The sequence below is a fragment of the Chloracidobacterium sp. genome (genome assembly GCA_016715795.1).
Taxonomy (GTDB): Bacteria; Acidobacteriota; Blastocatellia; order Pyrinomonadales; family Pyrinomonadaceae; genus OLB17.
The window spans coordinates 1496495-1545000 of the sequence record JADJXP010000002.1 but is presented as its reverse complement, the minus strand read 5'-3'; the positions used below and the strand labels follow the sequence as shown (position 1 = coordinate 1545000).

Genomic DNA, 48506 nt, shown 5'->3' with positions numbered 1-48506 from the left:
CTGAATAGGGCGCTTAGTCTGTGGTATCTGGACGTGAAACGGGATGATCTAGGCATGGGCAGGATGAAGCGTGGGTAACACCACGTGGAGGTCCGAACCAGTTAAGGTTGAAAACTTTTTGGATGACCTGTGCCTAGGGGTGAAAGGCTAATCAAATTCCGTGATAGCTCGTTCTCGCCGAAATATCTTTAGGGATAGCCTCGGATCTATTATTGTGGTGGTAGAGCACTGACTGGACTAGGGGCCTCACAAGGTTACCGAATTCAATCAAACTCCGAATGCCATAAATTTCTGTCCGGGAGTCAGACTGCGGGTGCTAAGATTCGTAGTCGAGAGGGAAAGAACCCAGACCAACAGCTAAGGTCCCGAAGTGATAGTTAAGTGGAAAAGGAAGTGGGGAAGCACTGACAGCCAGGAGGTTTGCTTAGAAGCAGCAATCCTTTAAAGAAAGCGTAATAGCTCACTGGTCAAGTAGCCCTGCACCGACAATATAACGGGGCTTAAACTATCCACCGAAGCTTTGGATGAATTTATTCATGGTAGGCGAGCATTCTGTAGCTGTGAAGCGTTTTCCGTAAGGAGCGTTGGAGCGATCAGAAAAGACTTTGTCGGCATTAGTAGCGATAACGCATGTGAGAACCATGCGCACCGAAAACCTAAGGTTTCCTGCGTCAAGTTAATCTGCGCAGGGTTAGTCTGCTCCTAAGGCGAGGCCGAGAGGCGTAGTCGATGGCGATCCGGTTAATATTCCGGAACCAAGGGAGTGTGATGTGGGTTGACGCAACAGGGTAGGCAGGACGGCTGATGGATGCCGTTGAAGTAAATAGGCCGCAGCTTAGGCAAATCCGGGCTGCATCAGGCTAAATACACGGACGAAAGTACGGACCCTCGGGTCCGGAACAAGCTGTTGACCCCAGTTGCCAGGAAAATTCCCGTTCATCTATACACTCTCCACTGGCAGTACCGCAAACCGACACAGGTAGGTGGGATGAGAATTCTAAGGTGCTTGTGAGAACCCTCGTTCAGGAACTCGGCAAAATGTATCCGTAACTTCGGGAGAAGGATAGCCGTGTTCACCAAGAACACGGTCGCAGAGAAATGTCTCAGGCGACTGTTTAGCAAAAACACAGGTCTCCGCAAAGTTGTAAAGACAACGTATGGGGGCTGACGCCTGCCCAATGCTGGAAGGTTAAGAGGAGTGGTTAGCGTAAGCGAAGCTGCGAATCGAAGCCCCAGTGAATGGCGGCCGTAACTATGAAGATCAATTAGGACGGCGTCGCAAGACGCAAGTGTCGTAGTTACGTAAATAAACCTGGCTAAATGCTGGAAAGTCCGGTTAGTATCCGAGGCTACTCGCTCATAAATGATGAGCAGTGACAATGCCTTCGGTGCGGATAATCAGCAGGAAAGACAACTCATATGAGCGATTTTGTAGATCGAATTCCAGTGGACATCGGTCATTATCTGGCCGGCTTTGCGGATGGCGAAGGAAGCTTCAACGTCTCGTTCAGGCCGCGGCCGGATTTTACGATCCCTTGGAAAATATCTTTATGTTTCAATGTCTCGCAGCGAGACAAGGTTATCTTGGCATTGTTCAAGAGGCACTTGGGTTGCGGCACGTTGAGAGATCGAGGCGATGGCGTTTGGTACTTTCAGGTTGATAATCTGAATGCAATTAACCAAAACGTAATTCCTTTCTTTCAAAAGTTTCGATTTTTGTCGGCTAAGAAGAAGAGAGATTTCGCCAAGTTCAAGCAGATCAGTGAATTGATGACATCGGGAGACCATTTAACTTCGGGCGGCATCAAACGCATTCTTCTTATTCGAAAAGATATGAATGACGGCGGCAAACGCCGCTATTCCGATCAACAAATATTAGACTCGATCGAGTTGAATCCTCAGAGACTACATGCCGGGCGCTAGTAATAGCGATGATATAGTCCGAACTGCTTAGCGATAGGCAGAGTCTGGCGGAGACGTCCAGGCCCATCCTAACAGATGAGTAACAAATTGAACGGTCCTAAGGTAGCGAAATTCCTTGTCGGGTAAGTTCCGACCTGCACGAATGGCGTAACGATCTGAGAGCTGTCTTAACGAGGGGCACAGCGAACTTGTAGTACCGGTGAAGATGCCGGTTTCCCGCATCTAGACGGAAAGACCCCGTGCACCTTGACTACAACTTGATAGTGATTTCGGGCAAGTAATGCGCAGCATAGGTGGGAGGCTTTGAGACGAGACTTTCGGGTTTCGTGGAGCCACAGGTGAGATACCACCCTTTGCTTGTTTGGACTCTAACCTCGACCCGTTATCCGGGCCAGGGACATTATCAGGCGGGTAGTTTGACTGGGGCGGTCGCCTCCTAAAGAGTAACGGAGGCGCTCGAAGGTTGGCTCAGGCTGTTTGGAAATCAGCCGCAGAGTGTAAACGCATAAGCCAGCTTGACTGCGAGACATACACGTCGAGCAGGTACGAAAGTAGGAGTTAGTGATCCGGCGGTCGCTTATGGAAGTGCCGTCGCTCAACGGATAAAAGGTACGCCGGGGATAACAGGCTGATCCTGCCCAAGAGTTCACATCGACGGCAGGGTTTGGCACCTCGATGTCGGCTCATCACATCCTGGGGCTGAAGAAGGTCCCAAGGGTTCGGCTGTTCGCCGATTAAAGTGGTACGTGAGCTGGGTTCAGAACGTCGCGAGACAGTTCGGTCCCTATCTGGTGGGGCGCAAGAATATTGAAGGAATCTGTCCTTAGTACGAGAGGACCGGGATGGATCCACCTCTAGTGTACGAGTTATCGCGCCAGCGGTATCGCTCGGTAGCTATGTGGAGCATGGATAAACGCTGAATGCATCTAAGCGTGAAGCCAGACCTAAGATAAGTATTGCCAGTGAGACTCGTGGAAGACCACCACGTTGATAGGTTGGAGATGTAAGTGCAGTAATGTACTTAGTTGACCAATACTAATTGTCCCAAGGCTTGACCATAAATCTTGTTTACAAGCAAATTTATTTCAAGCAACGCATGTAGTGAATAGTGAACAACGATCAGTTAACCAATGAACAACGGTTGGCTGCTCTCGATCAGCACAGCAATGTATTCAGTTACCAGAGATCAGGTTTTTGAAAATTGTGAATGGTGAACGCTGAATGGTGAATTTGAACTCATCATTCACCACTCATAAGTCACCATTAACTAAAGTTTTCCGGTGGTTGTATCGGTAGGGTCACACCCGTTCCCATCCCGAACACGGCAGTTAAGCCTACTGGAGCCGATGATACTGCACCTTTCAGGTGTGGGAAAGTAGGAAGCCGCCGGATCTATTTCAACAAAAGCCCGCTCAATCGAGCGGGCTTTTGTCGTTTGCGACATTATTTCCAAGTTACTCTCTTCACGGCCGCATCAATTTCGTTGTAATGTTGCTCCGCATAACGTTCCAGAGCCTTTTTCTGGTGGCGGTTTGGGTTTGTCCCTCGACGACTGTTTCCTCGTTTGACGGGGTCAAGAGAGTCCCATTCAAATCGATTATTCTTTCCCTTCTTTCCACTAAATCTATCCTTAAAATCGACATGAATGTGGTGACCTGCTCCCGTAAAATTACCCCAAGTGGAAAGCAAGAATCAAATAGAATGGAGGAAGGTTCTTGCAATGAGGAAAAAGTATACGGAAGAGCAGATCGTGGGGATCTTGCGAGGGGCGGAGGCGAGCGGGAAAGGCGTTAAGGAATATTGCCGTGAGAAGGGAGTGCACGAGACGACGTTCTACGGGTGGAAGAAGCGGTTTGGGTCGATGGATGTCGAGGAGGTACGGGAGTACCGAACGCTGGTGCAGGAGAACGCACGGTTGAAGCGTCTGCTGGCTGAGCGATCTTGAGATCGACGCGATCAAAGAGGTGCTTAAAAAAAAGTGGTAGGCGTGTCGGACCGGCGAGAGGCAGCGAGGATAATGATCGGTGCGGGCGTGAGCGAGCGGTTTTCGTGTGCTTTGTTGGAGTTGGAGCGAAAGAGCTATCGGTACGAGCGGCGAGAGCGAGCACCTGACCCGATCTCAGAGCGGATAAAGGAGCTGGCGCTTGCTTATCCGCGATTCGGGTATCGGCGGATATGGGCGATGCTGCGACGGGCCGGAGAGGTGGTGAACATCAAGCGTGTGCATCGCTGGTGGAAGAAGCTGAAGCCGCGCTTGCGAGGAAAAGGCCGAAAAGACGGCGTCAGGACGTGCAGATGATCGTTCCAAAGGCCGAGAAGGCGAACCAGGTGTGGACTTACGATTTTGTATTCGATCAGGCAGTTTCGGGGCGAAAGCTGAAGATGCTGACGCTGGTTGATGAATACACGAGGGAATGCCTTGCGGTCGAGGTCGCATCATCGATCACGGCGAGGGGCGTGAGACGGGTGCTTGAGCGGGTTTGCCGCGAGAGAGGATGCCCTCAGATGATCCGCTCGGACAACGGCGCTGAATTCATCGCCGGGGCGACCCGCGAATGGCTCTCGGCAAACAACATTCAGCCGATGTTCATCGCACCGGGCAAGCCTTGGCAGAACGGCAAATGCGAGAGCTTTAACGGCAAGTCGCGCGATGAACTGCTGGGCCAAAGGTGGTTCAGTTCGATGTGGGAAGCACGGGTAGTGATCGAAAGCTGGCGGAAATTCTACAACACGACGCGCCCGCATTCGTCGCTTGGCTATCTCACACCCGCCGAGTTTGCTGCCAGCCTCGCCTCTGGCTCGGCTGCCACCAAACTCGATCACGATCCGACGGCAGTTAGACCAAAAACACTAGCTTTCCACCTGGGGTAAAAACAGGGGGCTGGACAGTGGGGAGGTTTGTGTTCGTTTCCTGCGTGGACAAACACTTGTAGCCCATGATCCTCACGGAACGGCTTGATCACCCGTAACCACGGAGCCGGTTGGTCAATCACGATGTACATTGGCGGAGAATACCGCTCTCCCAGATCTAAAAGGAATTCGCCCGGGCGATTGGAGTAGTTATTCAGAGCAAGCATATTTGACACGGCTGTGCGCTTCCCAATCGGAAATTTCACGTCAAGCCACTGGTCGAAATCGGAGTAACCGCTCCCCTGGCGTTTCATGAAATCGTGTGCGGCTTTGAGTTGGGCGTCCCGAGTTCCACTCTTCATCAATGCCGCTGCGTTGGCAATTGCTTCTTCGTGTTCTCCGGCGGACTTATCTCGAAAGTACGGGCTGTACGTCGCATTACTCACTACAACTTCAATCCGTGATGCTGCAAGTTCGCAAAGGAAGTGCATTCGTTCATGCTCTAGCAAGATGCGAAACGCCGATTTCAGTGCCGTGACGCCAACGGGTCGTCTCGGGCTGGCGAGTTCGCAGGCTAATCTCTGAATTCCGAAGGCCCGTATGTAGATCCCCCAATCGGACTTATAGAAATGAAACGGCAGGTAGTACGCAAGGCTGTCGATTACTGGAAATACAGACTTGTCAGCATTTCCGACGAGGCCGTCGCCATCGTCGGTTTCAATCTCGATATCATCGGCTGGATCAATTGGAAAAGCGTTTTCCGCCCGCCCGTCCAGCCAATCTGGTACAGGAGAGCGTTCATGCCCGTCCGGCAAGCCTTCGCTCGAACCGAAATTTTCTTGGGCAAATCGGATTGTCTCTTTGACCGACATTAGATACTAGCTACGACCGTTATTGACCAAGCTGCCCGCAAGGTACTTATGCAGGATACTAGAGATGAGTGTCTGATAGGGAATGCCCTCTTCGAGGGCACGCTTTTGCAGGCCGTGCAGGTCTTTGGTTGAGATGCGGATGTTCACGCGGCGGTCCTTCTTGAACGTTGCGGCCGCGGCTTTCTCGGCTTTTTTCTTTTCTTCCGCAAAATTGGGAACCGACCGCCATTCCCCACGCTCGAATGAGTCGACTATTTCCTGTTCTTCTTTGTCCAACTTAATCTTCTTCATCTGAATCACCTAAGTACATCCTGGTCGCCTTTCGATTCGGAATGAGCGTCTTTAGGAACGTTTCTTCGCCCGTTTGTACAAACGGAACGAGAAAAGCGTATTCGCCGATCTTAACGACGAACATTCGCTGATGCAGGTATCGCCGCTGATTTGGATGATCGACCTCATCAAGCAGATCGCCGTTCTCAATGTGAAAAACAACCTCTTCGAACGAAATGCCTCGCTCAGCTTTTAGCTGCTCATTCTTCTCCGCATTCCAAGCGAAATACTTCACCGAAACTCATTCTAGCGAAATGTGTGCCTTTTGGCAACATCCTTGTGCTGGACCTCGCCTAATATGATCTGCGTCATTTTGTCGGAAAGACATCGTCGGCGATAATATTATTGAAAGTGGTTTTCATTTATGAAGAGAGATAATTTGTCAGCGTTGATTACCAGATCAGTTTTCATGCTTTTGCTCATTCTGGGCGGTATGTCGGTGGTTTCTGCGCAGCATGACCATCACGTGGTGGGGCTATCCGCGAAATCGACGACCGGCGTTCTGCTGCTTGCGCATGGTGGGAAGCAGAATTGGAATGATGAGGTCAAGAAGATCGGGGCGGCGGTTGATGGTGAGTATCCGGTTGAGATCGCGTTTGGGATGGCGAGTAAGAGGAATATCCAGACGGCGGTGGACAAGTTGGCGGCTCGGGGCGTGAAAGAGATCGTTGCGGTTCCGTTGTTTGTTTCGTCGCACAGCTCGGTCATCACATCGACGGAGCATTTGCTCGGTTTGCGAAAGGAAGCTCCGGCGGCGTTGGCGGTGTTTGCGAAGATGGGGCACGATCACGGTTCGCACGATGCTCATGCGGCACAAGCGACGGCGGATAAGTCATTCGATCCAACCACACCCGTCAAATCGACGGTGCCAATCCGGATGGTCGCGGCTCTGGACCGGCATCATCTTGTTGCGGAAATTCTGACATCGCGGGCGGAATCGATCAGCAGCAAGCCAAAGAAAGAGGTTGTGGTGATCGTAGCTCACGGGCCGGTTTCGGATGCGGAGAATGCCGAGTGGCTGGCGGATATGGCTTCGCTCGCCGGGCAGATGAAGCCGAAGAAGAAGTTCAAGCGAATCGAGTATCTTACGGTTCGCGACGACGCGCCTGAGCCGATACGTTCAAATGCTGCCGCTGAGCTGCGGGCTGTTGTTGAGCGAGCCACAAAAGAGGGGAATCGCGTCCTGATCGTGCCGCTGCTGCTTTCCTACGGCGGCATAGAGGCTGGCGTCAAGACACGCCTCGAAGGCCTCGAATATGCGATGCCGACGCAGGGCCTGCTTCCCGACGAGCGGCTGTCGCGGTGGGTAATCGAGAGCGTTAAGAGTAGATAAAGACCGAGTTAGTTCAGGCTACGAGCCTTTTGTTCGTCGACAGTGGCGAGCGTGGATCTGTTCTGCGCGCGGTACGCGGAGGCGCGGTTGCGGTAGGCATCCGCATTTGATGGGTCGATCTCGATCGAATTTGTGAAATCAGCTATCGCTCCCGTCAGGTCTTTCAGGTCGAATTTGGCTTTGCCGCGATTGTTGTAAGCCCTTGCGTGTTTGGGGTTTAGCTCGATGACTTTAGTCAGGTCGGTGATGGCGCCGTTTAGGTCGCCTGCGGTGTGGCGGGCGTTGCCGCGGTTGTAGTAGGCGGACGAATTCGACGGATCACGTTCGATCGCTTTGTCGTAGTCAGCAATTGCACCGTTGTAGTTGCCTTGCCGGAAGCGGACGATACCTCGATTTATCCACGGGGCGGCCTTCCCGGGATCGATGTTGATGGCCTTGTTAAAGTCGGCAAGAGCCCCCGCGAGATCACCCTTTTTCTTTTTCAAATTGCCCCGATTGCTGTAGGCATCGTCGTCGTTTGGGTTGATCTCGATCGCTTTTGTGTAATCAAGGATCGCACCGTTGATATCACCCTCTTTTTGCCGGTCGATCGCGCGATTAAAATAGTCGTCAGCGGTCGTCTGCCCGGTCACGACCGAGCCGGCAGAGGCAAAGCACACAAGCAGAAGACACGCATATCTAAGCATCGTCCAAGTTTCCATTGACGAATAAAACGTCGATTCGCGGCGGTTTTTCGCGAAACGAAACCTTTTTTTCCTCTACGTTGTATAATCCTGAAGATTCGCGGATCGAACCGCAAAAAACGAGAACAATGAAAATGACCAAAATGTTTACCGCCGTCATCTCGGCGTCGCTTTTCTTCTCATTCATCGCCCCGGCCTCCCTGGTAGCGCAGGACGCGAAAACAGCCGAGGTCTATGCCGCGATTCGAAAGGAAGGCATGGAGAATTCGAAAATAATGCACACAATGCATTATCTTACTGATGTTTACGGGCCGCGGTTGACGGGCAGCCCGAACCATGTCGCGGCGGCAAAATGGGCCGCGCGCGAGATGCTGTCGTGGGGATTTGATAAGGCGGAACTTGAGCCATGGGAATTCGGGCACCCCGGCTGGGTCAATGAGCGAGCGGTGGGCCTGATGCAGAAGCCGGTCCAGGATACTCTAACGTTCGAGGTGCTGGCATGGACGCCCTCGACCAAAGGCGTGGTCGTGGCGGACGCGGTGAATCTGATCGTTCCACAGTTTGCATCTAGTGAGAATCCAAAAGTGATGCAAAATCCGACCAGTGAGGAACTGACGGCTTACCTCGACTCCATGAAAACAGCAGTGGCGGGCAAGGTCGTATTTATCGGCAAGCCGGCCGTGATCCCTGTGACCATCGACCCGCCTAACAAGCGTATTGCCGATGATGTCGCAAAATGCAGGATGGACCCGACAAAGACTCCGCAGGATTGCGGCGGCGGTGGCTTCTTTGGCCCTCCGGGCGGCCAGGGCGTGACGCCGCGTCCGAATGCATTATCGGGCCGCGAGATCGACGCCGCGCTTGATGCCTTCCTGATAGAGAATGGAGCAGCCCTCCGTGTTAACGATGCCGGACGCGAGCATGGGCAGATCCGCGCATTCAATAACCGGACGTTCGATATCACCAAGGCTCCGCCGACGGTGGTCATGCGTAATGAGGACTTCGGCCGCGTAACCCGTTTGCTGGCGAGTGAACAGCCGGTGCGCCTGGAGTTTGATATTCGGAATCGGCTCGTGCCCGACGGCGTGACGAGCTACAACACCATAGGCGAGATCGCGGGCACGGACAAGAAGGATGAGGTCATCATGCTTGGCGGCCATCTTGATTCGTGGCATTCGGCAACCGGAGCGACGGACAATGCGATCGGTTCGGCGATCATGCTTGAAGCCGCCCGCATCCTTAAGGCAGTCGGCGTAAAGCCGCGACGAACCGTTAGGATTGCTCTGTGGGGTGGTGAGGAGCAGGGCTTGCTTGGCTCGCAAGCATATGTCAAGCGGCATTTTGGATCGGCTGAAGCTCCGGGGCCGGACTATGGCAAATTTGGCGGCTACTTCAATATCGACAGCGGCACGGGCCGGGCTCGTGGGATGACGGTATTCGGCCCACCCGAGGCTGCAACCATCCTCCGTGATGCCCTGAACGGATTTGAGGAGTATGGGTTCATGGGTGTCGTCTCTACAAAGAACCGCGGCCTCGGCGGGACAGACCATACATCGTTCAATAACGGCGGATTGCCCGGCATTGGCGTGATGCAGGACCCGATCGAATATGGTTCGCACACCTGGCATACGAATCTCGATACCTACGAGCGGATCATCGAGGACGACGTAAAGAAATCTGCCGTCATTGTCGCGACCGCCGTCTATGCCCTGGCGATGCGCGATGAAATGCTCCCACGGTTCAAGGCCGATGAGATGCCGTCGATCCCGGACGCTGGTGGTCCGCCTCGGCCATCACCGACGCCGTCGCCGGCAACGCGACCGTAAAGCTAGAGTGATTATTTGATCCTACATGGCCGATGGACAGATATCGGCCAGTACGCATTGACCGCATCTTGGCTTGCGGGCAATGCAGACCGCTCGGCCATGACTTATTAGCCAGTGCGGAAGCATCACCCAATCATCGCGCGGAATTAGTTTCTGCAGGTCTTCTTCGATCTTCATCGGCGTCTTGTTTTTTGTAAGGCCGAGTCGTTGCGAGAGGCGCGATACATGAGTGTCAACGACCACACCCGAGGCGATGCCGAAAGCATTCCCTAACACGACATTTGCGGTCTTACGGGCGACGCCGCCGAGCGTTAGCATGTCTTCCATTGTCCTAGGCACCTCGCCGCCGTAAACATCGATCAGCCGCCGGCACGCGGCCTGGATATTCTTGGCCTTGTTGCGAAAGAATCCTGTGGAGTGGATGTCCCGTTCAAGCTCCTGCTGCGTGACATTTAGATAATCCTCTGGCCCGCGATACTTGCGAAACAACTCGGCCGAGACGATGTTAACCCGGGCATCCGTGCATTGTGCTGACAGGATCGTCGCGACCATCAGTTCGAATGGCGTAGCGTGGTTCAGGGCGCAGTGGGCATCTGGATATTCGTTTCGCAGCCGTTTCACGACCTCGGCGGCCTGTTTCTTTCGGTCGAGGGGCATTTCTCAATCGGTAGTGCAGATTGTAAATTGTAGATTGTACTTGTTTTTAAGGAATTGATGAACATCCCTTTACTTGACTTGAGCGAGCAGAATGCCAGCCTGCGGCCTGAGATCGAGGCGGCACTGGGCCGCGTTCTCGATACGAACGGCTTTATCCTCGGCGATGAGGTCGCCTCACTCGAGGATGAATTGGCGAATTACTGCGGCGTCAAGCACGCCATCGGTTGTGCATCCGGGAGCGATGCGATCCTGTTGGCATTTATCGCCCTCGATATAGGCCCCGGCGACGAGGTCATAACGACGCCGTATAGTTTTTTTGCTACGGTCAGTTCGATAACGCGGCTGGGTGCGACACCTGTTTTCGTCGATATCGAGGCCGGAACTTACAACCTTGATACTTCGCAGATCGAGGCAAAGATCACCCCGCGCACGAAGGCCATCGAGCCCGTCCATCTCTATGGCCAATGTGCGGACATGGCAGCTCTTGGCGAGATCGCAGCAAGACACCAAATACCCATCGTTGAGGACGCGGCTCAGGCGATCGGGGCGGAAGAGCACGGTCGCCTCGCGGGATCTCTCAGCGACGTCGGCTGTTTCAGTTTCTATCCGTCAAAGAACCTCGGCGGGATGGGCGATGGTGGATTCCTGACCACCGACGATGATCTTTTGGCGGCCAAGCTGCGGGCGCTGCGGATCCATGGGGCGGAGGAAAAATATTATCACAAGTACGTCGGCCTCAATTCGCGCCTTGATGGCTTCCAGGGCGCGGTCCTTCGTGTGAAACTGCCCCATCTCGACCGATGGACGGCCAGAAGACGTAAGAATGCTGAAGCTTACAGACAACTCTTTGTGGATCGCGGACTGACCGAACACATCGTGCTCCCTTTTGAGCGGTCGGATGCCAAGCACATCTATAACCAGTTTGTGATCCGCGTCCCCGGCTGTCGAGATGGACTGAGAGAGCATTTAACGGCAAACCGTATCGGTACCGACATTTACTATCCCATCCCTCTTCACCTTCAGGAATGTTTCGCCGATCTCGGCTATCGTGAAGGCGATCTGCCCGAGGCAGAAAAGGCGGCAAGGGAGACGTTAGCCCTGCCGATCTTTCCGGAGTTGACTGGGGAGATGCTGTCTCGCGTTGCCGACAGCATTGCCGAATTTTTCGAATGAGCAATGACCTGAAACTTCGAACGATCAGAAACGGATCACGGTTCCTTGTCGCACTCGGAATCGTGATCGCCGGCATTATTGCAACTGTCGGTATGGGCCTGCAATTAGGCAACGTCATCGCTCTACTGACTGACCCAAACGATCCCACCGCCGCCGCCGCCGCCGCCGCAGCCATTTCACTCGCTCCGTCGGATCCGGCCGCTCATTGGCTAAAGGGCACTGCAACTGGCTCGATCACCGGCCTGCAGGATGCTGTTCGACACGCACCGTTCGATTATCGATGGCGAATAGAACTCGGGCGGGCACTCGAGAACGATGAGCAATATGAGGCGGCGGAATTGCAGTTTCGCCAGGCCGTCGAACTAGCTCCAAAATATGCCTTTGTCCACTGGAGCCTGGCAAACTTTCTGCTTCGTAGGGATCGGCCCGATGAGGCGATGGCCGAGCTTAAGAGCGCTGCGAGTGGAGACGATTCGTATCGGGATCAGGCATTCTCGCTAGTGTGGGAATACTTTGGACGTGACACTGGCCGGCTCGAAGCGTTTGCCGGCATAGAACCTGAGGCCCGGGCACGGCTTGCATACTTTTTCGCTGCCCGCGGGCAAGCGACAGAGGCGCTCAGAACCTGGGAGACACTCGGCGAGAGCGAAAAGGCGGCCAACCCGGACATTTTGAAGGCGATGGCCCAAGGGCTGTTCCTGCAGGGACATTTTAGGGAATCGCTCGCCTTCGCACGGCAAGCCGGACTCGATCCTGAGGCCCAGTTTGAGATGGTAACGGATGGTTCGTTTGAGAAAGGGCTGAGCGGCAACGCTGATTCGCGGTTCGGTTGGCAGGTGGTCAGGGGTGATCCAAAAGCCGAGGTAAGCGGTGATGGCAAGGTAAAGCGAGATGGAAATCGCAGCGTGCGCATTACGTTTAGGAACAGCACGAAGCCCGACTTCTACAACCTCATTCAAACGGTCGCGGTCGAGCCGAGCGCTCGATATCGGCTGAGGTTCTGGGTCAGGACCGAGAATCTAAGGAGCGGCGGAATGCCGCTTGTCGCCGTTGTTAACGCAAAAGATAGTACTCCGCTTGCGGCCTCAAAACCATTTGATAGCGGGACGGCTGATTGGCAGGAAGTGGTACTGGAATTTCTGACTCCGGCTGATTGTTCGGGTATAAATATTCGGACGATCCGACCCGGGTGCGGCGACGATTGTCCGATCGCCGGCACGCTTTGGTACGACGATTTTCGGCTCGAACGCAACTAGAATACTCGGTCTTCATGCACACACGGCTCAGCACCCTGATATTCATTTTGGTCTGCGTGTTAGTGTTCTACACGACACTCGCCTATGGGGCGGTCCACCAACCGGTCCTTATCCTTAGCTACGCAATGATCGTTTTACTTGCGGGCTTTTGGGGTGTGGACTCGATCTTGAAGGGGCAGATCCGATACAGTCGAAGCCTCATTCAGGCCCCGCTCTTGGTGCTGGCGGCCTACGGTCTTGTGCAGACGTTTCCGTTTGGTTATGTCCCCGACGCGGCCGGGGTTGGGCAGATCGCCCGAACGATCTCGCTGGAGCCTAACTCCACCCTCCTCACAGCCCTGCATATGCTGTTGCTGTGTATTTTTCTGGGAGCATGCCTGGCATACATCGACACAGCTGCGCGGTTACGGCGAATTGCACTCGTCCTAACGATATTTGGGTTTATCTACGCGTTTTACGCGATCCTGCAATCAGTGCTGAGCCCTGATAAGATCTACGGAATATATGATCCTGTGGCAGCGGTCCCATTCGGCTCGTTTGTGAATCGGCACAACTTTGCTGCGATCATTGAGATGCTCATCAGTATTCCGCTCGGTCTACTGTTCGTCGGGGCGGTCACGCCGGATAAGCGGTTGCTCTACGTTGTTGCAGTGTTACTGATGGGATCCGCCCTCCTGCTCAGCGGTTCGCGCGGCGGGCTGGTCGCCCTTGGACTCCAGTTGATATTCCTGGTGCTTATGTCCTCTCGAGCAAGCGCGCACAAGAGGACTGGCCTGAAGATCGCATTGTCCCTGTTGCTCGTCCTGGGCGTCATTGGCGGGGCAATATTCACGGGTGGGGATACGTCGCTCACGCGTTTTGCTGAGTCGGCTGAGCGTCAGAATATCTCGTCAGACCGTTTCGAGATATGGTCGATCACGCTCAAGGTTATCGGCGACAACCTGCCATTCGGAACAGGCCTGGGTGCCTATGCGACGGCGTTCACCAAATTTGATACTGCGGCAGGGGTTGCCCGCGTTGAGCAGGCCCATAACGATTATCTGCAGGTCGTTTCGGACGCGGGGATCGTGGGGCTGGTTCTTGGCGGCCTGTTTCTGTTCTTGTTGGTTCGCGAGGGACTGAGAAATACGGTGATGCCAAACACGTTTCGTCGCGGGATCGCCGTGGGTTCATTCACTGCGTGTTTCGGAATCTTGGTGCACAGCATGTTCGACTTTGTTCTACATGTTACGGCTGTTGCGGCGATGTTTTTGCTTATGATGGCTGTGCTAGTCGCTTCGGGTCGGTCATTCGATGATGACATTGTGGATTTTGACGAACGCCACCCACGACGGCGACGTAGGCGAAAGGCGAGCGTGACGCCAATACGTGAGGATCCAACAGTTGGGTGAATCAGGCTTCTTGGGAGGTTGCAGGCCGGACGAATATTGGTCGCAACAGCCACCAGACGACGCCATGCGAGGTATAGGCGACGGCCAACACAAGCAGGGCATACTGGGAGTAGAACCATATCGTCATACCCACCGCCGCAAGAGCAAGGACGAGGAAGAATCCTTTTCGACCGCCACCGGCCGCTTTCATACTCGAGTAACGGATCGTGGAGACCATTAAGATCGCAAGGACAGCAACCAAGGCGAGCAACGCGTAGCCGTAAAACTGCGCGGCGGATTCGCCCTTGGCAGTCAGCGGCGCGGGTGAGAAGTGGACTATCGCCGCAAGCAGACCTCCGGCGGGCGGTATCGGCAGACCGACGAAGGCTTTTTTGTCGAGCTTTGGGGCACCTTCGATGAGTACCCGCGGACGAGATGCCTGGAGGTTGAAGCGCGCTAACCGAAACGCGCCGCACATTAGGAACATGAACAGCAGGAATACACCGAGCACGTAACCCGGACTATTCTCGGTGAACGTAGGGGCGATTGCCCAGCTATACATCAGGGCCGTCGGGGCGATGCCAAAAGTAAGCACATCGGCGAGAGAATCGAACTGGACGCCGATCTCGGTCGCGGTTCGTGTCGCCCGAGCGATGCGGCCGTCCATTGTGTCAAAGAGGATTGCGAGTCCGATGGCAATGGCGGCAGAATTAAAGTAGCTTGCTGCGAGTTCGGGATCTGTCGTGATCGCCTGGAATCCGCGTATTGACGAGAGGACGGCGACGAAGCCCATCGCGACGTTTGCCGCGGTGAACAGCGTCGGGATGACGTAAAGGCCCTTCTTTAGTCCTCGGTGCGGAGGTTTTGTCTCTTCGTCTGCCATCAATCGCCGTAGCGTGCGATCACGGTCTCGCCGCCTCTGACGCGGTCACCGACCTTGACCTCGAGCCTCACGTCGGCCGGCATCACTACGTCCGTTCGCGAGCTGAACTTGATCAGGCCGAATTTTTGACCGCGAATGAGATTATCGCCTTTCAAAGGCCAGCAGACAATGCGCCGGGCGAGAATTCCGGCTATCTGCGTGCAGGTCACCGTGACGTCCGAACCCTCGATGACTAGCGAATTTCGCTCGTTCAACAGGCTCGCTTCGTTGTTTGTTGCCGGCATATTGCGCCCCGCCGTATAGTTGATCTCGCGGATGGTGCCTGTAATCGGCGAACGGTTGATGTGAACGTCCAACGGCGAGAGAAAAACGCTAACGACCTTGCCGCCCTCATGCTCATCTATTCGCGTGACACGGCCGTCGGCTGCTGAAACTACCAGCCCCTCACCAGTCGGAGCAACCCGCGGTGGGTCTCGGAAAAAGAACGCCATGAACGCCGCCAGAGCGAGAAGCGCAAGCGCCACCGGCCACCAGCCGAGCAAGCTAAGCCCAACAGCGATCACAAGCGGAATAAGAACGAATGGAATGCCCTCTCGAACCATAAAAGAAGTCAGAAGTCAGAATACAGAAGTCAGAATAGAGAATACAGAAGTCAGAATAGAGAATACAGAAGTCAGAAGCCAGAATACAGAAGGCCGCGGTAAGGGAAATGTACTGTGCATCCGGACGACCTCTTTACTTCTGACTTCTGAATTCTGACTTCTTCTCGTGAAAAAGCCCGGTACCTTTCGACGCCGGGCATAGAGGAGGATCGTATGAAGAGACTTTAACTACGCACGGGATTGTCCTTTGCAAAGCTGTAGGCGCACCAGGCGGCGATGATATGGACCACCCAGCCCAGCATTCCAGCCGAGCCGATCCAGGAGAAACCGGTAACGACCAGCCAAATAATTCCGATAAGTATTCGTCCGTTATAAAGCTGCCCGAGCCCGGGGATCAGTAAACTCAATATGCCAGCCAGTAAAGGTTCACGCATGATGCCAAAGTGCCTCCGAGATGATTTACGACGCGGCTGACGATTTGTTTCTGAAATTGATCGTATCGGCAAAAACCCGAAGTTGTATCGACAAAAACTCTAGATCCAGCCCGGTTGTATCGACAAAAACTGCATTTGTATCGATGTTTTGACGGCCGGCGCCGGTTAGCAAAGCGGGAAAGGCGCGCCCCGCGACCTCTGCGAGAATCGCTAACCGGCTGCGCGGCGAATTTAGCATTGTGTGCACTGTTAGCGATGGTTGCGGAGTCGCCCGGTGCTTGCAAAAGGCGATCTTCCTCAGGGTGGCTCGGCGCTATTGTCTGCTCATTTCACGCCGAGTTAGCTGAGAGACACACGCAGACGGACGCCGAGATGAGCCTTGCCATATTGATCTATGTTGCAGACTTGACACACATAGAAATATATGCTACAGTGCCGTTAGCACTGGAGCAAGGCAATTATGGCAAGAAGATGGGTTGAATTTGGCTTGGGGCCAAAGGGAGCGACGAAGCATCGGATACATGTATCGGCCTCTCCGAGCGGGATCGTGCGGCTAAACAAGATGGCGTTTACAGAACTCGGCAGCCCGGCCGCGCTCGCGCTGCTCTTTGACGAGCAAACGGCGACGATCGGCCTGCGGCCCACGTCGCCCGACATGCCAAACGCCTACCGCACTAACTATAAAGAAAACGAAGCCGGAACGCGCTTCAGCTGCCGCACGTTCCTTAGGACCCACGGCATCAAGCTGCCGTCCTCGGTCAGCTTCCCCACAGCCCGCATCGAAGACGGCGTCCTCATCCTCGAACTAAAATACCGCGTCCCGCTGCCCAAACACAGCCGTAAACCCGCATGACAGGCGCGCTCATATGCCTCAACACCTCGGAGCGTGGGCACCCTTGCCCGCCCGTACTCAACGCCCATATGAACGCAGATATAGCGGATCGGGCGGAAAAAACAGATATGAAATTCTATTTCTTATCCGTCTTCATCCGCGTGATCCGCCCCATCCGCGTTCAAAATGACGTTCGTCACGCGCGTGCCGGGTGCCCGCGCGCACTCATTACACATTACACATTTGAACGCAGATATAGCGGATCAGGCGGAAAAAGCAGATATGAAATTCTATTTCTTATCCGTCTTCATCCGCGCGATCCGCCGCATCCGCGTTAAAAATGAGTTCGTCACGCGCGTGCAGGGTGCCCGCCTCTCCGACGCGGTTGTGGTTGATCCCATGGTTGCGCTGATCGCCGAAAGTGAAAATGCCCCGACACGACCGGAACGCGCCGTGCCTTACCACGCCCTACAGGACGCGGCTGTGTGCCGCCTACGGCGGTGCGTCCCTGTAAGGGACAAATTCAATAGCGTCGGGTGAAACCCGACGATCAATGCGAGAATTTAACGGCCGTCCCTGAAAGGGACGCATTATTGCTCCCTTTCAGGGAGCCGACAATTTGCGTAACGCGAATCGTCGGGATGCTCCCGACGCTATTCAATGTGTCCCCTTCGGGGACGAAAGAAAACCGCCGCTGCGCGGAAGGGCGGTCGTTTGGGTTCGCGTTCATTTCCGTTTGATCATTATCCTCGAATACGGGCAACGCGAAACGCCGTCTTTGGTTATCGCAATGTCGGTCGGGCCACGATAGATCGCCAAACGGTATCCCGATTGGTCCAAATTGAGCGGATCGCGCGGATAGGGACGGATCAGAACAAGAAAGGGACGGGCAGGGAAGTGGCGCATTCCTTGTCCGTTTTTTCTTATCCGTTTTATCCGCGTGATCCGCGGCTAAATGGCTTAGTGGATTATCGCGTGGAGGAGTTGTTGGCTGGCGAAGAAGAGGGCGACGCCGGCGAAGACAAATATTGAGACAAGTGGGCTTTTGCCGCCGTGGTGGTTGACCTCGGGGATGAGGTCGCTGGCGGCGACGTAGAGCGTGACACCGCCGGCGATGGGCAGGGCGTAGGCGGCGGTGAAGCCGAGATTCGATCCTAAAAAGTAAAAGAACATTACGCCGGCAAACGTCGCGAGGCCGATAAGAGAAGTTGATGCGAGGACCTGTCGCGTGCCTTTGCCTGCGGCTAGGACCATTGAGCCGATAGTGAACCCTTCCGGGAATTTGTGGAGAATTACGGCCACGAAGACAAGGAGGCCTGCCTTCAGGTCGATCTGCGACGCCGCGGCAATAGAAACCCCGTCAAAAAACGTGTGAACGAGCAGCCCGGCAACGGCAGTGTATGCAGACCGTGCCGGGATGATCTCGTGGCCGTGACTCGCGTCGTCGCAGTGCATCTCTTCGCCGAGGTGAATGTGCGGCGCGATGGTGTGCTCGAAAAACTGCGTCAGCAGATAGCCGCCCATAAACAGCAGCATCGGTATGTAAAGGGCATCGTGGCCAGTTGGCGCCGATGTCTGCCACAGTTCGACCGTGCGCGGCAGTATCTCGAATATCGTGACCGCGAGCATGAATCCCGCACCGACGGCGAGAAGATATTTGAGATATTTGCGGTAGCTCCGCTGAAGCTGCGAAGGGAAAAGGATCGCCCCGCCAAGGACATTAGCGGCACCGGCACACAAGCCGAAGATAATGAGGCGAATGAGCAATGGGTCCATCGACAGTGAACAGCGAACAGTGAATAGTGAACAGTAAACAGCAATTAAGGTCAACCGGACACCTGAAAACTGCGCGGTCGTCAATACGATAGGCTTAAGCGCATGATTAAAACTATTCTTAAATATTTTCTTGACACGAGCGCCCGACGGGCTTAGAATGCCTATTGTATTAGGCCATTGTCCAAGTAGGTCTTGGGCTCAACGACAACTCTAAAAGAAGTGCTTAAGTAGATTAAACGCCCTCGAGAGGGGCGCTGGGACGTTTTTGTCGGAAATATTCGGCATGATATGCAGGGCGAACACACCGATCTCGGTCACGTTCCGGTCTTACTCAGAGAATCACTTGAGTTTCTAAATATTGAAAAGCCGGGAGTTTACGTTGATGCGACGGTCGGACTCGGCGGCCACAGCGAGGCGATACTGGCTGCAAACACCGACAATCGGCTGATCGGGATCGATCAGGACCGGGATGCGTTGAGGGCCGCCGGTGAGCGGCTGGAACGATTCGGAGGCCGTGCTCGGCTGGTACATTCGAATTACTCGGCGATCGCCGAGATCATTGACAACTCAAATTGGGGTAGGCCCAACGGCATTCTTGCGGATCTCGGTGTGTCTTCGCTGCAGTTTGATTCGGCGGAGCGAGGTTTCAGCTTGCGGCACGACGCCGAGCTTGATATGCGGATGGATGTCGATTCTGACCGTCCGACCGCGGCGGAATTGCTGGCGACGCTGGACGAGGCCGAGATCGCGGACATCATCTATCGCTACGGCGAAGAGCGTGCCTCGCGAAAGATCGCCCGCTGGATCGTCAACCGGCGAAGCGAAGGCCGACCGGTGACAACGACATTCGACCTGGCCGATCTGGTCAAGAGGGCCGTCCGGCAAAGCCCGAAAGAGAGGACGCATCCGGCGACGCGGACGTTTCAGGCACTGCGAATAGCGGTAAACAGTGAGTTTGAAAACCTTGAGGGATTTTTGGAAAGCTCAGTCGACGTACTGGCTGGCGGCGGCCGACTGGCAGTGATCACTTTCCATTCGCTTGAGGACCGGATCGTGAAGCACGCATTCCAGCGTTTATCGGGCAAATGCTCGTGTCCGCCCAGAATGCCGATGTGCCGCTGTGGAGCGGTTAAGAAAGTTGAAATATTGACGCGAAAGCCGGTCCTGCCGACCGAGCAGGAGATACGGGAAAATTCGCGTTCGCGAAGTGCGAAGCTAAGAGCTGTCTCAAAGGTGGCTCCTAGCGGTAGTAAATTCTAATCCAAACCTCGGAGGGAAAAGCATGAATAAGAAACGGATCGGCCGGGCGGCGCAGCAGGCGAATGGGAAGAGGCGATTTAGAACGTATGCGTTGATGCTGGTTTGCGGCTCGGTGCTGGTTTCGGGTTTCTTTTTTGCCGCGAGGCAGCATTTCTCCTCGATGGATTTCGGGATGAAGAATTCGAGACTGCGAAGGCAGATCGATGAGCTTCAGGCCGAGAAGAGGCGCCTGCTGCTGGCCAAGGAGACGTCGCTTTCACCCGCCGAACTAAAGAAGGCCGCTAAGAAGGCCGGAGTTGGTGAGCCGATCGAGACTGCGCCGCCCGAGGTGTCGCAGATCACGGCAACCGGCAAGGAGAAGGCGGAGCAGTCTGTGAAAGATGCACCGACAGCGGCCTCCCTGGTAGTCAAGACAGCCATGACCTCGCCTACTGCAGCGTCAGTTGCGGCGGTCGCAAAGATCGACAAACCTCAGCCTAGATCGCCTGCAAAACGGACATTGGCAACGGAGTAGATCATGCGACGCCCAAGACAAGCAAGGAAGAAAAACTGGAGACAGATCGCGTTCACACGATTCATGTTCGTAGTCGCGTTCTTTGCGCTCTGGATCGCGGGCATTAGTGCTCGGCTGGTGCATCTGCAGATCACGCAACACGCGTGGCTAAAGGAACGCGCCGTTGACCTGCGGCAGGACGTCAAGCAGGCCCGAACGCTCCGCGGCTCGATATTTGACCGCAACGAGCGCACGCTTGCGATGAGCTTGCCCGTCAAGACTCTCTACGTCGACCCGACGGAGGTTGACGATGTTGCGGCGGCGGCACGCGACATCGCAAAAGTCTTGAAGGTCGACTCTCAGGCCCTTTCCGTACAGCTAAGGCAAGCCAAGGACGATAAGAAGCGGTTTGTGCCGATCGCGCGAAAGCTCGATCCTGAGACTGTGCAGAAATACAACAAGGCCTTTGATATTGCGAGCGTAAAAAAAGCCGACCTTCCCAATTTCACAGGACTTCACTGGCGTGATGATCAGAAGCGGAGCTATCCGTATAAGACGCTCGCGGCACACGTCGTGGGGTTTGCGAATGCCGCCGACGATGGCAAGGCCGGTATTGAACTCTCGCAGGACGACGTTCTGCATGGTGCGGTCATAAGGAAGCTGCAGGAGCGCGACCGTCTGGGCCGCGTCTATGACGAGACCGTTTTTGAGCGGGACCGACCGAGTGATATCGTGCTGACGATCGATACGACGATGCAGTACTTGACCGAGCAGGCATTGGAGCGAGGCGTCGCCTCGGCTGATGCTCGATCCGGCATGGCTATCGTGATGCGCCCGAAAACAGGCGAGATATTGGCGCTTGCAAACTATCCGACGTTCGACCCGAACACGATAACCGAATCGGCCGCCGAACACATCGGTAATAAGGCGATCCAATCGGTCTATTCGCCGGGCTCTGTCTTCAAACTCGTGACGTATGGAGCGGCGCTCGAGAAGAAGATGATCTCGCCCGAGGGCACGATCAGCTCCGGGAACGGGTCGATCACAGTCGCGGGACACACATTTACCGATTCTCATTCGGTCGGGACCGTCAGCTATGCCGAGGCGATGGCGCATTCCAGCAATGTCTGTGCGATCAAGACCGGGCTTGGCGTCGGGCGTGATGATTTTTTTGCTATGGTCCAGCGAATGGGCTTTGGAGCCAAGACCGGCATCGAACTGCCGGCTGAGGTCTCGGGCATCGTGCGGCCGCCGGAAAAGTGGAACGGCGACTCACTGGCTTCGATGTCAATCGGCTACGAAATTGGCGTAACGGCATTGCAAATGCTGACCGCTTTTGCGACGATAGCGAATGACGGAATCAGGATCCAACCCCATATAATCAAAGAGATTCGACACTCGGACGAACAGCCGAAAACCGTTACCGAACCTACCAGAACGCAGGTGGTTTCGGCCGACGCCGCGCGCGGCCTTAAGACAATGCTGCGGCAGGTCGTGATCAGCGGAACCGGCAGGCGGGCAGCATTGAACGGCTATACCGCAGCAGGGAAAACAGGTACGGCGTGGAAGTTCAATGCCTCGACGAGGTCAGTCGATTCGAGCAAATATATCTCGTCATTTATTGGAATGGCGCCCGCTGAGGACCCCGAGATCGTAGTGGCCGTGGTAATGGACGAGCCCAAGTCCGGTGCACGAGACGGAGGAATGGTATCGGCTCCTGTGTTTCGTGAGGTCGCTCAGGAGATAATGCAGTTGTTGAATGTGCCCACGACGACGCCGGTCAGGCCGGAGCCGCCAGCCGCGTCGAAGCCGAGCGACAAGGCCGTCGCTCAGACACCAACGAAAGAGACGGGGGCTAAGGATGCGGGTAAGCCGGTGACGAAACCTGTCGACAAGGGCAAGAAAGACAGTCGGCCGGCTAGCGATAAGAAATTGAACGTGCCCGGTAAGTTGACTGCCTTGCTGCCGCACCGGCGCGAGCCCGTGCGCTTGGGTTGGAATCAAAAAAACGAACTTGAGACATAAGACCGCAATTGAATTGATGCATGGTGCCGCGATGGAAATTGATCCCGCTTTGCTGACACGCGAAGTGGGGTCTTTTGCGATTGATTCCCGCCAGGTTGAGCAGGGCAGCGTTTTTTTTGCACTCTCACAGCCCGAGTATCGTGACAATTGCTTCAATGGCGATTTTGAGGATTCGACGAAGTATGTTCCGGCGGCGTTTGAAAAGGGTGCGTCTGCGTGCGTCGTTCGTACGGACCGTTTTGCAGAACATCGGGCCGATTTGGAGCAGTTTCGAGATCGGCTGATATTTGTCGATGATGCCATCGCGGCACTTCAGCGGCTCGCCCATGGCGTATTTCTGGATTGGGGCAAGCCGGTCGTCGCCATCACGGGCAGTGCGGGAAAGACCACGGCAAAAGAGCTTACAACACACGTACTTTCGGCCTCAGGTAAAAAGGTCCTTAGGAACATCAAGAATTACAACAACGGCCTCGGCCTGCCGCTGACTGTGTTGAGCCTGGCTAAGGACAAGAGCTACGACCTCGCCGTTCTCGAAATGGGCATGTCCACGCCGATGAACGAGATCGCGCGTCTGTGCCGTATTACGCCGCCCGATGTCGCGGTCGTGCTGAACGTCTTGCCCGTCCACGTAGAGCACCTCGGATCGATCGAGAATGTTGCCCGGGCAAAGGCTGAGATCGTCGAGGGAATGAGGGCTGGCGGAACGGCCGTACTGAATGCCGATGATGAGCGTGTGGCCGCGATGCGCAGTTTGAGCAAAGGGCGCACGATAACCTTTGGTTTCTCGGAGACTGCAGATGTCCGGGCTGTTGATGTTCGGTTCGAACGATTTGGAGAGACGCGTTTTGTAGTGACTGCCGGCGGCGAAACGGCTGATGTCGAGTTTCGGCTTGACGGCAAACATAATATCCTCAATGCATTGGCTGCGGCGGCGGCGGGCGTTAGTTTTGATATGTCGGTCGCGGAGATCGCAAACAGCCTGAATTCGGTCGAGCCTCCACCACAGCGCGGCGAAGTTTTGCATTTTGCTGACGGTTTCACGGTGATCAACGACTCGTATAATTCGAATCCGGCTGCGCTGCTCTCGATGATCGATACTCTTGTCACCGGCGGTTCCGCAGCGAAGCGCCGGATCGTTGTGGCCGGTGAGATGCTTGAGCTTGGTGAGAACGCGGCCGAAATTCACCGAGAGACGGGGGCAAGGATCGCCGCGAGCGATATTAACCTGCTGATCGGCATTCGCGGATTGGCGGCAGGTCTCGTTGATGGGGCAAGGGATGCAGGCTTAGCGGACGCTGAGTTCGTAAGCGATTCCGATACGGCTGGGAGGCGATTGGCCGAGATCGTACGTCCGGGCGACGTGGTCCTCGTAAAAGGGTCACGGGGCGTCCGGACCGAGAAAGTGATCGAGAAGTTGTTGGAGAAATTCAAAATGGAGGATGGCGGTACGGCCTGAACATCGATGCTCTACTACTTCCTTTATCAGTTTCTCTTTCAGGGCTACGGACGCCAGAGCGAGTCATACCTGTTCAAGGGGCTTAACGTCATTCAGTACGTCACGTTCCGGACGGCTGTGGCGGCGGTAACGGCTTTCCTGATCTCACTGCTGTTGGGTGGCCGTGTGATACGAAAACTGGCAGACATGAAATACGGCCAGGAGATCCGTGAGGAAGGCCCTGCATCGCATCATGAGAAGCGCGGCACGCCGACGATGGGCGGCCTTCTGGTGATAGGAGCGGTATTCATCTCAACCGTTCTGTGGGCGAGGCCGGACAGTCTGTATCTCTGGATCGCTTTGGGGGCGACGACGCTGTTTGCAGTCGTCGGATTTGCGGACGATTACATCAAGATCGTCAAGAAACGCAGTCTCGGACTCACGGGCTGGCAGAAGATCGGTGGGCAATTGGCGATCGCGTTGTGCGTCTGGGGGCTGTTGTGGGCGTTCAGCGAGTATCCGTGGAACCTGAGCATACCGTTCTTCAAGGCGACGGCCGAGGCGAACCCCGCGCTCAGCATAAGCTGGGTTGGCCCTATCATCTATGGCGGATTTATTATTTTCATCCTGCTGGGCTCGTCAAACGCGGTTAATCTGACGGACGGCCTCGACGGCTTGGCGACGAGCGTGACATTCATCGCGATGACGGCGCTGACCGCCCTAACCTATCTCGCAAGCGATGCACGCTGGGCCGAGCGGCTGGACATCACGCACAACCCCGCGGCGGCAGAATTGACGGTTTTCTGTGGGGCGATGGTCGGTGCTAGCTTGGGTTTCTTGTGGTACAACGCACCGCCGGCTGAGGTTTTTATGGGTGACACCGGCTCGCTGGCAATCGGTGGAGCTCTCGGCACGGTCGCGATATTGACGAAGCAGGAATTTTTGCTACCGTTCATCGGCGGTGTCTTTGTCATCGAGGCGGCATCGGTGATGCTGCAGGTGATCATTTTTAAGCTCACAAAACGCGGTGGAAGGCCTGGGAGGCGCATCTTCAGGATGACGCCGCTACATCACCATTTTGAACTTGGCTACGATTTGAAGAAGAAGATGGAACCGAAGATCGTGGTTCGGTTCGTGATCGTCGCGATACTATTCGCACTGCTGAGTTTATCGACCTTGAAACTTAGATAGGTCCTACGGGTACTATTGGCCCTATGTGACATATATGCTTATCCGTGGCAGAAAAGCGCTCGTACTCGGAGCCGGAAAGTCCGGCATAGAGTCGGCGCGCTTTCTGGCCGCTCGTGGAGCTACGGTCGCTCTCCACGACAAGAAACCTGTCGAGGAATGGTCAGATGAGGCCCGCGGGCTAAAAGCATCACACGCCGTCGGCCTGATCGGCGGCGACATTCCGTCGTGGCTGCTCGATCAGATCGATCTGGTGGTCATCAGTCCGGGTGTGCCGACAAATACGGTCCCGGCGCGCTACGTTGATCGAAAGGACGGTGAGGTGATAGGCGAGGTCGAACTTGCGTATCGCTTTATGAAGGGCCGCATCGTCGGTATCACCGGCTCGAATGGCAAGACCACGACGACAGCGTTGATCGGTGAGCTTCTCAAGACTGCCGATATCCCGACACAGGTTGGCGGCAATATCGGCACGCCGCTTCTCAGCTTCGCCGAGACCTCGCGTGCGGACGGCTGGACGGTGGCGGAGCTGTCGAGTTTTCAACTCGAGACGATCGTGGATCTTCGGCCGGCGGTGGGCATTTGTCTGAATGTCACGCCAAACCATCTCGACCGTTATGAGGGCTTTCAGGATTACGCTGCGGCAAAGCACAGGCTCTTTATGAATCAGACGGCGGAGGATGTCGCCATCCTCAGCGCGGATGATGAGATCACGGGGAGTTGGGCAGCGGGCCTTAAGGCGAATGTTGTGATGTTCAGTGTTCTTAGGGAACTTAAGGAGGGGCTGTTCCTTCGGGGGAATGAATTGGTTTGTCGGGCGAATGGTGCGGAAAGCGTACTGACGACGCGCGATGAGATTTTTCTTCGCGGGCTGCACAATGTTGAGAATATCCTCGCGGCCCTGGCGGCAGGCCTAGCGTGCGGAGCGTCTCCGGGATCCATGCGGCAAGCCGTAGCGGAATTCAAGGGTGTTGCGCACCGGATCGAATTCGTTGCTGAGATCGCAGGCGTTAAATTCTATAACGACTCGAAGGCGACCTCCGTGGATGCGACCAGTAAGGCTTTGGAGGCGTTGAGTAGTGCAGACGGAAAAACGATCCTGATACTTGGCGGGCGTGGCAAGAATGCACCCTATGCGCCGCTCATCCCGCTGATCGAATCGTCTGTTCGTTCAGTCATCCTGATCGGTGAGGATGCTGACAATATCGAATCACAGCTTCACGGACGAACTCACATGGAACGTGCTGATTCGATGGAAGATGCGGTAAATAAAAGCTTTGGAACCGCCGAACCTGGCGATTCGGTCCTGCTCGCCCCGGCGTGTGCGAGCTTTGATATGTTTAGGAGTTTTGAGGAGCGTGGCGAAGTATTTAAGGCCGCGGTTGGCCGCCTCGGTGACGCAGGGATGGCGGCGAACTGAACACGTTTGAACTGATAGCAGCATTGCGACAAATGACAGTTGAATGACTGACGGAAGACGTCCAGATTGGTTTATGTTTGGCATCGCGGTTGCGCTGGCGTTGTTTGGCGCGATGATGGTGTTCAGTGCGTCTGCGATGTTCTCGCTAAAGGAGAGTGAATCGGCGACGCAGTACACGTACTTCTACAAGCAGATCGGTTTTACCGTGGCCGGGCTCGCGGCGATGTATCTCGTCAGCCGGCTGGATTATCACATTTTTCAGAGGACATGGGTCGTTTTTGGCATTTTGCTGCTGACGGTCGCCCTGCTGGTCGCGGTATTCGCATTCCCGGAGATAAATGGTGCTCGTAGATGGATCCGGTTCTCGGGATTCTCATTCCAGCCGTCTGAGCTTGCAAAGGTTGCGTTGCCGATCTTCCTGGCGTATTGGCTGACGAAGAAGGAAGACGCGGTCGGCAGCATCTCACAGGCGGTTGTCCCATGCTTGTTGTGCCTCGCCGTTCTGGGCGGCCTTGTGTTTGCTGAGAAGGACCTCGGAACGACACTCGTTTTGTGTGCTGTGTTCTCAGCCGTCTATTACTCAGCGGGTGCCCGGCTAGTACATATCGGTGCCGTTGCGGGTGCGATGTTCGTTGGCGGCGCCGCGTCGATCATCTTTGCTCCTTGGCGCGTAGCTCGTATGCTGGCGTTCCTTGACCCGTACAAGTATGCCGATGATGAAGGATACCAGGTAGTGCAATCGCTGTATGCGATAGGTTCCGGCGGAATGTTTGGTGAGGGATTCGCGCAAGGCAAGCAAAAGCTTTTTTACCTGCCGTATCCGTACTCTGATTTTATTTTCTCTGTCGTCGGTGAAGAGTTTGGCCTGATCGGGACGCTGGCGGTCGTCCTAGCCTTTGGACTACTGCTCTGGCGCGGGAGCCGTGCTGCAGTGATGGCTCCGGACCGGTTTGGAATGCTGCTTGGCATTGGTGTGATCACCGGCATCATCATGCAGGCACTGTTCAATATCAGCGTCGTGACATCGATATTGCCGGCTAAGGGCATTCCGCTGCCGTTCATCTCCTATGGCGGATCATCGATCGTTGTCTCGCTGATCGGTGTAGGCGTGCTGCTGAGCATATCCAGGTTTGCCGGTGCTGAGGCGCCGGTTGCGCGTCGTCCGGCCGTGCGTCGTGTCAAAGCAAGGGCCGCAGGAGCGTGATGAAAGTACTGATCGCGGCCGGCGGGACCGGCGGACATATTTATCCGGGCATCGCCGTCGCAAATGAGATCATGCGACGAGACGAGACGAGCGAGGTGCTCTTTGTGGGCACGGCGCGCGGCCTAGAGAAGCGGATAGTTCCCGAGAACGGCTTTCAACTGTCGCTGATAAACAGCGCGGGCCTTAAGAACGTTGGGCTCATGGGCAAGATCAAGGGACTGTCAGTGCTGCCGCGAAGCATCCTCGAAGCGCGTCGGATCATTAGACAGTTTCGCCCGCACGTGGTCGTCGGTGCCGGCGGGTATGTTTCAGGGCCGGTCTTGCTGATGGCGGCGATAATGGGCGTGCCGACGCTGGTCATGGACTCGAACGCGCTGCCGGGCTTCACAAACCGCCAATTGGCTCGGTTCGTTGAGAAGGCGGCACTGACATTTGATGAGGCATTGCCGTTTTTTGGGAAGAAGGGCGTCGTCACGGGCAATCCTGTGCGGCAGGAGTTTTTTGAGATACCGACAAAGGAACGCTCTGATGAGTTTCACTTACTGATCTTTGGCGGATCGCAAGGAGCGAGAGCGATCAATAATGCGATGTCCGAGGCATTGACGCAGCTTCGAGACCTTGGCGGACGCTTGACGATCACCCATCAGACCGGTGAACACGATTTTGACACCGTCCGGGCCGCATATGCTGAGTCGGCCTTTGCCAGCGCTGACGTGCGGCCGTTCATTTCGGATATCTTTATCGAGTTTGGCAAAGCCGACGTGATCATTTGCCGAGCGGGAGCCACGACCTGCGCCGAGATAGCGGCGGCCGGAAGGGCGGCGATCATGGTGCCATTTCCCGGGGCTGCTGACGACCATCAGCGCAAGAATGCCGAGGCATTGGAACATGCTGGTGCGGTTAGGATGTTATTGCAAACGGAGTTGACGGCTGATTCGCTTGCAAGTGAGTTGCGTGGTCTGATCGAGTCGCCGGAGCGCGTTAGCAAGATGGCCGATGCAGCAAGGAAACTTGGACGGCCTGACGCAGCGGCGGCGACCGTGGACCTGATAGAGGAACTAAAGAGCAATGTTTAGGCACGTAAAGCGAATACATTTTATCGGCATCGGCGGTATCGGAATGAGCGGTATTGCGGAGGTGCTGTGCAATCTTGGCTTTATCGTGACCGGTTCGGATGTCAGGAGAGGTAAGAATACCGAACGTCTGGAAACGCTCTTTAGCATCGGCATCGCAGAGGGCCATCGGGCCGAGAATGTCGGTGCAGCGGAGGTCGTCGTCTATTCGTCGGCCGTAAAGGAAGACAACCCTGAGGTCGTTGAGGCAAAGGAGCGAGGCATTCCAGTGATCCCTCGGGCCGAGATGTTGGCCGAACTGATGACCCTCAGGCCTTACGCTGTTGCGGTGTCAGGCACGCACGGTAAGACGTCGACGACCTCGATGATCGCCACTGTGCTCGGGCACGCAGGTATTGACCCGACGACCGTCGTCGGCGGTGTCGTCGATACTCTCGGGTCAAATGCCCGACTCGGCCAGTCTGACTGGTTTGTGACAGAGGCCGACGAAAGCGACAGGTCGTTCCTAATGCTGTATCCGACGATCGCCGTCGTGACGAACATCGATAAGGAGCACATGGAGTCCTACCGGAATATGGACGATGTCGTTCAGTGCTTCACGGATTTCGTCAATAAGGTGCCATTCTATGGGGCGGCGATCATCTGCCTCGATAACCAGAATGTGCAGAGCATCATCCCAAACATCAGGCGTCGCCGGATCACCTACGGGCTGAGCGAGCAGGCTGATCTTTCCGCAAAGGACATCGGCTATAACGACACGTTCGGTTCGCGATTTACGGTCGTCCATCGCGGTGATGTGCTCGGTGAGATATCGCTGCCTGTGCCAGGTAAACATAATGTTTACAATGCCTTGGCGGCGACGGCCGTCGCGATGGAGTTGGAGGTGCCGTTCAGCAAGATCGTGGAGGCGTTTGCCGGATTCAAGAACGCGAACCGACGATTTCAGTTCAAAGGCGAGGCCAGAGGCGTTTCGGTCGTCGATGACTACGGCCATCACCCGACTGAGATCGTCGCAACACTCGACGCGGCCAGAAACAGCGCCGCGGGCCGGCGGATCGTCGTAGTATTCCAGCCGCATCGGTATTCGCGAACGAGAGAACTGATGGACGAATTTGCCGTGTCGTTCAATAACGCCGATGTCCTGTATTTGGTCGACATCTATGCCGCCAGCGAAAAGCCGATCGGGGGCATAACAGCCGAGGCCCTGGCGAATAACATTGAGAAAAGTGGGCATAAGGGTGTCTCTTATATCGGGCCAGTCGAGGGGGCGGCTGATATGGTCGTACCTGCCCTGCGACCTGGCGACCTGGTTATCACGCTCGGTGCCGGGAGCGTGACGCGGCTGTCGGACGAGATCGTCGTAAAGTTGCAAGAGTAAGTGGCAAAGAAGAAGGGAAGCACAAACAGAAGGAAGAGTGCGGCCGTTCGAGTCCGCAGTGGCCGCAGTGCGGCGTCTTCGCGAACATCGGCAAGCCCGGGTCGTGTGTTCATTCCGTTGGCCCTAAGCAGTGTGTTACTGCTCTGTATTGGAGCTGTCGCTGCTGTCTTTTATCAGACTGCGGCAGGCTCACCGTTCTTTAAGGTCCGAAACATCGATATACGGGGCAACATTCGTACGTCGACCGAAGATATTCGGCGGGTCGTGGCGGCTGATACCGAGAAGACAGGTGTTTGGAACAGCGACATTGCTGCGATCAAGGCGAAGCTTGAAAAATTTCCGTTCGTACGGTCAGCGTCCCTGTCGCGAGAACTACCGGCCGGGATCCGAGTTGATGTCACGGAACGAGTGCCTGCAGCGATCGTTAGGCTTAAGGCCGGTGACCATCTGGTCGATACGGAAGGGATGATCCTTGTTCCGGCCGGGGGCGAGAAGGATCTGCCATTTGCTCTGATCGGCTGGGATGAGGCCAAGAGTGAAAAGGCGCAGAACGATAATCTGGCGCGGCTCAAACTCTATGCAAAGATGGTCGAAGAATGGCGGCAATTTGATCTGGCGTCGCGCGTCAAGGTGGTCGATCTCACAAATGTTCGCGAGCCGTCCGCGACGATCGAAGACTCCGGTCGGGCGATAGCGGTCTTTGTCGCAAAAGACAATCTGGGCAAGAGTCTGCGTTCGGCGATCGAAGCCGTTGCGGGCAAAGGATCAAAGGTTAGATCAGTGGATGCGGCCGGAATCTATCCGGTCATCCAGTACATCGAGTTTTAGCTATGTCTAACGAAATACAGGTCGTGGGCCTCGATATTGGCACGAGCAGCGTACGGTGCGTCGTCGGCGAATCGGCACCGAGCGGAAAGCTGAACATTGTCGGAATGGGTGAAGTTGAGTCGCGGGGAATGCGTCGCGGTGTTGTCACTTCGACGGAAGCTGTGGCCGAATCGATCCGCCGGGCCGTCGCCGAGGCCGAACGCGTAAGCGGTGTCGATATCGAATCGGCAGTCGTGAACCTGTCAGGCGAGCATCTGCGGGGCGAGAATAAGAACGGAGTCGTAGCCGTAGCCGGCCCTGACAAGGAGATCACCGACGAAGATGTCGAGCGTGCGATTGATTCGGCGTCGGCAATGCCGTTGACGCCGGGCTGGGAGATCATGGCACGCGTGCCGCAGGAATTTCTTGTTGACGGACAGGATGGCATTACGGAGCCGGTGGGCATGACGGGGGCGCGGCTTGAGGCCCTTGTGCATGTGGTTACGAGCCCCGGAGCAGGTCGCCAGAACCTGAAGAAGGCCGTAAGTCGGGCGGGTATTGACGTCGAACAAATGGTACTTGAGCCGTTGGCGGCAGCTGAGAGCGTATTGACACCGGAAGACAAAGAGTATGGCTGCGCGTTGGTCAATATGGGTTCCGAACTCACCAGCCTCATGATCTTTGGTCGTGGGGCGGTCCAGCATACGGCGATCTTTCCATTCGGCGGGATGCACTTCACCAAAGACATAGCGACAGGGTTGCGCGTTTCTATTCCTGAGGCTAACAAGATCAAGGAGGATCACGGCTGTGTTGCATCCTTTCTCCTGAATGAGGACCAACGACAACAGGCGATCGAGATCGTGCCATTTGGGCGAGAAGAAACCCGCACCCTGTCGAAGGAGATCCTCTGCGACATAATGCAGCCGCGCGCGGTTGAGTTATTGCAACATGTTGCCAGGGAAGTTTCGGGTGCGAAGGGCCAGATCTCGGGTGGCGTCTTTCTGACCGGTGGCGGCTCAGCCGTTCATGGCCTGGCCGAGATCGCCGAGCAGGTCTTTGACGCGCCAACGCGCGTCGGCACTCTCGAAGGATCATATTTTGGCGGCTTGGCCGACGAGATACCGGGCCCGGAATGGGCTGTGGCGGCCGGGTTGGCGCTCGGCGGAATGCGTGTTGAGTTGCGGGATGTCGGCGATTCTCGGTCGTCCGCTCGACGGGTTGCGGAATGGCTCGGAAACTTTCGCGACCGTTTCCGATAAACGCTTCGCGGCATTTGAAATCTACCGCAAATCGTTGTATGCTGTTCTCCCGTCAGCACAATATATTGTTAGTTTTAGTAGCCTACGAGGTCAATTTCTGGCCGCAAGTTTCGGTGATCTGTCATGACAAGTTCTATTACCATGGACGACCTGCAATTCAACCCGCGAATTAAAATGTTCATCGATGAGCCGCCAATAACTGGTGCACGGATCAAGGTGGTGGGTGTCGGTGGCGGCGGCGGTAACGCTGTCAACAGGATGATCGACGCCGGCATTAAGGGTGTCGAGTTCATCGTTGCCAACACTGACCTTCAGGCCTTGAATGCGTCAAAGGCCCCGATGAAGATACAGCTTGGGAGCAAGTCGACTCGCGGTCTCGGTGCCGGGTCGAATCCGGAGATCGGGCGACAGGCCGCCCTCGAAGATCACGAAAAACTCCTCGATGTGCTTGAAGGCTCGGACATGGTCTTTGTCACCGCCGGCCTCGGCGGCGGAACGGGAACGGGCGCGGCACCGGTGGTTGCGAGTCTCGCGATCGAGTTGGGTGCCTTGACCGTAGCGGTTGTGACGAAACCGTTTACGGTCGAGGGCAAGAAGAGGATGGCGCAGGCCGAGCAGGGAATTGCAGATCTTCGCGGCTGTGTCGATACGCTGCTGACGATCCCGAATTCCAAGCTTCGCGAGGTTGAAGAGAAGATCACGATCATGGAGGCATTCCGTCGCGCTGATGATGTGTTGCTCCAGGCGGTCCGTGGTATCACCGACCTGATCATTACGCCGGGCATAATCAATCTTGACTTTGCCGACGTGACGACCGTCATGCGTGGCAAGGGCGTCGCCCTAATGGGCATCGGGAAAGGCGAAGGCGAGGACGCAGCCTCAAAAGCGATGCGTGCCGCGCTTGATTACAAACTTCTCGAAGAAGCCTCGATCAAGGGAGCAAAGGCGGCTCTCATCAACGTCACCGGCGGCCCCGGAATGGTGCTCGGCGAGGTCGAAGACGCCATTGGTATGATCGAGACCGAGGCTGACGACCACGCGGACATCATCTGGGGCAGCGTGATCAAGGACGATATGGGCGACGAGATCCGTATCACGGTCATTGCGACAGGATTCGATTCCGCAATTGCCGTCCGGCCGCCGCAGCCGAAAGTGACGGAAACCCGTGCGGTCGCTACTCCACCGCATATGCCTATGAAAGCCTCGGATATTCTCCTGCCTGACGACCTTCAGCCTGTCGAGAATATCGACGTGCCGACCTTTATGCGGCGACAGGCAGACTGAATAAGTAATACGGATAGCTGATAACGGATAATGGCGAAGGGTTGCGGCTCTTCGCTATTTGCTTTTTATCGAGCATACTTTAGCTATGTCGGAGCTTCCGATCATTGGAATCACGCTCGGCGACGCTGCCGGCATCGGGCCTGAGATAACACTTAAGGCGGTCGCGGATGAGCGTGTCATTTCCGTGTGCCGCCCGCTTGTGATCGGAGATAGAGACTTTTTGTGTCGAACCGCTGAGGCATTTGGTTTGCCGGAGCTTTCTCGTATCCATGATCTCGAGAACCTCGCGGGTGAGGTTATCCCGGGCTCCAGCACCGCTGCGACAGGAAAGGCGGCCGGCGAGTATATTGAAACCGCTGTTGACCTGTGGCGTGACGGCCACATTGACGCTATCTGCACCGCGCCGATCAGCAAGCATTCGCTGGCTCTCGGCGGATATCATCATGTAGGCCATACCGAATTCCTTGCGGCTCTGACGAATACCGACGAGTTCAGGATGAGCTTTTTTGCCGACAAGCTTAGGGTGGTGCTGCTATCGACACATTTGCCACTGACAAGGGCGATTGAAAAAGTAACGACCGAGAATCTGGTCAAGCTCATCAATTTTACGGACCGATCACTCACGAAATTGCTTGGCCGCCGGCCGTCGATAGCCGTTGCGGGCCTCAATCCGCACGCTTCTGAGGACGGTATGTTTGGTTCGGAAGAAGCAGCCGAGATCACTCCGGCGGTCAAACGATCAAAGGCGAACGGTGTTGACGTTAGCGGCCCGTATTCGCCTGATACAATCTTCTTGCGCGGCTACAAAGGCGAGTTTGATGTTGTTGTTTCCCTCTATCACGATCAAGCGACTATCGCGGTGAAATCGTTATCGTTTGGCGAAGCGGTCAACGTTACGCTCGGTCTGCCGCTCATCCGTACGTCTGTCGATCATGGAACGGCGTTTGACATCGCGGGCAAAGGCATCGCTGACGAGTCAAGCATGGTCTCGGCGATTCGCTTGGCTGCGCAGTTAGCAAAACCCTCGCCCGCTACCGTCCGAATCTGATAAAATTATTGCTAACACCTGGTTCGGGACCGCTTGTGACTTAGGAAATTGGAAGAGATACGCCCAAAAATGCTGCTTGCCGATGCCTCAGCCTCGGTTCGTAAAGTCGTCGAACTCGCCTTCGCTGATGAGGGCATCGAAGTTTTTCCTACATCTGACGCCCAAGCTGCGATGCGCAAGTTTGTCGAGGTGCAGCCCAGCATCGTGCTGGTAGATGTCGAGTTGGAAGGTACGACCGGCTACCAGATATGCGACATGATCAAGCAGGACCAGTTGACGCAGGACATTCCAGTGTTATTGCTCGTTGGCTCATTTGTGCCATTTGATCATGATGAGGCTGAACGCGTCCGAGCCGATGGGTTCATGACGAAGCCATTCCAATCTATTCGCGATCTTGTGATCCGCGTCAATGAACTTCTTGGCCGTGAGGTCGGTGCGCCGGAGCTAACTCCAGTTGCGGTAGCGACCGGAGCAGAGACCGCTGACATTGAGGATCTGTATCGCGACAGCTTTGCGGTTTCTGCTGAAATTGAAGAGTTTGATACCCTCGACGATCTATTGGGCGATGCGGGAATGGATGACGAACTGATCGAGACAAGCAGGCCCACGGAGGCTGACGACGTACCGGAGTTCGTGCCGGTATCTGAGATCCAAACGGAGGAAGCATCCTTTCAACGGAAGCCGTTGGAATCGGCACACAGTGAACCATTACGGGAAGAGTCTGCGGCATTTACTCCAAGATTTGTATTTGAGGACACGTCAGTGCTCGCGCCTGGAAAAGAAGCGCAAATGCCGGCTTCAGCCCAAAGTATCGAGGAAGTGATCCGGGATCTCTCGCCCGAACTTGTGGATCGCATCGCGAACGTTGTAGTGGACAGACTTTCAGACCGCGTTATTCGCGAGGTAGCACAAGACGCCGTTCCGAGGATCGCTGAGAAGCTGATGCGCGAGGCTCTCGATGCCGAGAGCAAGCCGAAATAGACCCGGTTAGGAAGATATCGCAACGGTCGCCTGCAACAAGTGAAAGGCGGCCGTTTTTGTTTTAGAATTACGATTTACATTATGGAACTCGCAAAGGCCTACGAACCGAAACTGGCCGAGGAAAACCACTATAGACGGTGGGAAGAGAACGGCTTCTTTACGCCCGAGATCAATCAGGACGCGAATGCCGAGCCCTTTTCGATCATTATCCCGCCGCCCAACGTCACCGGCAGCCTGCACATGGGCCATGCGCTGCAGCACACGCTGATGGACGTGCTCATTCGCCGCAAGCGGATGCAGGGATACCGCACGCTTTGGCTGCCCGGCACGGACCACGCTGGCATTTCAGTCCAAAGAAAGGTGGTCGAGCAGCTTCGCCGGGACGAGAACAAAACCCCGATCGATATCGGCCGTGAGGAATTTATCCGCCGGTGTTGGCAATGGAGAGAGGCTTACGGCAATACCATTACCGAACAGATGCGTCGCGAAGGAGCGTCGGTCGACTGGTCGCGTCACCGGTTTACGATGGACGACAGCCTGTCGCTGGCCGTGCGTAATGTTTTCTGCACGCTGTACGACGAGGGTTGGATCTATCGCGGTCTGCGCATCGTCAACTGGTGCCCGAAGGACAAGACCGTGCTGTCCGATCTTGAGGTAAAAGAAGAAACGAAAAAGGACGGCAAACTCACATATCTCAAATATCCAATCGTCGGCATGGATCGCACGGTGACGGTAGCCACGACGCGGCCAGAGACGATGCTTGGCGACACGGCCGTGGCGGTCAATCCGTCGGATGATCGTTACAAAGATATGATCGGCAAGTTTGTCGCTTTGCCGCTGACAAACCGCGAGATTCCCATTGTTGCCGACGAGTATGTCGAGGCCGAGTTCGGCACCGGGGCCGTTAAGGTCACGCCCGCTCATGACCCGAACGATTACCAGATCGGCCAGCGGCACGACCTCGAGCAGCTTCTCGTGATGAACGATGACGGTACGATGAATGCCACGGCGGGCGCGGAATTCGATGGAATGGACCGTTTTGCTGCCCGTGAAAAGGTTGTCACGATGTTTGACGAGCTTGGCCTGCTCGAGAAGGTAGAGGATTACGAACAGTCGCTGCCGTTGTGCGAGCGGTGCAAGACCATCGTCGAGCCGATCTTGTCAGAGCAGTGGTTCGTCAAGATGGACGAGATGCGCGACCTGGCCCTCGACCTGATGCGGACGGAGGGCGTACCGCACTTCTCGCCGCAGGTGCCGCACGAGAAGGTTTACACCGGGTGGCTCGAAAACCTCAAAGACTGGACGATCTCGCGCCAACTCTGGTGGGGCCACCAAATACCGGCCTGGTATGACGACGACGGCAATGTCTACGTCGCGACGACCGAGCAGGAAGCAGTCGCGAAAGCCGGCGGCAAGATGTTGCGGCAGGACCAGGACGTTCTCGACACGTGGTTCTCGTCGGGCCTTTGGGCGTTTTCGACGTTCGGGTGGAACGGTGACATTACTGAGACCGACGACCTGAACGAATTCCTGCCGACCGATGTATTGGTCACCGGCCGCGACATTATTTTCTTGTGGGTCTCGCGGATGATCATGCTGACGCGCAAATTCACGGGGAAGAATGCCTTTGAGGATGTCGTCGTGACCGGAACCGTGCTCGGCAAGGACGGCAAACCTATGTCCAAGTCGCGCAATAACGGCGTCGATCCGATCGAGATGTTCGATAGGTTCGGCGTTGACGCGACGCGGATCTACTTGGCCAGTATCGCCACGGGAGCGGACATCAAGTGGAACGACCTGCTCATTGAGACGTACCGCAACTTTGCCAACAAGATCTGGAACGCCACCCGCTTTTGCCTGATGAATAGCGAAGGCGCACGCGTCGACCATTCGAGCCTGATGGGGCGTGACGGCCTGGCGATCGCCGACCGGTGGATCATCTCACGCCTAAACCGCACGGCCCTCGATCTAAACTTGGCCCTCGATAAATATGAATTCCACACGGCCGTCTCGCTGATGTACCACTTCTTCTGGGACGATTTCTGCGATTGGTATATCGAGCTCAAGAAGGACGAGATCAACGCCGGTGACGTTGAGGCGACGACGCGGATCGTGACGATCCTCGAGATCGCGTTGCGCATGCTGCATCCCTTTATGCCGTATCTGACCGAGGAATTATGGCTCAAGCTGCCGGGCACGTCCGCGGAATTGAATCATCCCGCATACTCAAATGCCGACGCCAGTATAATGCTGACCAAATTTCCGCCGGGCGGCGCAGCGGCCATCGACGAACCGGCTGAAGCCGAGATGTCGGCGGTGATCGACGTCATCAAACGCGTACGCAACATCCGCACCGAGATGCAGATCTCGCCGTCGATCAAATTCGAAATGCATATAGCGGCCGGGGTTGAATTTCAGCAGGTCTTCCGCGACAACGAAGCGCAGATCCTGAAACTCGCCCGTGCCGAAAAGCTTGTCATCGCCTCCGAACTCGACGTCCCGAAAGCATCCGCGAAGGCCGTCACATCCGACGCCCGCGTCGCCGTCCCGCTCGAAGGCCTGATCGACTTCGAAAAAGAGCGCGTGCGGCTCTCGACGCAGATCGCGAAACTGAACGAGGAAAAATCACGCCTCGACGGCCAGCTCGCAAACGCAAACTTCATCGAGCGCGCACCCGCGGAGAAGGTCGAGGCTCTGCGCGAACGGCAAGCCGAACTGACCGCACAGATAGAAACGCTCCAGGCGAATCTCGACGCTCTAAATTAAGACGCGGAAGCGAACGCGTCGCTTCCGCACTTTCTGTTGGTTCGAGGCGGACGTTACTTGTCGTCGTCCTCTTCGCCTGCCTCTTCCTTCTTTTTCTTGTCATCCGCCTTCGAGTTTGAGCCGCCTTCGATGGTGATGGCGACGGATTTGGCATCTTTCTTTTCGCCTTTTTCATCAAGCATTTCGGCGTGGAGGGTGTATTTGCCGCCGGGGACGCTCGCGGGCAGCGGTAGCGTGTAGGTCGCGGTGCCGTTGCGGGGCAGATCGACCTTTACGTCGGTGGTGATCGTTTCGCCTTTGTCGTCATCGACGCGGAACTTGGTCGTCGTCTTTGAGCTTCCGCCGATCTCAGCGATGGCGTACAGCGTCTCGCCGGCTTTGAACGTCGTCGATTCCGTTTTTCCGTCCTTGTCCTTTGACGTCTTTAGGCTCGTCAGCTTCGCCTCGCCGATGCTGCACTCCCACGCCGCTGTCATCAGCACCAACACCACGATAACGAGTCCGAATGTATTCTTCACTTAAGTTTCTCCTTACTTGTATTTGAACCGTCTGGGATTTGCGATTGAGAATACGCTTGCCGTCGGCCTAAGTCAATTCAGCCCTTCATCCCGGCACGAAACTGCCGTGGAAGCAGATGCGTGAGGGTCTTACCTTCTTGAATTAGTTCAGTATGGAAGTTGGGTTCGAAATCTTGTCCAAGTTGATGCAGGAGAAAAAAGGTAAGTAGAGCCAGCAGATGTTCGCGTGAAGCAATCTCAGTAGGCAACTCGATCTTGATCTCGGTGAGAGTGCGACCCGTATGATGCGTTCCCCAAACATTCACGACCGGAACGAATCGAGCGTTCAAGCCGGATCCCGCCTGTAGATAGAGATTGCCAAGGTCGAGTGCAAGGAGAAAATCACCATTTGGCAGAAATGGGTCTTCGTGCTCAAAGCCCAATTCCGAAAGCATGAAGAAACTGTTAAGTTGTTGACTATCCACCCTCACGAGCTTTCCCATTCTAGGAATCATGATTTGAGTATGTTCGGCGAGTTTCTCACAGCCGTCGTAAACTTGGATTGTTATTGCATATCGCACAGAATCGTTTTCCGGGATACGCCCGGCGTCAATGAGCGAATTAACAACCGCTCTCGAGAGACTATCAGGAAAGCGATATCTAAGGTCGATCTCGTAAACGCCTATGCAACCCAGATACCGCTCGTTCGAGGTGTCGATTACATCAACGACGTCCCACCGTTCACCTTCGTGTCCTCTTGTCGGGTTACACTCGATACGGATCGGGATTTCGACGCTAGCTTGTGTAGGCATATTCTTTATAAGGCTCGGTCGTTTGGTTGCCCAAGCACCACTCTAATAGCGAGCATCAATGGGCTGAATAGTAACGCTATTCCCCGGAACTCGATACCGTTGAGCCAAGAAAGGCTACTCGGTAAGTCGGCGTAGAGTGTCTGTATTTCTACTGGACGATCACCTAATGGTACAGACATCCCGAGAGCCATCGCGACAAAACTAGCCGCGAAGAAAAGCGAGAGGAAGGCGATACAGTAGGCCGCAAACCGATTCTCTTGCCGGATCGGCTTTAGCAACAACTCCGTTATGCAAATCGCAAGAGCGCCTGTGCCAAAAAACATCAGCAGAAGGTGTCCAACGAAGGTCCCAACATCTCGGAATGATCCAGCTAAGTACATTCCGAGCAGAACCCCGGCAAAACCGAAAGCCAATGCGCGCATGCCTATCTCGTCATAAAGGCTTTGCAGCGTTTTTTTGAAGGCTTGGTTCATCGGTTCTTGATGCGCTACTTGCAACGTATTTGAGAGTACCCATTTCTGTCAAGAGCGAGTCACCCGCACCGATAACCACCGATCATATAATTCGTGTATCATCTAGCTCATGAATTGGCTCGAAAGTGCTGACGTGATGCGGGCGGTTGGGGATTTCCTGGCCGAGGACATTGGGCGCGGTGATATTACTACGACGGCGACGGTCCCGCACGACACGCGCGGGCTGGGGCGGTTTTTGGCGAAAGAGGACATCGTGCTGTGCGGCCTGATGGTGGCCGAGGCGGTGTTTGTTCATCTCGACCCCGAGGTTGACGAAATGGAAACATCGAGCGTTGACGGCGACGAGATCGCGTCGGGCACGGTGTTCGCGACATTAAAGGGCTACGCCGACGTGCTGCTCGTCGGCGAACGCACCGCGCTCAACCTGATACAGCGGATGAGCGGAATCGCTACACTGACCCGAGCATATGTGAAGGCAATTGAAGGAACACAAGCGCAGATTGTCGATACGCGAAAAACGACACCGGGCCTGCGAATGCTGGAGAAATATGCCGTTACTATTGGTGGGGGCAAGAACCACCGCATGGGCCTCGACGACGGTGTGCTGATCAAGGACAACCATATTACCCTCGCGGGAGGCATCACGGAGGCTGTGGCTGCCGCGAAAGCTTCCGTCGGCCACCTACACAAGATCGAGGTCGAGATAACCAATTGGGCACAGCTGAGAGAAGCCATTGAGGCCGGTGCTGAGATCGTGATGCTCGACAACCAAACCCCCGAAGAGGCCGCCAAGCTCGTCCAAATGGCCCGCGACCTCAACCCCAAGGTCATCATCGAGGCCTCCGGCGGCATGGACCTCGACCGGGTTCGTTCATTCGCCGAGGCCGGCGTCGATCTCATCTCGGTCGGCCGCATCACGCACTCCGCACGAGCGGTTGATATCTCATTCAAGATCCAAAACGCCTGAGGAAGCAGCCACATAGGCAAATAGGCACATGGTAAGGAATGGGTCAGGCCTGATGTCTAATGTGTTCTATGTTTCTATGTGGTTAGCCTTCAAAGGCAGGAAATAGATCAACCCAACCGAGATAACCAACGCGATCGTGCACGCTATGCCTCCTTCGATGCCGTAGCTGCCGCCGGTCAGCCACGCGGGGCCGCTGTCTATGGCGCGCAGTACCGGATCGGGACTAAACTCGGCGATGCCGCTGACATTGATACCAAAGATGGGGCCCTGCAGCCAGTTCCAGGCGAGATGAACGCCGAAGGGAAACCAAAGGTCACGTGTTTTGAAGTAGGCGGTCGCGAACCACGCCCCAGCCAGCAGCGTGTTTAAGATCGCTAGCGGGTCAGCCGATGGATTGTCATTATGGGCAAACGCAAAGAGCATCGAAGTTACTATGACGCCAAGCCACGAAAGTCGGGAGCGCGCGAAGGTCTGAAGGAAATAACCGCGAAACAATGTCTCTTCAGAAGCGGCCCCCGCGGCAAACACGGCCAATGTAGCCAATAATGTCCAGCCGATTGCAACCCCGGACGACGTGGTATTAATCGTAAAGGTCAGGCCCCTTCCAAGTAAGGCAACAAAGACAGCACTGATGAACGCCGCTCCGCCGACGGCTAGACCGACGACCAGATTCCTAAGCCACCTACCTGAGAACGTACAACCAAGCTCTCCGAATGGCACTCTTTCAAAGTAGCGTCCACAGAGCCAGCCGAGTACGATCGCGACGGCGGCCGCGATCGTAAATGTAACGAATAGCCGAAGAAGAGAGCCGCCGGGCGAGAATCGTCCGGCGATACCGAGGGATGCGAGGATGACACCGCCGGCAACGATGAGGTACGTGACGAGAAAGAGGGTAGCCCTCCAACCGCTCCGCACAATACCTTCGGAATCGATAAAAAGCCTCTGCATCGGTCTTGTTGTGGTGATTGTAGCCGACCGAGCGATGACTGCAAAGCCTGCTAAGCATTGTGCTAAACTGACTCAAGTGAACAGCAAAGAACGTGATCTACGTCGACGAAAGACACCCTGGGTGATCGGTACGCTGATGGCGACGGCGCTCGTATTAGGGGGCGTTCTGCAGATGTCGAACCTATGGAAATCGTTCTCGATCGAGACGGCCAACGACCTGATCCTGCTTTACGCCTTGATGGCGCTCAATTTTTTTGCACTCATCGTCTTTGCGTTCATCTTCCTTCGGAGCATCATCAAGCTCGTGCGCGAACGACGCACGTTCGCGCTCGGGGCGAAGATCAAAACTCGGCTACTGGCATATTTCTTCCTGGTTAGCCTGTTGCCGATTCTCGCGATGGCCTCGTTCTCATACTTGTTTATGAACCGGGCTCTGGACCGATGGTTCTCGCAGCTGCCGCAGCAGGTCATCCAACAGGCACGCAATGCAAACCAGCCTTCGATCGACAGTTCGCTCGCCGAACTGGACCGTTTGAACAGACAGCAACAGACGATTCGCCGTGTTGCGCTGTTGACGCTTGGCGTTATGACGTTTCTGCTGATCTTTGCGTCCTCATGGATCGCGTTTTATGTTGCTCGCGGCCTCACGACTCCGATTAAAGCCCTTGCGGAAGGTGCTGGCGAGATCGCGGCCGGGAACCTCGGACACAGGATCGACGTCCTCGCTGAGGATGAACTCGCCATACTTGTTGACGCTTTCAACGAGATGTCGGCAAGGCTTGAGGCAAATGCAACCGAGCTCGCCGAACGCCGACGTTATATCGAGACTGTTCTTGAAACTCTACCGACTGGTGTTGCGTCGCTCGATGAGCATGGTTGTGTAACTACGATGAACGATGCGGCAAGATCGATCCTGGCGGTTGGCGGCGTTGACACTGTCGGCCGGCCGATCGCAGACCTTGTCGACGAGCCAGCCTTTACGGTCATTTCGCGTCTCGCTACGAGGGCTCGGCGAACCGGTTCGGCGACAGAACAAGTGACGCTTGACCTTGAGGCCGAGCGGTCCGTGTCGATCACGACTTCAGCTTTACCGGGCGATGGCGGCGTAGTCCTGGTGATCGAGGATCTTTCCGAACTCTTGGCTGCTCAGCGGGCGACGGCATGGCAGGAGGTCGCTCGCCGAATGGCGCACGAGATCAAGAACCCACTTACACCGATCCAGTTGTCCGCCGAGCGTATTGCCAAGCGTTTCGATCGAAGCGGCCACGTCGAGGCCGGCGGTGGCAAACGGGTCAACGACAAGGGCCCGATCGCTGACGTCGTTAACGAGAGTACCGCGACTATCATTAGGGAGGTTAGTTCGCTTAAGGCGATGGTGGATGAGTTCTCACGCTTTGCCCGCCTACCCGAGACGGTTCTCCAGCCGGGCGATGTTAAGGGTGTGATCCGCGGGGCCGTAGCGTCAGTCGAGGGTAGATTTCCGGATGTTGACATCAGGTTTGCCGAAAACGGATCGTTGCCCGAGACACGGTGCGACGCCGAACAGATCAAACGCGTGTTTGTAAACCTGATCGACAATGCTGCAGAATCGTTTGACGGTTCAACGCGGGAGAAACGCGTCTATATAACGGCTCGTCACGACGTTGCCCGTGACCTGATCGTGGCCGAAGTCGCCGACAATGGCCGTGGTATCGCTGCGACTGATCTCCAGAAGCTCTTTCAGCCATATTTCTCGACGAAGGGGCGCGGAACCGGTCTCGGCCTAGCTATCGTTAAACGCATTATCACCGATCACCACGGTCGCATCTATGCAGCTCCAAACGAGCCCAACGGATCAAAGTTCATCATCGAATTACCGGTTGACTAGATGCACAACACGATCCTCATTGTCGATGACGAGCCGAGCATTCGCGACACGCTTCGCGGGGTGCTGTCGGACGAAGGCTTTGCGGTTGAGACGGTTGCGACGGGTGAGGAGTGTCTCGAAATGGCCGGCCCTGACACCTACGCGTGCGTCCTGCTCGATATCTGGCTCGGAGAAGGCATCGACGGTCTCGAAACGCTGCAAAGATTAAAAGAGGCTGGCTGCGACGCGGCGGTCGTAATGATCTCGGGCCACGGGAATATCGAGACGGCCGTTCGCTCGACCAAACTTGGAGCGTTCGATTTTATCGAAAAACCGCTCAGCCTCGAACACACCGTAGTCACCGTAAAGAACGCCGTTCGTCAGCGACAGCTCGAACTGGCAAACGCACAACTCCGTAGCGACCTCGCGGAGCAATACATAATGGTGGGTGAGTCGGTGGCGATGCGTGCCCTTCGAAAGCAGATCGCCGTCGTCGCACCGACCGATGGGCGTGTGCTGGTCTCGGGCGAGAGCGGCACGGGAAAGGAACTGGTCGCGCGCGCGATCCACGCACAGTCAAAGCGTGCGGCGTCGCCGTTCGTTGAGATAAACTCCGCCGCGATCCCTGAGGAGCTTGTCGAAAGCGAACTGTTCGGCCACGCAAAAGGAGCGTTCTCCGGGGCGACAAAGGCCAAGAAAGGGAAGTTCGAGGTGGCAGACGGCGCGACACTCTTTCTAGACGAGATTGGCGATATGTCCGCCGGCGTGCAGGCCAAGATGCTGCGAGTCCTCGAAGAACAGCGGTTTGAGCCGGTTGGCAGCAACGCACCCATCAACGTCGATGTTCGTGTCATTTCGGCTACGAATAAGCCGCTCGACAGCCTGATCGAGAATGGCAATTTTCGTCCCGACCTCTTTTACCGTCTAAATGTTATTCCGTTTCAGGTGCCGCCGCTGCGGGAACGGGTTGAAGATATTCCTGCCCTTGTCGAGCACTTTAATTTACGCTTTTCGGCGGATTACGGCCGTCCGCGAAAGGACTTTGCGGCAGATGCCCTTGACGCTCTGGCTGTCCACACCTGGCCGGGCAATGTTCGCGAGCTAAAGAACATCGTCGAACGCATCGTCATCATGACGCAAAGATCAGAGATCGCTGCGGCTGACTTGCCCCCATTCGACACTGCGGCCGACCTCGGAACCGCCCGGGCGGCGAGTTTTCGTTTCCCGTCGTTCAAGGACGCGACCGACGCCTACCAACGTGAGTTTATCCGGCACAAACTCGCCGAACACGACGGTAATGTCTCAAAGGCTGCCGAATCAATGGGCGTTGACCGCAGCCATCTGTATCGCAGAATGAGGAACTTAGGGCTAAAATAGACCCTCTTATATAGGAAAATAGCAATGACAAGGACTCTCGGATCGAGGATCGTATCGGGAACGGCCATCGCTGCGATCACACTGATATTGCTGACCGGCTGCCCCCTGCGGCCGGCGTCAAATGTTGAGACGCCGCCCGCGAAGAAGAGGGCCGGCGAACGTCGGGCAACATTCGTCGCGGCGGGCGACATGATGCTGTCACGCGGCGTTTCTGCGGCTATGGATCGTGCAGGCTCGGCTGATCTCCCGTTCCGTCCGCTTGCTGACCTGTTGGCGTCGAGCGACTTTAACTTCGCCAACCTAGAATGCCCGATCTCGGGCAACGATCGCATACGCGGAAAGGGACTTGTCTTTAACGCCCGTACGGATCAAGCCACGGTGCTGAAGAAATTCAATTTCAAGCTCGTGAACCTCGCCAACAACCACGCGATGGACCAGCGTGCTGACGGCCTTAGATTTACTCAAAAATACCTTGATGAACTCGGCATCGCCCACGTCGGCGTGGGCGGTGGCGGAAGGGAATGGGAACCGCAGATAGTTGAAGCAAACGGCGTGCGGTTAGCGTTTATTGGAGCGTCGTACGCGACGGTAAATGACAACGGCGCCACCCGTCCAAATGATCTCGTCGCCCGCATCGAGGACCGCGATCGGCTTGCTGCGGCCGTCAAAAAGGCGCAGTCGATCAGCGACCTAGTTGTCGTGACGATGCACGCCGGCGTCGAATACACTCGCAAACCACATCAGCCCCAGATCGATTTTGCCCACGCCGCCATAGATGCAGGGGCTGATATTGTCATAGGAGCACATCCGCACTGGATCCAGACCACGGAATGGTATCGCGACCGCCCGATCTTCTATTCGCTGGGCAATTTCATATTTGACCAACGCGACGCCGAGACCAAGAAAGGCCTTGTCCTCCGCGTCTCGACCGTCCTCACCGAGACCGCCGAGCGAGCCGCCATCGATCAAATCGAGCTAATCCCAATAATGATCGACGGCGTCACCCCTCGCAGAGCGAACGCCGCCGAAACAAACTCTATCCTCCGCAGTATTGGCCTCGACGAGTCAATAATGAGAGGAAGGTCTTAACGAATTTACTTCTTCACCGGGAAGCCGCGTTTGATCATCAGCGCATCGACATTGGGGTCGCGGCCGCGGAAGTTTCGGTACATTTGCGCTTGGTCGAGCGTGTTGCCAACCGAGAAGATATACTTCTTCAGTCTTGCGGCCACAGCCTTATCGTATGGGCCTTTGACCTCGGTAAATGCGCCGAAAGCGTCGGCCGTGAGCACGTCGGACCATAGATAGCTGTAATAGCCCGCCGAGTAACTGTCGCTTGAGAAAAGGTGTCCGAATTGGGGGAGCCGGTGGCGCATCACAATCTCGTGAGGCATACCCAGCGAGGCAAGCGTGTCCTTTTCGAATTGATCGATATTGATGTTGCTCGGATCGGCCAGATGTAATTTCATATCGACCAGCGCGCTGGACAGATATTCAGTCGTCCCGAACCCTTGGTTGAACGTCGCGGTCCGCTTCACCTTGTCCACCAGGGCCTGCGGGATGGGCTTGCCCGTTTCGTAGTGAAGGGCATATTTCTGCAACACTTCCGGCGTCGAGAGCCAGTGTTCGAGAAGCTGCGAAGGGAACTCGACAAAGTCCCTAGCGGTAGCCGTGCCAGACACTGACGGATATGTCACATTTGACGACAGCCCGTGCAGTGCGTGGCCGAACTCGTGGAACATCGTTGTTGCATCATCCCATGAGATCAGCACCGGCTCGCCGGGCTTTCCCTTAACAAAATTGGAGTTATTAGAGACGATCGTCGTAACATCACCATCAACGCGTGACTGGCTGCGGTAGGAGTTCATCCATGCACCGGACCGTTTGCCGTCACGGGCGTACGGGTCGAAATACCACAGGCCGATGTGCTTACCGGTGGTCTTGTCCTTGACCTCATAGACTGTCACGTCCGGGTGGAACACGGGCACGTCCTTGACCGGTGAAAAACTGAAATTGAATAATTCGCCGGCGACAAAAAACATCGCTTCGCGCATTTTGTCGAGTTGGAGATATGGCTTTATCTCGTTCTGGTCAAGGTCGAATTTTTCCTTGCGGACCTTCTCCATATAGTAGCGATAATCCCACGGCTCGATCTTGATGCCAGCTTTTTCTTTATCGGCAAGAGCCTGCATGTCGGCGACCTCTTCCTTGACGCGGGCCACGGCCGCAGGCCATACGCGCTCCATCAGGTTCATCGCGTTCTCAGGAGTCTTGGCCATCTGCGGTTCGAGTCGCCAGTGGGCGTGGGTCTTAAAGCCCAGCAATTTGGCACGCTCGGCGCGGAGCTTAAGTATCTCCTGGATGGTCGTGTTGTTGTCGCGAGCGTCGCCATTGTCGCCGCGATTGATGAACATCCGCCAAACCTTTTCGCGAAGATCACGATCGTCCGCATATGTCAGGAACGGGTCCACCGACGAACGTGTGTTGCGTATTACCCACGCGTTCTCGATCTTCTTCGACGCGGCCGCGGCGGCTGCTGAATCACGCAGAGATTGGGGCAGGCCGGCCAGTTCTGACTCGTCCTTGATAGTGACAAAAACCTGGCTCTCGTCACCCAGCAGATTCTGGCTAAACTTGGTAAAGAGGCCCGCAAGTGATTGATTTATCTGCGAAAGCCGCTCTTTTTGTTCTGGTCCCAGTTTAGCTCCCTGACGAACAAAGTTTGTGTAGTAAAGCCACGTCAGGCGATACCGCTCGCCCTTGGCCTTCTTGTTCTTGCTCTCGGCGTTGTAAACCGCCTCGATCCGCTTGAAGAGGGCGTCGTTCTGCGTGATCTTGTCATTGTGGGCCGCAAGCTTCGGGTCCATTTCAGTTTCGACGGCCGCGAACTCATCATTATTCATATTGCCGCCCCAGATGCCGTAGATCGTAGAAATGCGGTCAAGCATCGCTCCAGATCGTTCCATAGCGACGATCGTGTTATCAAATGTCGGTTTGGCGGGGTTGTTTGCAATGGAATCGATCTCTTTCAGGTTCTCGGCCATAGCCGTTTCGAGAGCAGGTTTGAAATCGGCGATCTTGACCTTATCGAACGGCGGCACACCGCCGTAAGGGCCGGTCCACTTTTCTGTAAGCGGATGTGTAGCCGAGGTGGGCGCTGAGGCC

General features: G+C 55.6%; 40 protein-coding genes, 2 rRNA genes and 1 pseudogene (2 of these 43 running past the window's edge). 29 read left to right on the top strand and 14 right to left on the bottom strand.

From position 1 onward, the window contains the following. From IPM59_12050 to IPM59_12040, 3 genes and pseudogenes are all read left to right on the top strand, one after another. Positions 1–2982, top strand: a 23S ribosomal RNA gene (locus IPM59_12050) (it extends 661 nt beyond the left edge of the window). A gap of 217 nt (positions 2983–3199) precedes the next feature. Continuing rightward, a 5S ribosomal RNA gene (gene rrf / locus IPM59_12045) occupies positions 3200–3315 on the top strand. 328 nt (positions 3316–3643) lie between these two features. Beyond that, positions 3644–4794, top strand: a pseudogene (locus tag IPM59_12040) (IS3 family transposase). Here the strand turns inward: IPM59_12040 and IPM59_12035 are convergent. The 3 genes from IPM59_12035 to IPM59_12025 are packed head-to-tail and all read right to left on the bottom strand — an operon-like array spanning position 4743 to position 6210. After that, the gene (locus IPM59_12035; GenBank protein MBK9216306.1) at positions 4743–5645 is read right to left on the bottom strand and encodes a hypothetical protein; all 903 of its coding nucleotides are present in this window, start codon (positions 5643–5645) and stop codon (positions 4743–4745) included. The pseudogene IPM59_12040 and the gene IPM59_12035 sit on opposite strands and share 52 nt — an antisense overlap. A gap of 6 nt (positions 5646–5651) precedes the next feature. After that, positions 5652–5936 (bottom strand): antitoxin, encoded by a 285-nt coding sequence (locus tag IPM59_12030; GenBank protein ID MBK9216305.1) that lies wholly within the window; start codon positions 5934–5936, stop codon positions 5652–5654. Beyond that, positions 5923–6210, bottom strand: a complete 288-nt coding sequence (locus IPM59_12025) for a BrnT family toxin (GenBank protein ID MBK9216304.1) — start codon at positions 6208–6210, stop codon at positions 5923–5925. The genes IPM59_12030 and IPM59_12025 overlap by 14 nt, the downstream gene beginning before the upstream one ends. Positions 6211–6384: 174 nt before the next feature. Here IPM59_12025 and IPM59_12020 point away from each other — a divergent pair, with 174 nt between their 5' ends. Next, on the top strand, positions 6385–7308 hold the full coding sequence (locus IPM59_12020) for a hypothetical protein (GenBank protein MBK9216303.1): 924 nt from the start codon (positions 6385–6387) through the stop codon (positions 7306–7308). 8 nt (positions 7309–7316) lie between these two features. On the opposite strand, the gene IPM59_12015 is transcribed toward IPM59_12020, so the two are convergent. Beyond that, positions 7317–7994, bottom strand: a complete 678-nt coding sequence (locus tag IPM59_12015) for a tetratricopeptide repeat protein (protein MBK9216302.1) — start codon at positions 7992–7994, stop codon at positions 7317–7319. Between the two features lie 125 nt (positions 7995–8119). On the opposite strand from IPM59_12015, the gene IPM59_12010 reads away from it, so the two are divergent. Then, positions 8120–9817 (top strand): M20/M25/M40 family metallo-hydrolase, encoded by a 1698-nt coding sequence (locus IPM59_12010; protein MBK9216301.1) that lies wholly within the window; start codon positions 8120–8122, stop codon positions 9815–9817. Positions 9818–9838: 21 nt separating this feature from the next. Here the strand turns inward: IPM59_12010 and nth are convergent, their stop codons facing one another. Beyond that, positions 9839–10474 (bottom strand): endonuclease III, encoded by a 636-nt coding sequence (gene nth / locus IPM59_12005; GenBank protein ID MBK9216300.1) that lies wholly within the window; start codon positions 10472–10474, stop codon positions 9839–9841. Positions 10475–10531: 57 nt separating this feature from the next. On the opposite strand from nth, the gene IPM59_12000 reads away from it, so the two are divergent. The 3 genes from IPM59_12000 to IPM59_11990 are packed head-to-tail and all read left to right on the top strand — an operon-like array spanning position 10532 to position 14294. Beyond that, positions 10532–11647 carry a DegT/DnrJ/EryC1/StrS family aminotransferase gene (locus IPM59_12000; protein ID MBK9216299.1) on the top strand — a complete coding sequence of 372 codons (1116 nt, stop codon included), beginning with the start codon at positions 10532–10534 and terminating at the stop codon, positions 11645–11647. Then, positions 11644–12903, top strand: a complete 1260-nt coding sequence (locus tag IPM59_11995; protein MBK9216298.1) for a hypothetical protein — start codon at positions 11644–11646, stop codon at positions 12901–12903. The genes IPM59_12000 and IPM59_11995 overlap by 4 nt, the downstream gene beginning before the upstream one ends. Positions 12904–12917: 14 nt before the next feature. Beyond that, positions 12918–14294, top strand: coding sequence for an O-antigen ligase family protein (locus tag IPM59_11990; protein ID MBK9216297.1), 1377 nt, complete (start codon positions 12918–12920; stop codon positions 14292–14294). 1 nt (position 14295) lies between these two features. Here IPM59_11990 and IPM59_11985 read toward each other — a convergent pair whose 3' ends face one another. From IPM59_11985 to IPM59_11975, 3 genes are all read right to left on the bottom strand, one after another. Continuing rightward, on the bottom strand, positions 14296–15156 hold the full coding sequence (locus IPM59_11985) for a CDP-alcohol phosphatidyltransferase family protein (GenBank protein MBK9216296.1): 861 nt from the start codon (positions 15154–15156) through the stop codon (positions 14296–14298). Further along, on the bottom strand, positions 15156–15758 hold the full coding sequence (locus IPM59_11980; protein ID MBK9216295.1) for a phosphatidylserine decarboxylase: 603 nt from the start codon (positions 15756–15758) through the stop codon (positions 15156–15158). The genes IPM59_11985 and IPM59_11980 overlap by 1 nt, the downstream gene beginning before the upstream one ends. Before the next feature lie 224 nt (positions 15759–15982). Continuing rightward, positions 15983–16192, bottom strand: coding sequence for a hypothetical protein (locus tag IPM59_11975; protein ID MBK9216294.1), 210 nt, complete (start codon positions 16190–16192; stop codon positions 15983–15985). Between the two features lie 460 nt (positions 16193–16652). Here IPM59_11975 and IPM59_11970 point away from each other — a divergent pair, with 460 nt between their 5' ends. Next, positions 16653–17045, top strand: a complete 393-nt coding sequence (locus tag IPM59_11970; protein ID MBK9216293.1) for a hypothetical protein — start codon at positions 16653–16655, stop codon at positions 17043–17045. Positions 17046–17267: 222 nt separating this feature from the next. Next, positions 17268–17564, top strand: coding sequence for a hypothetical protein (locus tag IPM59_11965; protein MBK9216292.1), 297 nt, complete (start codon positions 17268–17270; stop codon positions 17562–17564). Positions 17565–17984: 420 nt separating this feature from the next. Here the strand turns inward: IPM59_11965 and IPM59_11960 are convergent, their stop codons facing one another. Next, on the bottom strand, positions 17985–18800 hold the full coding sequence (locus IPM59_11960) for a ZIP family metal transporter (GenBank protein ID MBK9216291.1): 816 nt from the start codon (positions 18798–18800) through the stop codon (positions 17985–17987). Between the two features lie 288 nt (positions 18801–19088). On the opposite strand from IPM59_11960, the gene rsmH reads away from it, so the two are divergent. The 15 genes from rsmH to IPM59_11885 all read left to right on the top strand — a co-directional run bounded on the left by rsmH (position 19089) and on the right by IPM59_11885 (position 38421). Then, positions 19089–20060, top strand: a complete 972-nt coding sequence (gene rsmH, locus IPM59_11955) for a 16S rRNA (cytosine(1402)-N(4))-methyltransferase RsmH (protein ID MBK9216290.1) — start codon at positions 19089–19091, stop codon at positions 20058–20060. Between the two features lie 22 nt (positions 20061–20082). Further along, positions 20083–20574 (top strand): hypothetical protein, encoded by a 492-nt coding sequence (locus IPM59_11950; protein MBK9216289.1) that lies wholly within the window; start codon positions 20083–20085, stop codon positions 20572–20574. 3 nt (positions 20575–20577) lie between these two features. Further along, on the top strand, positions 20578–22578 hold the full coding sequence (locus IPM59_11945) for a penicillin-binding protein 2 (GenBank protein MBK9216288.1): 2001 nt from the start codon (positions 20578–20580) through the stop codon (positions 22576–22578). Beyond that, entirely contained in the window at positions 22568–24034 is a 1467-nt protein-coding gene (locus IPM59_11940; GenBank protein MBK9216287.1) for a UDP-N-acetylmuramoyl-tripeptide--D-alanyl-D-alanine ligase, read from the top strand. Before IPM59_11945 ends, IPM59_11940 begins: the two co-directional genes overlap by 11 nt. Before the next feature lie 6 nt (positions 24035–24040). Beyond that, the gene (locus tag IPM59_11935; GenBank protein ID MBK9216286.1) at positions 24041–25204 is read left to right on the top strand and encodes a phospho-N-acetylmuramoyl-pentapeptide-transferase; all 1164 of its coding nucleotides are present in this window, start codon (positions 24041–24043) and stop codon (positions 25202–25204) included. 34 nt (positions 25205–25238) lie between these two features. After that, positions 25239–26621, top strand: a complete 1383-nt coding sequence (gene murD / locus IPM59_11930; GenBank protein MBK9216285.1) for a UDP-N-acetylmuramoyl-L-alanine--D-glutamate ligase — start codon at positions 25239–25241, stop codon at positions 26619–26621. Between the two features lie 43 nt (positions 26622–26664). Further along, entirely contained in the window at positions 26665–27825 is a 1161-nt protein-coding gene (ftsW, locus tag IPM59_11925) for a putative lipid II flippase FtsW (GenBank protein ID MBK9216284.1), read from the top strand. After that, positions 27825–28901 (top strand): undecaprenyldiphospho-muramoylpentapeptide beta-N-acetylglucosaminyltransferase, encoded by a 1077-nt coding sequence (gene murG, locus IPM59_11920; protein ID MBK9216283.1) that lies wholly within the window; start codon positions 27825–27827, stop codon positions 28899–28901. The genes ftsW and murG overlap by 1 nt, the downstream gene beginning before the upstream one ends. Then, positions 28894–30276, top strand: a complete 1383-nt coding sequence (locus IPM59_11915; protein MBK9216282.1) for a UDP-N-acetylmuramate--L-alanine ligase — start codon at positions 28894–28896, stop codon at positions 30274–30276. Before murG ends, IPM59_11915 begins: the two co-directional genes overlap by 8 nt. Next, the gene (locus IPM59_11910) at positions 30277–31104 is read left to right on the top strand and encodes an FtsQ-type POTRA domain-containing protein (GenBank protein MBK9216281.1); all 828 of its coding nucleotides are present in this window, start codon (positions 30277–30279) and stop codon (positions 31102–31104) included. A 2-nt stretch (positions 31105–31106) separates the two neighbouring features. Next, positions 31107–32342 carry a cell division protein FtsA gene (ftsA, locus tag IPM59_11905; protein MBK9216280.1) on the top strand — a complete coding sequence of 412 codons (1236 nt, stop codon included), beginning with the start codon at positions 31107–31109 and terminating at the stop codon, positions 32340–32342. A gap of 174 nt (positions 32343–32516) precedes the next feature. Next, positions 32517–33626 (top strand): cell division protein FtsZ, encoded by a 1110-nt coding sequence (ftsZ, locus tag IPM59_11900; GenBank protein MBK9216279.1) that lies wholly within the window; start codon positions 32517–32519, stop codon positions 33624–33626. Between the two features lie 85 nt (positions 33627–33711). Next, a complete protein-coding gene (gene pdxA, locus IPM59_11895; GenBank protein MBK9216278.1) occupies positions 33712–34674 on the top strand; it encodes a 4-hydroxythreonine-4-phosphate dehydrogenase PdxA in 963 nt (320 codons plus the stop codon). Between the two features lie 48 nt (positions 34675–34722). Next, positions 34723–35655, top strand: a complete 933-nt coding sequence (locus IPM59_11890) for a response regulator (GenBank protein ID MBK9216277.1) — start codon at positions 34723–34725, stop codon at positions 35653–35655. A gap of 72 nt (positions 35656–35727) precedes the next feature. Then, positions 35728–38421, top strand: coding sequence for a valine--tRNA ligase (locus IPM59_11885; protein ID MBK9216276.1), 2694 nt, complete (start codon positions 35728–35730; stop codon positions 38419–38421). Between the two features lie 53 nt (positions 38422–38474). Here the strand turns inward: IPM59_11885 and IPM59_11880 are convergent, their stop codons facing one another. From IPM59_11880 to IPM59_11870, 3 genes are all read right to left on the bottom strand, one after another. Further along, positions 38475–38939 carry a hypothetical protein gene (locus tag IPM59_11880; protein MBK9216275.1) on the bottom strand — a complete coding sequence of 155 codons (465 nt, stop codon included), beginning with the start codon at positions 38937–38939 and terminating at the stop codon, positions 38475–38477. 77 nt (positions 38940–39016) lie between these two features. After that, positions 39017–39499, bottom strand: a complete 483-nt coding sequence (locus IPM59_11875; GenBank protein ID MBK9216274.1) for a hypothetical protein — start codon at positions 39497–39499, stop codon at positions 39017–39019. Between the two features lie 236 nt (positions 39500–39735). After that, a complete protein-coding gene (locus tag IPM59_11870) occupies positions 39736–40203 on the bottom strand; it encodes a hypothetical protein (GenBank protein MBK9216273.1) in 468 nt (155 codons plus the stop codon). 109 nt (positions 40204–40312) lie between these two features. Here IPM59_11870 and nadC point away from each other — a divergent pair, with 109 nt between their 5' ends. Then, a complete protein-coding gene (gene nadC / locus IPM59_11865; GenBank protein MBK9216272.1) occupies positions 40313–41170 on the top strand; it encodes a carboxylating nicotinate-nucleotide diphosphorylase in 858 nt (285 codons plus the stop codon). Between the two features lie 66 nt (positions 41171–41236). Here nadC and IPM59_11860 read toward each other — a convergent pair whose 3' ends face one another. Next, positions 41237–42118: a CPBP family intramembrane metalloprotease gene (locus tag IPM59_11860; GenBank protein MBK9216271.1), complete on the bottom strand. Its 882-nt coding sequence runs from the start codon at positions 42116–42118 to the stop codon at positions 41237–41239. A gap of 76 nt (positions 42119–42194) precedes the next feature. On the opposite strand from IPM59_11860, the gene IPM59_11855 reads away from it, so the two are divergent. The 3 genes from IPM59_11855 to IPM59_11845 are packed head-to-tail and all read left to right on the top strand — an operon-like array spanning position 42195 to position 46430. Next, a complete protein-coding gene (locus tag IPM59_11855; protein ID MBK9216270.1) occupies positions 42195–43985 on the top strand; it encodes a HAMP domain-containing protein in 1791 nt (596 codons plus the stop codon). Next, the gene (locus IPM59_11850; GenBank protein ID MBK9216269.1) at positions 43986–45341 is read left to right on the top strand and encodes a sigma-54-dependent Fis family transcriptional regulator; all 1356 of its coding nucleotides are present in this window, start codon (positions 43986–43988) and stop codon (positions 45339–45341) included. A 24-nt stretch (positions 45342–45365) separates the two neighbouring features. Beyond that, a complete protein-coding gene (locus IPM59_11845) occupies positions 45366–46430 on the top strand; it encodes a CapA family protein (protein ID MBK9216268.1) in 1065 nt (354 codons plus the stop codon). Positions 46431–46435: 5 nt separating this feature from the next. Here IPM59_11845 and IPM59_11840 read toward each other — a convergent pair whose 3' ends face one another. Next, positions 46436–48506, bottom strand: the 3' portion of a protein-coding gene (locus IPM59_11840; GenBank protein ID MBK9216267.1) for a M3 family metallopeptidase. 62 nt of this gene lie beyond the right edge of the window; only the last 2071 of its 2133 coding nucleotides appear in the window; its start codon lies beyond the right edge, outside the window; its stop codon occupies positions 46436–46438.

Excerpts from the sequence above, each read along its gene's own strand:
- IPM59_11975 (MBK9216294.1), bottom strand. The coding sequence starts at position 16,192 with ATGCGTGAACCTTTACTGGCTGGCATATTGAGTTTACTGATCCCCGGG.
- IPM59_11950 (MBK9216289.1), top strand. The coding sequence starts at position 20,083 with ATGAATAAGAAACGGATCGGCCGGGCGGCGCAGCAGGCGAATGGGAAG.
- IPM59_11870 (MBK9216273.1), bottom strand. The coding sequence starts at position 40,203 with ATGAACCAAGCCTTCAAAAAAACGCTGCAAAGCCTTTATGACGAGATA.
- nadC (MBK9216272.1), top strand. The coding sequence starts at position 40,313 with ATGAATTGGCTCGAAAGTGCTGACGTGATGCGGGCGGTTGGGGATTTC.
- IPM59_12010 (MBK9216301.1), top strand. The coding sequence starts at position 8,120 with ATGAAAATGACCAAAATGTTTACCGCCGTCATCTCGGCGTCGCTTTTC.
- ftsA (MBK9216280.1), top strand. The coding sequence starts at position 31,107 with ATGTCTAACGAAATACAGGTCGTGGGCCTCGATATTGGCACGAGCAGC.
- IPM59_11935 (MBK9216286.1), top strand. The coding sequence starts at position 24,041 with ATGCTCTACTACTTCCTTTATCAGTTTCTCTTTCAGGGCTACGGACGC.
- IPM59_12000 (MBK9216299.1), top strand. The coding sequence starts at position 10,532 with ATGAACATCCCTTTACTTGACTTGAGCGAGCAGAATGCCAGCCTGCGG.
- ftsZ (MBK9216279.1), top strand. The coding sequence starts at position 32,517 with ATGTTCATCGATGAGCCGCCAATAACTGGTGCACGGATCAAGGTGGTG.
- IPM59_11980 (MBK9216295.1), bottom strand. The coding sequence starts at position 15,758 with ATGGTTCGAGAGGGCATTCCATTCGTTCTTATTCCGCTTGTGATCGCT.
- pdxA (MBK9216278.1), top strand. The coding sequence starts at position 33,712 with ATGTCGGAGCTTCCGATCATTGGAATCACGCTCGGCGACGCTGCCGGC.
- IPM59_11945 (MBK9216288.1), top strand. The coding sequence starts at position 20,578 with ATGCGACGCCCAAGACAAGCAAGGAAGAAAAACTGGAGACAGATCGCG.
- nth (MBK9216300.1), bottom strand. The coding sequence starts at position 10,474 with ATGCCCCTCGACCGAAAGAAACAGGCCGCCGAGGTCGTGAAACGGCTG.
- IPM59_12020 (MBK9216303.1), top strand. The coding sequence starts at position 6,385 with ATGCTTTTGCTCATTCTGGGCGGTATGTCGGTGGTTTCTGCGCAGCAT.
- IPM59_12015 (MBK9216302.1), bottom strand. The coding sequence starts at position 7,994 with ATGCTTAGATATGCGTGTCTTCTGCTTGTGTGCTTTGCCTCTGCCGGC.
- IPM59_11990 (MBK9216297.1), top strand. The coding sequence starts at position 12,918 with ATGCACACACGGCTCAGCACCCTGATATTCATTTTGGTCTGCGTGTTA.
- IPM59_11845 (MBK9216268.1), top strand. The coding sequence starts at position 45,366 with ATGACAAGGACTCTCGGATCGAGGATCGTATCGGGAACGGCCATCGCT.
- IPM59_12030 (MBK9216305.1), bottom strand. The coding sequence starts at position 5,936 with ATGAAGAAGATTAAGTTGGACAAAGAAGAACAGGAAATAGTCGACTCA.
- IPM59_12035 (MBK9216306.1), bottom strand. The coding sequence starts at position 5,645 with ATGTCGGTCAAAGAGACAATCCGATTTGCCCAAGAAAATTTCGGTTCG.
- ftsW (MBK9216284.1), top strand. The coding sequence starts at position 26,665 with ATGACTGACGGAAGACGTCCAGATTGGTTTATGTTTGGCATCGCGGTT.
- IPM59_11985 (MBK9216296.1), bottom strand. The coding sequence starts at position 15,156 with ATGGCAGACGAAGAGACAAAACCTCCGCACCGAGGACTAAAGAAGGGC.
- rsmH (MBK9216290.1), top strand. The coding sequence starts at position 19,089 with ATGCAGGGCGAACACACCGATCTCGGTCACGTTCCGGTCTTACTCAGA.
- IPM59_11850 (MBK9216269.1), top strand. The coding sequence starts at position 43,986 with ATGCACAACACGATCCTCATTGTCGATGACGAGCCGAGCATTCGCGAC.
- murD (MBK9216285.1), top strand. The coding sequence starts at position 25,239 with ATGCTTATCCGTGGCAGAAAAGCGCTCGTACTCGGAGCCGGAAAGTCC.
- IPM59_11970 (MBK9216293.1), top strand. The coding sequence starts at position 16,653 with ATGGCAAGAAGATGGGTTGAATTTGGCTTGGGGCCAAAGGGAGCGACG.
- murG (MBK9216283.1), top strand. The coding sequence starts at position 27,825 with ATGAAAGTACTGATCGCGGCCGGCGGGACCGGCGGACATATTTATCCG.
- IPM59_11995 (MBK9216298.1), top strand. The coding sequence starts at position 11,644 with ATGAGCAATGACCTGAAACTTCGAACGATCAGAAACGGATCACGGTTC.
- IPM59_11915 (MBK9216282.1), top strand. The coding sequence starts at position 28,894 with ATGTTTAGGCACGTAAAGCGAATACATTTTATCGGCATCGGCGGTATC.
- IPM59_11860 (MBK9216271.1), bottom strand. The coding sequence starts at position 42,118 with ATGCAGAGGCTTTTTATCGATTCCGAAGGTATTGTGCGGAGCGGTTGG.
- IPM59_11960 (MBK9216291.1), bottom strand. The coding sequence starts at position 18,800 with ATGGACCCATTGCTCATTCGCCTCATTATCTTCGGCTTGTGTGCCGGT.